General features: G+C 64.7%; 53 protein-coding genes and 1 pseudogene. 21 read left to right on the forward strand and 33 right to left on the reverse strand.

Going from position 1 to position 51475, the window contains the following annotated elements; translation table 11 throughout:
- Positions 1 to 18 precede the first annotated feature (18 nt).
- Together ACFOWB_RS26005 and ACFOWB_RS26010 are read right to left on the reverse strand one after the other, a co-directional pair.
- Positions 19 to 1560 carry an AAA family ATPase gene (locus ACFOWB_RS26005; RefSeq protein ID WP_261404376.1) on the reverse strand — a complete coding sequence of 514 codons (1542 nt, stop codon included), beginning with the start codon at positions 1558 to 1560 and terminating at the stop codon, positions 19 to 21.
- A 47-nt stretch (positions 1561 to 1607) separates the two neighbouring features.
- The gene (locus tag ACFOWB_RS26010) at positions 1608 to 2198 is read right to left on the reverse strand and encodes a hypothetical protein (protein ID WP_261404375.1); all 591 of its coding nucleotides are present in this window, start codon (positions 2196 to 2198) and stop codon (positions 1608 to 1610) included.
- Between the two features lie 270 nt (positions 2199 to 2468).
- Here ACFOWB_RS26010 and ACFOWB_RS26015 point away from each other — a divergent pair, with 270 nt between their 5' ends.
- Complete coding sequence (locus tag ACFOWB_RS26015; protein ID WP_261404374.1) at positions 2469 to 2711, forward strand: helix-turn-helix domain-containing protein; 243 nt, start codon at positions 2469 to 2471, stop codon at positions 2709 to 2711.
- A gap of 1127 nt (positions 2712 to 3838) precedes the next feature.
- Here ACFOWB_RS26015 and ACFOWB_RS26020 read toward each other — a convergent pair.
- The 5 genes from ACFOWB_RS26020 to ACFOWB_RS26045 form a co-directional block, all read right to left on the reverse strand.
- A complete protein-coding gene (locus tag ACFOWB_RS26020) occupies positions 3839 to 4075 on the reverse strand; it encodes a hypothetical protein (protein WP_261404372.1) in 237 nt (78 codons plus the stop codon).
- A complete protein-coding gene (locus ACFOWB_RS26025; RefSeq protein ID WP_261404371.1) occupies positions 4065 to 4277 on the reverse strand; it encodes a hypothetical protein in 213 nt (70 codons plus the stop codon). The genes ACFOWB_RS26020 and ACFOWB_RS26025 overlap by 11 nt, the downstream gene beginning before the upstream one ends.
- A gap of 155 nt (positions 4278 to 4432) precedes the next feature.
- The gene (locus tag ACFOWB_RS26030; RefSeq protein ID WP_261404370.1) at positions 4433 to 4612 is read right to left on the reverse strand and encodes a hypothetical protein; all 180 of its coding nucleotides are present in this window, start codon (positions 4610 to 4612) and stop codon (positions 4433 to 4435) included.
- A 269-nt stretch (positions 4613 to 4881) separates the two neighbouring features.
- A complete protein-coding gene (locus ACFOWB_RS26730; RefSeq protein ID WP_449252288.1) occupies positions 4882 to 8901 on the reverse strand; it encodes a PAS domain S-box protein in 4020 nt (1339 codons plus the stop codon).
- Between the two features lie 65 nt (positions 8902 to 8966).
- Positions 8967 to 11519: an HWE histidine kinase domain-containing protein gene (locus ACFOWB_RS26045; RefSeq protein WP_261404368.1), complete on the reverse strand. Its 2553-nt coding sequence runs from the start codon at positions 11517 to 11519 to the stop codon at positions 8967 to 8969.
- A 206-nt stretch (positions 11520 to 11725) separates the two neighbouring features.
- Here ACFOWB_RS26045 and ACFOWB_RS26050 point away from each other — a divergent pair, with 206 nt between their 5' ends.
- From ACFOWB_RS26050 to ACFOWB_RS26060, 3 genes are read left to right on the forward strand one after another with little or no spacing between them, the layout of a single operon-like run.
- Positions 11726 to 11887 carry a hypothetical protein gene (locus ACFOWB_RS26050; protein ID WP_261404367.1) on the forward strand — a complete coding sequence of 54 codons (162 nt, stop codon included), beginning with the start codon at positions 11726 to 11728 and terminating at the stop codon, positions 11885 to 11887.
- On the forward strand, positions 11884 to 12150 hold the full coding sequence (locus ACFOWB_RS26055) for a hypothetical protein (RefSeq protein ID WP_261404366.1): 267 nt from the start codon (positions 11884 to 11886) through the stop codon (positions 12148 to 12150). The genes ACFOWB_RS26050 and ACFOWB_RS26055 overlap by 4 nt, the downstream gene beginning before the upstream one ends.
- On the forward strand, positions 12147 to 13415 hold the full coding sequence (locus ACFOWB_RS26060; RefSeq protein WP_261404365.1) for a cation:proton antiporter: 1269 nt from the start codon (positions 12147 to 12149) through the stop codon (positions 13413 to 13415). The genes ACFOWB_RS26055 and ACFOWB_RS26060 overlap by 4 nt, the downstream gene beginning before the upstream one ends.
- Before the next feature lie 16 nt (positions 13416 to 13431).
- Here ACFOWB_RS26060 and ACFOWB_RS26065 read toward each other — a convergent pair whose 3' ends face one another.
- Positions 13432 to 13890 carry a DUF1810 domain-containing protein gene (locus ACFOWB_RS26065; protein ID WP_261404364.1) on the reverse strand — a complete coding sequence of 153 codons (459 nt, stop codon included), beginning with the start codon at positions 13888 to 13890 and terminating at the stop codon, positions 13432 to 13434.
- A complete protein-coding gene (gene xth / locus ACFOWB_RS26070; RefSeq protein ID WP_378150316.1) occupies positions 13883 to 14707 on the reverse strand; it encodes an exodeoxyribonuclease III in 825 nt (274 codons plus the stop codon). Before xth ends, ACFOWB_RS26065 begins: the two co-directional genes overlap by 8 nt.
- A 146-nt stretch (positions 14708 to 14853) precedes the next feature.
- Here xth and ACFOWB_RS26075 point away from each other — a divergent pair, with 146 nt between their 5' ends.
- From ACFOWB_RS26075 to ACFOWB_RS26100, 6 genes are all read left to right on the forward strand, one after another.
- Positions 14854 to 17133, forward strand: coding sequence for an FdhF/YdeP family oxidoreductase (locus ACFOWB_RS26075; protein WP_378150286.1), 2280 nt, complete (start codon positions 14854 to 14856; stop codon positions 17131 to 17133).
- A 159-nt stretch (positions 17134 to 17292) separates the two neighbouring features.
- On the forward strand, positions 17293 to 18228 hold the full coding sequence (gene coxB / locus ACFOWB_RS26080) for a cytochrome c oxidase subunit II (RefSeq protein WP_261404363.1): 936 nt from the start codon (positions 17293 to 17295) through the stop codon (positions 18226 to 18228).
- Positions 18225 to 20765 (forward strand): cytochrome c oxidase subunit I, encoded by a 2541-nt coding sequence (gene ctaD / locus ACFOWB_RS26085; RefSeq protein WP_378150289.1) that lies wholly within the window; start codon positions 18225 to 18227, stop codon positions 20763 to 20765. The genes coxB and ctaD overlap by 4 nt, the downstream gene beginning before the upstream one ends.
- Positions 20762 to 21157, forward strand: a complete 396-nt coding sequence (locus ACFOWB_RS26090; protein WP_261404362.1) for a hypothetical protein — start codon at positions 20762 to 20764, stop codon at positions 21155 to 21157. Before ctaD ends, ACFOWB_RS26090 begins: the two co-directional genes overlap by 4 nt.
- Positions 21154 to 21783 (forward strand): cytochrome c oxidase assembly protein, encoded by a 630-nt coding sequence (locus tag ACFOWB_RS26095; RefSeq protein WP_261404361.1) that lies wholly within the window; start codon positions 21154 to 21156, stop codon positions 21781 to 21783. The genes ACFOWB_RS26090 and ACFOWB_RS26095 overlap by 4 nt, the downstream gene beginning before the upstream one ends.
- The gene (locus ACFOWB_RS26100) at positions 21780 to 22925 is read left to right on the forward strand and encodes a c-type cytochrome (protein ID WP_378150292.1); all 1146 of its coding nucleotides are present in this window, start codon (positions 21780 to 21782) and stop codon (positions 22923 to 22925) included. The genes ACFOWB_RS26095 and ACFOWB_RS26100 overlap by 4 nt, the downstream gene beginning before the upstream one ends.
- A gap of 3 nt (positions 22926 to 22928) precedes the next feature.
- Here the strand turns inward: ACFOWB_RS26100 and ACFOWB_RS26105 are convergent, their stop codons facing one another.
- Together ACFOWB_RS26105 and ACFOWB_RS26110 are read right to left on the reverse strand one after the other, a co-directional pair.
- Complete coding sequence (locus ACFOWB_RS26105; protein WP_261404359.1) at positions 22929 to 23327, reverse strand: TIGR02588 family protein; 399 nt, start codon at positions 23325 to 23327, stop codon at positions 22929 to 22931.
- The gene (locus ACFOWB_RS26110) at positions 23327 to 24184 is read right to left on the reverse strand and encodes a TIGR02587 family membrane protein (RefSeq protein ID WP_261404358.1); all 858 of its coding nucleotides are present in this window, start codon (positions 24182 to 24184) and stop codon (positions 23327 to 23329) included. Before ACFOWB_RS26110 ends, ACFOWB_RS26105 begins: the two co-directional genes overlap by 1 nt.
- Before the next feature lie 60 nt (positions 24185 to 24244).
- Here ACFOWB_RS26110 and folB point away from each other — a divergent pair, with 60 nt between their 5' ends.
- The 6 genes from folB (at position 24245) to ACFOWB_RS26140 (ending at position 31936) form a co-directional block, all read left to right on the forward strand.
- Positions 24245 to 24712 carry a dihydroneopterin aldolase gene (gene folB / locus ACFOWB_RS26115; RefSeq protein WP_261404357.1) on the forward strand — a complete coding sequence of 156 codons (468 nt, stop codon included), beginning with the start codon at positions 24245 to 24247 and terminating at the stop codon, positions 24710 to 24712.
- A gap of 69 nt (positions 24713 to 24781) precedes the next feature.
- Positions 24782 to 25315, forward strand: a complete 534-nt coding sequence (locus ACFOWB_RS26120; RefSeq protein WP_261404356.1) for a (2Fe-2S)-binding protein — start codon at positions 24782 to 24784, stop codon at positions 25313 to 25315.
- The gene (locus tag ACFOWB_RS26125; protein ID WP_261404355.1) at positions 25312 to 26328 is read left to right on the forward strand and encodes an FAD binding domain-containing protein; all 1017 of its coding nucleotides are present in this window, start codon (positions 25312 to 25314) and stop codon (positions 26326 to 26328) included. The genes ACFOWB_RS26120 and ACFOWB_RS26125 overlap by 4 nt, the downstream gene beginning before the upstream one ends.
- Positions 26329 to 26342: 14 nt before the next feature.
- Positions 26343 to 28577 carry a xanthine dehydrogenase family protein molybdopterin-binding subunit gene (locus ACFOWB_RS26130; RefSeq protein ID WP_261404354.1) on the forward strand — a complete coding sequence of 745 codons (2235 nt, stop codon included), beginning with the start codon at positions 26343 to 26345 and terminating at the stop codon, positions 28575 to 28577.
- 105 nt (positions 28578 to 28682) lie between these two features.
- Entirely contained in the window at positions 28683 to 30350 is a 1668-nt protein-coding gene (locus ACFOWB_RS26135) for an alpha-amylase family protein (protein WP_261404353.1), read from the forward strand.
- A complete protein-coding gene (locus ACFOWB_RS26140; RefSeq protein WP_261404352.1) occupies positions 30347 to 31936 on the forward strand; it encodes an alpha-amylase family glycosyl hydrolase in 1590 nt (529 codons plus the stop codon). Before ACFOWB_RS26135 ends, ACFOWB_RS26140 begins: the two co-directional genes overlap by 4 nt.
- 111 nt (positions 31937 to 32047) lie before the next feature.
- Here the strand turns inward: ACFOWB_RS26140 and ACFOWB_RS26145 are convergent, their stop codons facing one another.
- Both ACFOWB_RS26145 and ACFOWB_RS26150 read right to left on the reverse strand, forming a co-directional pair.
- Positions 32048 to 32332 (reverse strand): hypothetical protein, encoded by a 285-nt coding sequence (locus ACFOWB_RS26145; protein WP_378150297.1) that lies wholly within the window; start codon positions 32330 to 32332, stop codon positions 32048 to 32050.
- Positions 32333 to 32398: 66 nt separating this feature from the next.
- Entirely contained in the window at positions 32399 to 32704 is a 306-nt protein-coding gene (locus ACFOWB_RS26150) for a DUF4440 domain-containing protein (protein ID WP_261404350.1), read from the reverse strand.
- A gap of 188 nt (positions 32705 to 32892) precedes the next feature.
- Between ACFOWB_RS26150 and ACFOWB_RS26155 the strand changes: the two genes are divergently transcribed.
- Both ACFOWB_RS26155 and ACFOWB_RS26160 read left to right on the forward strand, forming a co-directional pair.
- A complete protein-coding gene (locus tag ACFOWB_RS26155) occupies positions 32893 to 33135 on the forward strand; it encodes a hypothetical protein (RefSeq protein ID WP_378150299.1) in 243 nt (80 codons plus the stop codon).
- A gap of 54 nt (positions 33136 to 33189) precedes the next feature.
- A complete protein-coding gene (locus tag ACFOWB_RS26160) occupies positions 33190 to 33783 on the forward strand; it encodes an exopolysaccharide biosynthesis protein (protein ID WP_261405662.1) in 594 nt (197 codons plus the stop codon).
- Positions 33784 to 33813: 30 nt separating this feature from the next.
- Here ACFOWB_RS26160 and ACFOWB_RS26165 read toward each other — a convergent pair whose 3' ends face one another.
- From ACFOWB_RS26165 to ACFOWB_RS26225, 13 genes are all read right to left on the reverse strand, one after another.
- Positions 33814 to 34560 carry a molybdopterin-dependent oxidoreductase gene (locus tag ACFOWB_RS26165; protein ID WP_378150301.1) on the reverse strand — a complete coding sequence of 249 codons (747 nt, stop codon included), beginning with the start codon at positions 34558 to 34560 and terminating at the stop codon, positions 33814 to 33816.
- A complete protein-coding gene (locus ACFOWB_RS26170) occupies positions 34557 to 35249 on the reverse strand; it encodes a cytochrome b/b6 domain-containing protein (RefSeq protein ID WP_261404349.1) in 693 nt (230 codons plus the stop codon). Before ACFOWB_RS26170 ends, ACFOWB_RS26165 begins: the two co-directional genes overlap by 4 nt.
- Positions 35250 to 35253: 4 nt before the next feature.
- On the reverse strand, positions 35254 to 36078 hold the full coding sequence (locus ACFOWB_RS26175) for a glycosyltransferase family 2 protein (protein WP_261404348.1): 825 nt from the start codon (positions 36076 to 36078) through the stop codon (positions 35254 to 35256).
- Positions 36075 to 36617, reverse strand: a complete 543-nt coding sequence (locus ACFOWB_RS26180; RefSeq protein ID WP_261404347.1) for a class I SAM-dependent DNA methyltransferase — start codon at positions 36615 to 36617, stop codon at positions 36075 to 36077. The genes ACFOWB_RS26175 and ACFOWB_RS26180 overlap by 4 nt, the downstream gene beginning before the upstream one ends.
- 31 nt (positions 36618 to 36648) lie before the next feature.
- Entirely contained in the window at positions 36649 to 37335 is a 687-nt protein-coding gene (locus tag ACFOWB_RS26185) for a PIG-L deacetylase family protein (RefSeq protein WP_261405661.1), read from the reverse strand.
- On the reverse strand, positions 37332 to 38438 hold the full coding sequence (locus ACFOWB_RS26190) for an acyl-CoA dehydrogenase family protein (protein WP_378150306.1): 1107 nt from the start codon (positions 38436 to 38438) through the stop codon (positions 37332 to 37334). Before ACFOWB_RS26190 ends, ACFOWB_RS26185 begins: the two co-directional genes overlap by 4 nt.
- Entirely contained in the window at positions 38435 to 39469 is a 1035-nt protein-coding gene (locus ACFOWB_RS26195) for a glycosyltransferase (protein WP_261405660.1), read from the reverse strand. The genes ACFOWB_RS26190 and ACFOWB_RS26195 overlap by 4 nt, the downstream gene beginning before the upstream one ends.
- The gene (locus tag ACFOWB_RS26200) at positions 39466 to 40410 is read right to left on the reverse strand and encodes a glycosyltransferase (protein WP_261404345.1); all 945 of its coding nucleotides are present in this window, start codon (positions 40408 to 40410) and stop codon (positions 39466 to 39468) included. Before ACFOWB_RS26200 ends, ACFOWB_RS26195 begins: the two co-directional genes overlap by 4 nt.
- Positions 40407 to 41501, reverse strand: a complete 1095-nt coding sequence (locus ACFOWB_RS26205) for a glycosyltransferase (RefSeq protein WP_261404344.1) — start codon at positions 41499 to 41501, stop codon at positions 40407 to 40409. Before ACFOWB_RS26205 ends, ACFOWB_RS26200 begins: the two co-directional genes overlap by 4 nt.
- A gap of 56 nt (positions 41502 to 41557) precedes the next feature.
- The gene (locus tag ACFOWB_RS26210; protein WP_261404343.1) at positions 41558 to 42037 is read right to left on the reverse strand and encodes a YciE/YciF ferroxidase family protein; all 480 of its coding nucleotides are present in this window, start codon (positions 42035 to 42037) and stop codon (positions 41558 to 41560) included.
- 116 nt (positions 42038 to 42153) lie between these two features.
- Positions 42154 to 42402 carry a hypothetical protein gene (locus tag ACFOWB_RS26215; protein WP_261404342.1) on the reverse strand — a complete coding sequence of 83 codons (249 nt, stop codon included), beginning with the start codon at positions 42400 to 42402 and terminating at the stop codon, positions 42154 to 42156.
- Positions 42402 to 43127, reverse strand: a complete 726-nt coding sequence (locus ACFOWB_RS26220; RefSeq protein WP_261404341.1) for a Crp/Fnr family transcriptional regulator — start codon at positions 43125 to 43127, stop codon at positions 42402 to 42404. Before ACFOWB_RS26220 ends, ACFOWB_RS26215 begins: the two co-directional genes overlap by 1 nt.
- Positions 43128 to 43176: 49 nt before the next feature.
- Positions 43177 to 43455: a hypothetical protein gene (locus ACFOWB_RS26225; RefSeq protein WP_261404340.1), complete on the reverse strand. Its 279-nt coding sequence runs from the start codon at positions 43453 to 43455 to the stop codon at positions 43177 to 43179.
- A gap of 308 nt (positions 43456 to 43763) precedes the next feature.
- Between ACFOWB_RS26225 and ACFOWB_RS26230 the strand changes: the two genes are divergently transcribed.
- Positions 43764 to 43973: a CsbD family protein gene (locus tag ACFOWB_RS26230; RefSeq protein ID WP_261404339.1), complete on the forward strand. Its 210-nt coding sequence runs from the start codon at positions 43764 to 43766 to the stop codon at positions 43971 to 43973.
- Between the two features lie 135 nt (positions 43974 to 44108).
- On the opposite strand, the gene ACFOWB_RS26235 is transcribed toward ACFOWB_RS26230, so the two are convergent.
- From ACFOWB_RS26235 to ACFOWB_RS26245, 3 genes and pseudogenes are all read right to left on the reverse strand, one after another.
- Positions 44109 to 46190 carry a catalase gene (locus ACFOWB_RS26235; RefSeq protein WP_261405659.1) on the reverse strand — a complete coding sequence of 694 codons (2082 nt, stop codon included), beginning with the start codon at positions 46188 to 46190 and terminating at the stop codon, positions 44109 to 44111.
- A 144-nt stretch (positions 46191 to 46334) separates the two neighbouring features.
- Positions 46335 to 46868: pseudogene (locus ACFOWB_RS26240) on the reverse strand (SDR family oxidoreductase); the annotation flags it as partial.
- Positions 46869 to 47013: 145 nt separating this feature from the next.
- Positions 47014 to 47193: a hypothetical protein gene (locus tag ACFOWB_RS26245; RefSeq protein ID WP_261404338.1), complete on the reverse strand. Its 180-nt coding sequence runs from the start codon at positions 47191 to 47193 to the stop codon at positions 47014 to 47016.
- A gap of 32 nt (positions 47194 to 47225) precedes the next feature.
- Here ACFOWB_RS26245 and ACFOWB_RS26250 point away from each other — a divergent pair, with 32 nt between their 5' ends.
- Both ACFOWB_RS26250 and ACFOWB_RS26255 read left to right on the forward strand, forming a co-directional pair.
- Positions 47226 to 47420 carry a hypothetical protein gene (locus ACFOWB_RS26250; RefSeq protein WP_261404337.1) on the forward strand — a complete coding sequence of 65 codons (195 nt, stop codon included), beginning with the start codon at positions 47226 to 47228 and terminating at the stop codon, positions 47418 to 47420.
- A 234-nt stretch (positions 47421 to 47654) separates the two neighbouring features.
- Positions 47655 to 48122 carry a hypothetical protein gene (locus tag ACFOWB_RS26255; RefSeq protein ID WP_261404336.1) on the forward strand — a complete coding sequence of 156 codons (468 nt, stop codon included), beginning with the start codon at positions 47655 to 47657 and terminating at the stop codon, positions 48120 to 48122.
- A 177-nt stretch (positions 48123 to 48299) separates the two neighbouring features.
- Here ACFOWB_RS26255 and ACFOWB_RS26260 read toward each other — a convergent pair whose 3' ends face one another.
- The 4 genes from ACFOWB_RS26260 to ACFOWB_RS26275 form a co-directional block, all read right to left on the reverse strand.
- Positions 48300 to 49379 (reverse strand): hypothetical protein, encoded by a 1080-nt coding sequence (locus tag ACFOWB_RS26260; RefSeq protein WP_378150319.1) that lies wholly within the window; start codon positions 49377 to 49379, stop codon positions 48300 to 48302.
- A gap of 842 nt (positions 49380 to 50221) precedes the next feature.
- Positions 50222 to 50446: a hypothetical protein gene (locus ACFOWB_RS26265; protein WP_261404333.1), complete on the reverse strand. Its 225-nt coding sequence runs from the start codon at positions 50444 to 50446 to the stop codon at positions 50222 to 50224.
- 72 nt (positions 50447 to 50518) lie between these two features.
- Positions 50519 to 50674, reverse strand: a complete 156-nt coding sequence (locus tag ACFOWB_RS26270; protein WP_378150312.1) for a hypothetical protein — start codon at positions 50672 to 50674, stop codon at positions 50519 to 50521.
- Between the two features lie 156 nt (positions 50675 to 50830).
- Entirely contained in the window at positions 50831 to 51037 is a 207-nt protein-coding gene (locus ACFOWB_RS26275) for a hypothetical protein (RefSeq protein ID WP_261404332.1), read from the reverse strand.
- Positions 51038 to 51475 lie beyond the last annotated feature (438 nt).

A 51475-nucleotide genomic window follows, 5' to 3' on the forward strand; every position in this document is an offset into this window, starting at 1 on the left:
CCGTCGCGTCAGCGCCGCTCATGAACTAACATTCCAACCGGACCACTCGATGGGGGCCGGCCAATCGATGAGATCGTTGTCGAGGATGCGCGGAAGGGGGTGCAGATGCGTCAGCGCCCTGTCGACGTCGACCGCGATCAGCCTGTCGCCGAGCAGCAGACTGGCGAGCGCATGGCCAGCTTCATGCCCGGCCGCAGTCCGTGTCTCGGCGTCATCCAGCCGGATGCGAGGCGAAAGGGCCTCGTGCAGATCCTTTAAGGTCAAACGCCGATGGCGTTCGCGCGCCAGCTGTCTGGCCTCGCGCACGGCACGCTGGATGTCAGCTCCGCTCATCCCGCCGGAGCGGATGGCGCAGGACCGCAGATCTGCGCGCGAGACTGCGCCCTTCACATAGAAGTCGAAGATGGATAGCCGGTCAGCCTCGTTCGGCAGTCCGATATGGACGATCGTTTCGAGGCGCCCTGAGCGTCTGAGCGCCTTGTCCACTCGATTGAGATCGTTGCACGCGCCGACCACCACTAGGCCAGGAACCTTCACCGCTCCGTCGATCGCGGAAAGGACGGCGTTGACGAAATTCAGCCACCACGACGCCGAGCTGCCCTTCTCCTGATCCCTGTCCACCAGGGAGTCGACCTCGTCGATGAAGAGAAGGCCAGGCTGGAACGACGAGGCCTTCGCGATCGACGCGCGCGCCGCGCTGATGACTGTGCCCAAATGGGTGTCGCCGGTGCTCAGCCACTCGGAGACGGATGTGATGACCGATCCGACCCCAAGGGTCTTGGCAAGCGACTGCGCAAAGATCGATTTGCCAGTACCGGGAGGGCCGACGAGCAGGGCGCCGCGAGGCAGATCGGCCAGAGTGACGCCGGGCTCACCGGCGCGAATGCTCTCGATGACATGAAGGGCGCTGAGCGCCCACCGCTTGGCGTCGCCATATCCGGCAAGCTGATGAATGGTCGGGATGCCATCGCTGTCAGCGCCGCCCTGGATGGCGATCTTGAACCTCTGCAGCGTCTGTTCGGCAGAGGCGCGCGGACGGACAAGCGCGCACAGGCCATCAAGGTCGATGGTGTTGACCGCAGCTATCAGGCCGGCGTCGACCGGGGTTGCGGTCGCCTCGGACAGAGCCTTGGCGACATCCTCGGTGGTCGGCCTCATGATCTCGATCCGGATGTCGGCGGAGTCAGTGAGGATCGGCAGCGGCTCGCTTGCGGGACAGAAGAGCGCGATGACGGACGCTCCTGTCGAGAGCTTGAGCTGAAGCGTCTCGAGGTCGGTATCCTCTTTGCTGGTTCGGACCTTTCGAGGAGCTCCCCTCTTGAAGACGTAAGGGCGGCGGCAGAGCGGAAGAGACTGACAGCGACCTGCGATTGGACCGGCCAGAGCGTTTGCCCAGATCTCGGTCGGAGCGTCGATGACGACGGTGATCTGGTCCTGAACACACGCGTCGATGATGTCGGGGGTAAGGTGCTGGTCGACGACGATTTCGACGAAGATCTGTCTGAACGGGCGCGCGATGGGGCGTTCACCGACGGCGTCGGCGTCTTCGTTTCTGGACATGCTGCTGATTTCTCGAAGTTGGAAAACGAGTTTGCGGAGGGATCTGTTCAGGCGACCGAGATCACGCTCTCTGGACGCATCGGGACCCTGAGATCCATCCTGAGAAAGCCTTCAGCGATCATGGCCAGAACCGCGCCGACCGGATCGTCATGGCCTGCAATCTCCCGCGAGCAGTCTTCCAGGCTGGCGAGCGGATCGGTCTGCAAATGGGCGAGGATGGCCATGCGGTGCGTGGCCGTGATCTGGACGTTGCGGCTGGAGCCGATCAGCGAGCAGTTTGTAAGAAAGACGGTTCTGCGCAGACGCCCCGCTGGCATCAGAAGAACCTTGCGCCGGACCCGCTCGCCATCCTGCTTGGTCGCCAGCAGCGCCCTCTTGTTCAGTTCCCATGAGTTGGAAGTCGCGACGAGAAGAGTGAAGCTTCGGGTGTTGGTCCGGAGTTTCGTGATGACCGCATCGGACGGCCGAAGCCCGTGATAGGCCGCCAGATTGCGGACCATGTCGTCGTCGCCATCCACCTCTACCGGAAGCGCCGAGAGGGCGGTGGTGACCTGTCGAAGAAGGCTTCGGATGTCATCGTTGTCGGAAGGATCCCCGCTCGGACTTGCCCGTATTGGACTGGTCGGCTGGCTGGTCATCGGCTCGTGTCCTGGATTGGCCGAAGCGTGGGCGCCGCGGCGACCGCGATCCTTCCCCTACTCGGCATCGAGGAGGGATTGACCGTCGACCGTCCATGAGCGCGCAACATCATCCACAGCCGCAATCCTTTGCGGTCGTGGTTTTCGGCTATGGTTTGATGGATTGCCCAAAGGTGGGTGGGTCGTCAGAGGCTGGGCGAGCGCATTGATGCATGCCGAATTTTGGGAACTCAATCCAAAAACTCCGTCAGTCTGCCGGAGTGTTTTTTGATGGTTAAGCCTTTTCAAATTCGGGCGGCGAGGGCCATCCTCTCATGGTCGCAACAGCAACTCGCGGAGCGAGCAAAGCTGAATAGGGACAGCATCACGGCTCTGGAAAGCCACGGAGTTCGGACGCATCCCGCGACGCTGAAGGCCGTGATCGACGTCTTCGAGCGGGAAGGTCTCTGCTTTGTTGAAGACGGACAGTCGTTCAAGATCGTAATCGACAAGCGCAGCGCTCACGCTGGGTGACGGCAATCGACTACAGTCGAAAACGTGCAGATAGAGAGCTCGGTCCGCCCAATCCTGGATGGCCGAGACTATCAGTCGGCGCTAAACCTTGGATCTGACGCAATTTCGATGAAGCGCAGCGGGATTATCAGGCACCGATAAGTCGGGCCGCAAGCAGGTCGAGCTTAGCTCGGCCCTACATCTGGCGCTCGATGAGCTTGAGCTTCGTGATCTGTCCTACGGTCGGCCCGTTGGGCCACGGCTCGACAAGGTCCGGTCGGACGGCAACTCGGTCCCGGACCACGCACGCGTAAATGAGCCGAGCAGGGTGGGCGGAGCGTCTGTGATTCAGGGATCAAGCTTCTGCGCGGCGTGGCGCCGAACCATCGCGTGGAAGCGATCGAGCAGGACGCGCGCCTGCGCAAGTTCCGGCGCGCGCAGGGGCCGCTGAAGTGACCGCTCTCGAGATGACGCCACCAATCGCCTGGTCGATAAGCTGACCTGCCCAAGGTCGGCCTTGGGTCAGCCCGGGACGAGGCCGAACCGCTCAGACGCGCCAACAGCGGTCATCTACATCACCGCCAAAATCAGACCTTCAACCTTGAGGCGAGCCAAGCGCAGATGGAGGTTGGAAAGCCATGCTGCATCTGAGGCTTCCATGTTGCAAGCATCAGGCGGCAGGCTTCGACCAACGTCGCTCAACTTTGAGGCGTCCTTGCTGAGCATTTGGTGTTGCCCGAGTAGGCGTCTCGACTAGCCTCGCAATCATGATGAGCTCGGCGGACTGTCTCGCTCTCTTCGTCACGCCTGTCCTCACCGAAAGCGCTTCGGCGCTAGCGCTTGCCCGCTCGGCGATAGAGGAGTTCGTCGCATCCTATGCCCACGCGCCCACAGGCGCGCTGGCTGCATTGCACGAGCTCGAGGCGGCTTGGATTGAGCGGAACCTCGACGGAGCGACGGCCGACTCAATTCTCGCCGACATAAGGTTGCGGATTTCGACCGCAGGTATCTGACGGATGGGTGGGATTGAGGGGCAAGCCTGCGGCTTGCCCCTCTGGCCGCTCCTCGGGGTTGGAGGCTCCGAGAGCGGTTGCCCCACCCTACGCACCAGGCGGTCCAAGCGATGCGCTATCGCATGCGGCGCGCCGTCACTCTCCGATATGGTCTTTACAGCGCTTGAGCACCGACGATCGGTACCAGCGCCAGGTCTCGATCTCGCGCTCGAGCCGCGCGTAGCGCTCCCGAAAATGGATGGTGAGCGGTTCGTTCTCGCCACGCTCGAACGAGCGTTTCAGCTCCTTCGCCAATCTCTGACAGGCGAGCAGCCGCTCCTCGGCGTAGCCAAGTTCGTCGCCCGCTATCCGGACGTCGCGATCATCCGCCAAGGCGAGTGCGGCCGCGCACGGCCCTCTCGCGAGACATTTCCAACTCGGCGATCGATACCCAACGCCCCGTCTCGGTGAAGACGGTTACGGCTTCTCCCGGACGTATCCGGGCAGCTTTGGCGATAGACAGGACGTCGATCTGTAACGCTGCCACCACAGCGGTCTGATGGCCGCGGTTGGTTGTAATGACCGTATAGGACATGCGCGCTCCCCCGAATGCGATCTGCGGGAGGTAGGCGCCTATCGGGAGATTCCAGACCCGGAGCGATCACGTAACTGAAGCGCACTGGATCAGGCCGAGACCTTTAACAGCTCGCGGCGCGCAAATTTTTCCTGAGGCGCTTTCAAATGTCGTCGTCAGGGCTTGGCCAGCGCCTCAAGTTCCTCGACGGTCAAGATCCATCCCGTATCGCTGGCGATGGTGACCTGGTCTCCGTCTTTCTCCAGGTCCTGGACGAGCCTGAGGGCGTCCAGGACCGAGGATGCGACGGTGGCTACCGGACCGCTCTCGGCGGCCGCGATGACCGTGTACGACATGCTGGCGTGGCCTCCGCTACGGCCCCTTCACGGTGCGCTGTTGGGATTTGCGACGCATCAACTTTTGAATCTGCGTCTCGGTTCCAACTGAAGGTATTCACGAACTCCAAAGGTGAGCGCGAGGCGGGAACAGAACGAGACGATCCGGATTCGTTCCGCAAGGTCGGACCGGGAACAGGTTCACCCGAACAAACCCTTCGCGATCGTAAACGTTTCCCGACGCCTGAACCTGGGGCGTAAGTCTCCGCGCCAAAGTTTGGTCGGAAGCTTCAGTCTTCCAGAATCTCACGGATCCGAGACTCAAGCGCGGCGACATCGAAGGGCTTCGTCATCACCGACATTCCCGGCTCGATCTGTCCGTTCCCGACGGCGGCGTTTTCGGCGTAGCCCGTGATGAACATGACTTTCAGTTCAGGCCGAACGATGCGCGCCGCGTCGGCCACCTGCCGGCCGTTCATGCCGCCTGGCAACCCGACGTCAGTGATCAGCAGGTCAATCCTAGCGTTCGAGCTCAGGACTTTCATGGCGCTTGGGCCATCGCCCGCCTCGATGGCCGCGTAACCTGAGTCTTCGAGCACCTCCATCACCAGCATGCGAACTGTCGCCTCGTCGTCGACCACCATGACCGTCTGTCCATCCGTCGCTCGGCGAGGATCGGGCGAGCGGATCTCAGCGGCGGGTTGAATGTCTTCGCCGAGATGGCGAGGTAGGTAGAGACAGATCGTGGTCCCTTGGCCGAGTTCGGAATAGATCCGAACCTGACCGCCCGACTGTCGGGTGAATCCGTAAATCATCGACAGGCCAAGGCCCGTGCCCTGTCCGAGCGGCTTGGTCGTGTAAAACGGCTCGAAGGCGCGCTCGATAACGGTCGGCGACATGCCTGTTCCCGTATCCGTGACGCAGACCGATAAGTACTGGCCTGGGGGTAGCTCCCGCTCCTTTGCCGTGCGGCCGTCGAGCCACCTGTTGGCGGTCTCGATTGTGATCCGGCCGCCGTCAGGCATGGCGTCGCGGGCATTGATCACAAGGTTGAGGATCGCGTTCTCAAGCTGGTGCGGATCGACCAGCGTGCCCCAAAGTCCGCCCGCTCCCACCACATCGACCTCGATCGCCGGGCCGACTGTCCGTCGAAGCAAGTCCTCCATCCCGCTGACCAGGCGGTTCACGTCCGTCGGCTGGGGATCGAGCGTCTGGCGTCGCGAGAAGGCGAGGAGCCGATGGGTCAGCGACGCGGCTCGCTTAGCCGCGCCTTGCGCGACCGTGACGTAGCGCTCAACGTCGTTCAAGCGTCCCTGGCGGATGCGCGTCAGCATCAGGTCGAGCGATCCGGTGATGCCGGTCAGCAAGTTGTTGAAGTCGTGCGCGATGCCGCCCGTGAGTTGGCCGACCGCCTCCATTTTCTGGGCTTGCCGCAATGCATCCTGCGCCGCGACCAGCTCAGCTTCGGCGCGCAGCCGGTCCGAGATGTCGTCGGCGAGGTGATAGGCGCCGATGATGACGCCCTCCGCGTCGCGCAGTGGCGTGTAGGCGACCTCCCACGAGGGCTTCGCGAGATCGGGGTCACCGAACTCTTCGGTCACGGTAAAGGCTTCGCCGCCGAGAGCCCGGGCCATGAAACCGCGAATGATCGCGGCCTGATCCGGCGGGAACAGGTCGGGGAAGACCTCGCCGAGTTGAACCCTGTGGCCGAAAATCCGGAAGAACTCGTCGCTGTGCGCGCTGTTGAACGCGATCAGGCGATATGAGGTGTCGAAAGTGCATATCGGCGAGGCGTTCGACTCGATGATGTCGCCGAACAGCCGGAGTTCGGCGGTTCGTTCAGCGACGATACGCTCGAGCCGCTCCGATGCTCGCCTGGCGTCGTCGATGTCCGTGTTAGCGCCGATCCAGCGAGTAATCCCGCCGTCCTTGCCTCGAACGGGTTCGGCGCGGACGAGAAACCATCGAAACGCTCCGTCGCGGCGACGCATACGGAACTCGGTCTGATAGACGTCTCCGGTCCGCAACGACCGTGACCAGAGTTCGCGCGCGACCCCGAGATCGTCTGGATGGACGATGCCGTTCCACGCATCGGCGCCGTGCAGGTCTCCAAGAGACGCCCCGGTATAGGCGTAGACCTGCGAGTTGAACCAGTAGAGCTCGCCATCCGACGTCGCAGCCCAGACCTGGTTGGGCATGGCCTGCGCGAAGACACGGAACTGCTCCTCGCTTTCCCGAAGGGCGTTCTCCGAGCGCACGCGTTCGGTGGCGGACCGCACGCGCTCCGCGACCTGTCTCATGAGCGCGAGCTCGCTCTCGGACCAGCTCCGGGCTTCGGCGTGATTGGCGTAGAGCAGCGCGACCGTGTCGCCGTGTTCGACCAGCGGCATGTTCACGAACGCCAACGCGCTGATCGCCTGCAGGGCGGACGCGGTCTCGGCCGTTCGCGGATCCTTCGCGGCGTTGGCGATCGCTACGACGACGCCTCGCTTCAGATCCTCGATGTAGGAACCGTAGTCCCTAAAACTCAGGACCCCCGCGATCGTCTTCACACCGGGGGCGTTCCAATCCCGGTCAATCGAAATCGTCTCTCGGCGCTTGTCGACCACTCCGTAACCGACCCTGCTGACCGATAGCGTGCGCCCAAGCACTTCGCAGGCTGTGAAGGCGATTTCGGCCGGATCACGAAGCTCCCGAAGGCGATCGCTGAGTTCGAGCAGCGCGCCCTGATGCAGCTCGATCTCTCGACGCTGACTAATGTCGCTGAAAAAGACCGCGACGGTCCGAGCCTCCGGCGCGCCGATGCGCACGGCGCGGACGTCGAACCAGCGACCGAACACATCGGCACGATTTTCGAAATGCGCCGGCTCTCCGGTCAGCGCCACCGCGCCATAAGTGTCGAGCCAGTGCCGTTCGAGGTTAGGCGCGAACTCGCTGACCCATTTGCCGACGACGTCGGCTCCGGTCTGCCGGGAGAAGGCGGGATTGGCCTCAGCGATCCGGTAGTCAATCGCGCGACCGGCCTGGTCATACTTCATCTCGAGCACGCAGAAACCGACGTCGATCGTCTCGAACAGGGTGCGGTAGCGGGCTTCGCTCGCCTCGAGCGCCTTCGTCGCAATTATGCGCTCGGTGACGTCGACGCCTTCGACGAAGATGCCGGAGACCGCGCCCGAGCCGTCCCGTAGCGGCTGGTAGACGAAGTCCAGATAACGCGCGTCAGGTTCTTTGCCGTCGACGTCCTCTACGGCGAACCGGTAGCCATTGGCCGCAAAGGCCTCGCCGGTTGAATAGACCTGATCAAGAAGCTGAAGGTAGCCCTGCGAAACCGCTTCAGGAAGCGCGTCGGCTACCGTTCTACCGACCACGTCACGTCCGCCGACGAGCCGGGTATAGCCTGGGTTTACCCGCACAATCTGATGGTCTGGTCCCCGCAGCATCGCCATGAAGGTCGGCGCCTGCGCGAACATCGTGGCGAGCTGCTCCCGCTCGGCGGCGATGTCTCGGTCGCGCAGCACGTCAGCCGTGATATCGCGAGCGACGCCGGCGAACCTGATCGATCGACCGCCATCGGTCTCGAACTCGCCTTTGCGCGAGATCCAGCGAAGCTCGCCGTCATTGGCGCGACGGATCCGATAGACGACATCGGTCGGCGAGACGCCGTCGCGCCGGCCTTCCTGGTGCGACACCAGCCCTTGATCGTCAGGGACGACCAGACGCTCGAACTCGGCGGCGTCGAATGTCGCGTGCTCGGGCATGCCGTAGAGGCGACAGAACTCGGGCGTGGCATGAAGCACGTCGTCGTCAACGCTGACCCAGAATACGCCGACCCCGCCCGCCTCCTGAGCTCGCCGGAGCCGAGCCTCGGCCTGCACCAGAGCTCGGCCATGCAGGTGCTGTTCGGTACGGTCGCGCAGCACCTTCACGAAGCCGATGTGGGCGCCGTCCCGGCCCTTCAGCGGCATCATCTCGCCGCTGGCCCAGAAGCGTTCGTCGCCCTTTCGCTGATGCCAACATTCGTCGATGGCCCGGCCGCTCGCAAGAGCCTCGCGCATTTCGCTTTCCAAGCGGCCGTCGACGCGGTCCTCGGGGGTGAAGAACGCTCGGGCGGACTGGCCGATCATCTCCTGCGCGGTCCAACCAAGGATGCGCTCGGCGCCGGCGTTCCAGTCCGTAACGACGCCGACGCGGTCCGTGGCGACGATGGCGAAGTCGGTGACGCTTTCGAGGATTGCGAGCTGACGAAGCAGCTTGTCTTCGATCTCGCTGGCGCTTTTGTCGCCGAAGCGGACGCACGTGTCGTCAGCCATGCCCGCCCCATCCGTCGAGAGCCCGCTGCGCTCCGATGTTGGTCACGTTCATGGCTGTTCCGCCTTCAGACAATGAGTTCCTCGAGGACCCGCGCGATGCCCTCGATCGTGTAGGGCTTCTGGATCACGGTGCGGCTTTTATGGTCCTCCGGCAGTACGGCCTGCTCGCCATAACCTGTTGCGAACACGAATGGGACGTTGAGCTGGCGAAGGCGGTCGGCCACAGTGAAGCTGGTCTGGTCGCCAAGATTGATGTCGAGGACGGCGATGGTCGGCTGATCGGCGTCGATCAGGTCGAGAGCGCTTTCGACCGCCGACGCTGTCATGACCTCGGCCCCCAACCGCCTGAGAATGTCTTCAGCGTCGAGCGCAATGATCAGGCTGTCCTCGACGAGCAGCGCTTTGTGCCCCTTGAGGAACTCCGTAGGCGTGTTTGATGAGTGCATTGGCGAGTGCCGCGCAGCCTTAATGATGATCGGTGGCTGCGGACCTGCCGTGTCGGAGACATGGCGGGCTGGGATCAAGAAAGTCGCCTTCACTCCGTCTGAGGCGTAGTCGATCTCAGCCTTGCCGCCGAGGTCATAAGGAACGGAGCGGCCGATGATCGTCGTGCCAAATCCCTTTCGGGTCGGAGGCTCGACCGGTGGGCCACCGCGCTCCAGCCAGTCGAACTGCAGGCCGCCGTCCTCGGTGCGATTCCAGGATACATCGACATGGCCGCCAGCCGACAGGCTGCCGTACTTGGTCGAGTTCGTGACGAGCTCGTGCACCACGAGCGCCATCGTCGAGTAGGCCTGCGGGTTCAGCATCACGGGCTCGCCTGTGACGTGGACGCCATTGTCCTCAGCGTCCAGGAATGCCTGCGCTTCGGCGTCGATCAGGGCGCGGATTGGGGCCGGTCCCCAGTGATCGTCGGTGATCTGGTTGTGAGCTCGCGCCAGCGCATGGATGCGACCATCCACCAAGCTGACGAAGTCCTCGATCTTGTCGGAGGGCGGCTTGGCCTGGCGTATCAGCCCGCGGATCACGCCGAGGATGTTGCGGACCCGATGGTTGAGCTCGGCGATGAGCACTTCTTGTTTGCGGCTCGCGCGGTCGCGCTCGGCGCTGGCCTCGCCCGCGAGCCGAAGCACGACCTCAATCAGCGTCGCCCGGAGCGTCTCGGCCACGCGGATCTCAGGAGGGGTAAAAGGTCTGCTGTGTCCTTTCACAAGCTGCTGCCATTCGGCGAAGCTCTCGCGGGGCGTCAATCGCGGACCGTTCGGGCCGAAGCTGACCGGCTTGTGTGGGTCGCCGGCCCAGCGCACCGACCGGACCATCTCCTCGCGGAACAGGATGACGTAGTCGCGCGGCGCCCGGGAGATCGGGATCGCGAGCATGCCAGCTGAGCGATCCGCGAACTCCTCTGCGCCGGGCATGAGCGAGGCGATCTCATCGGTAGCGAACACTCGGCCCGCAGCAGTGACGTTTAGCGTCCGGACGATGCGGGTGAACTCCTCGGTGGACGGAGTAACGCCTGAAAACGCGTAGCTGCCGTTGATCCAGACGCCCACGCCCTCGGCCGGGATGACGTGCGTGAGGATACCCGCGAGCCACTCCGGATCCTTCAGCAGCATCTCATTCGTGGCGACGGCGCCGAGGAGCTGGTCGGACACGTCCCGGGCTTGCCGCTCGTAGTCGAGCACTTCCTTGCGCTCGCGACCTTCGAGGCGCATCGAGTACATCTGGGCGAACAGCTCGCAGACCGACCGCACCTCGAAGCTTGGCAATTTCGGCGAATAGTGGTGGCAGGCGAAAAGCCCCCAGAGCTCGCCATCGACGATGATCGAAATCGACATGGAGGCGCAGACCCCCATGTTCTTCAGGTACTCGATGTGGATCGGCGAAACCGACCGTAGGATCGACAGCGACAGATCGAGAACCTTGCCCTTTTCGTCTCGCCCCGGGTGGATCGGCACTGGGACCGTGTCGACATCGGAAATGACCCGAAGCAGGTTCCGCTTGTAGAGCTCGCGCGCCTGGACCGGGATGTCGCTCGCCGGATAGTGCAGGCCCTTGAACGACCCGATCCCAGGCTTGGAGGTCTCCGCAACGACCTCGCCCGAACCGTTCTCAGCGAACCGGTAGACCATCACGCGGTCGAACCCGGTGAGCGCGCGAACCTGGCGGGCGCCTTCAGTGTAGAACGCCGACGCGTTCGTCACGAGCTCCAGACGGGACACCATGGCACGGACGAGGCTGGTCGTATCGCCATGCCGTTCGGCCGCCGGCTGCGCCTCGATCACGATCTGCCCGCAAGACAAGTGGATGCCGACATCGAACGGTCCGGCCCTATCCGACAACTTCAGGTCGAAGACCTTGTCGACGGCGTTTGGGCCGCGGAGCGTCGTCAGCCGGTTTCGGAGACTGTGGATCGCTTCTGGGAGGAAGATCTCGTCGAGCGGCCGGCCGATGAGGCTCTCGTCCATCTCACCCAGGAACTCGCCGACATTCGTCGAGGCGCGCGCGACGATCCAGTCGAGGGTGAGCGCGAGGAGAAAGCCGATGGGCTGAATAGCGCCGAGGAGATGGATAGGCTCGCGGTCGCAGTTCGTGAGGTCGACGTCGTGGCGGTTCATGGAGCCTGCAAGAGCACAGACGGCCGACGGGCCGCCAAATCAACGGGTGCGCAACGCGGATAAGGGAGGATCGGTTCGGCCTGATTGGCCTATGTTTTTCGCCTTAGCAGACGTAGGCGTCTTTATCTAACGCCGGCGCCTCAACACCACTCGCTGTGCTGAACCTTCGATCCCTCCGCCCGTTGCCTTCAAAAGAGGAGCCGACGATGGATGTTGAGATCTTCGAGTTCGAACCGGGCCGCTGGTCCTACAAGCTCGGCAGCGCGCCGTCTGTCGAAACTTTCCCGTCGCGTGAGGCAGCGCTAATCGCGGCTGAACAGGTCAGGGACAAGCAGGCCCAGGCGCCAAAGCCAGAGAACGGCGAATGAGCCTGACCACCAATGATGGGTTCATCATTGAAACCCACGACACGCGTCGAGCTGGCGATGGCGACAAGATCACCCGCTGGATTGTCCTGGCATTGGATGAGACTGAGGCTCTTGGCCTGCTGAAAGCGGAGATGCCGGACCTCGACCACAGGATCGTCGCGAGCGGAGACGACATCCGAGCTCAGGCAAGACGGCTTGGGATCGAACCCGGCACGTACCGCCAGACAGACATGACCGGTCTCTCCCCTCAATCTGACCGATGAACCTGCCGCAAGATTGGCTGCCGGACGCCTACATTCTCGGGCTGACAGGCGCTGGATTGCTTATCGCTCTGGTGGTTTGGCTGCCGCTGGCTCTACGACGGCTTCCGCTTTCGTTACCGATCGTCTGCATCGCGATCGGAGCGGCGTTCTTCGCCCTCCCGCAGGTCACGTTCAAACCGCTGCCGCTGCGTTATCCCGAGCTCACAGAGCGGCTTGCGGAGTTCGTCGTCATCATCGCGCTGATGGGCGCTGGGCTTCGGATCGATCGTGTCTTCGGAATCCGTCGCTGGTCTGTCGCCCTTCGGCTCATCGTCATAGCGATGCCGCTCAGCATCGCGGCGATCACCGCTATCGGCGGGTGGCTGCTCGGCCTGTCCTGGACGGTCGCCTTACTGCTCGGCTCAGTGCTCGCTCCGACCGATCCTGTTCTCGCGTCCGACGTTCAGGTCGGTCCGCCGCGAACTGAGGACGAGGACGAGGTCCGGTTCGGGCTAACCGCCGAGGCTGGTCTCAACGACGGTTTCGCGTTCCCCTTCGTGCATCTGGCGATCGCGCTCGCCGCGTCGGCGGCGACCGGAAAGGCGTGGCTGGCAGAATGGATCGCGATCAATGTTGTCTGGGAGATCGTCGTCGGGATCGCGGCCGGCTATTTGATCGGCCGGGCGTTTGGATGGCTGACGTTCCATGTGCCAGCCAAAACCAAGCTCGCCAAGACCGGCGACGGCTTGATCGCGCTGTCGGCGACCTTCGTTTCCTACGGCCTCACCGAAATCATCCACTGCTACGGCTTCCTCGCCGTCTTCGTGACGGCGCTGACGTTCCGGCACGCCCACCGCGACCATGAGTTTCAGGTCGGCATGCATGAGCTCGCCGAGCAGATCGAGCGCATCACCATGATGGCGCTGCTGCTACTGTTCGGTGGCGCGCTCGTCAGCGGCCTCCTGGCTCCGCTCCAATGGGTCGACGTTGTTGCGGCCTTCGCCGTGCTTCTCATCGTTCGGCCGATCGCTGGCCTTGTTGGATTGATTGGACACGAGGCCAACTGGAAGGAGCGGTTGACGCTCGCGTTCTTCGGCATTCGAGGCGTGGGATCGATCTATTACCTGGCCTTCGGCCTGAACCACATGACCGTCGAAGGCGCCGAGAGGCTATGGGCAATTGTTGGCCTCGTTATCTTAGTCTCGATCCTGATGCACGGCCTGACGGTCACGCCGATCATGCGCCAACTCGATCGAAGCCAAGGACGCGACCCGGATTTCGTTTGACGGCCCCGGCTTCGTTTCAATCAGCGCCGGTCGACGAACTGGACCGGCCGACAAGCTCAAGCGTCCGCGGATCGCGGCGCCCATTGCAGAACGTATCGATAGCTTGGCTGAAGCTTGCTGCTGCGCCGTCCGAGGTGAGTTCGAAGAGCGTCATCGACGAGCAAAATTTCATGTCGTCCGGCGCGCCAAAAATCTCATGGACCGTCCGCCCATTCAGGCCGAGGACCGCGTCGACGCACTCTCTTAGCCGATCTCCGAGAATTGGATGCGCGAGATAGGCGCGGGCTTCGTCGAGCGACGAAAGGCCATAGAATTGAGCGGTCGACGAGATCCCGAGCCCACGAAGCTGCGGAAACACGAACCACATCCAATGGCTCGTCTTGCGGCCGGCTTGAAGCTCGCGCAGAGCCTGATCGAACACGCCGCCATGTTGCGCCGCTACAAAGCGCTCGAGATCATGAGCCTGGTCAGCCATTGCTCTTGCCCCCATCCGTCCTGGCCTTGCGAGGCTTCGGCGCGGCGTTCGTCATCTCCACCCACACTGGCGCGTGGTCGCTTGCTTTCGGCCATCCGCGAACCTCACGGTCGACGCCGGCGCGCTTCAGCCGCGGAGCGAGCCATGGGCTCAAGAGCAAGTGATCGATGCGCAGCCCCGCGTCCCGGCCCCAAGCGTTTCGGAAGTAGTCCCAAAACGTGTAGATGCGCTCGTCGGGATGGAGCTTGCGAAGAGCATCAGTCCAACCCTGGGCGACAAGGCCGTGGAAAGCCTCGCGGACTTCCGGCCGAAACAGCGCGTCGTCGAGCCACCGCTCCGGCTTGTAGACGTCAAGGTCGGTCGGCATAACGTTGAAGTCGCCGATCAGCGCCGCGGGCACGTCTGCAGCTAGCAACTCCGACGCATGCCGCGTGAGGCGGTCAAACCATTCGAGCTTGTAGTCGAACTTTGGACCCGGCGTCGGGTTGCCGTTTGGCATGTAGAGGCAGCCGATCAGCACGCCGTTCACCGCCGCCTCGATGTAGCGGCTTTGCTCGTCCTTCGATCCCCCGGGTAGCCTGCGCCGCGTCTCCACCGGATCGGCGCCGCGCGCGAGGATAGCAACCCCGTTCCACCTGCTCTGGCCGTGCCAGATCGCGCCATAGCCGGCGTCTCGGATCGCGGCCTCGGGGAACTTCGCCTGGGGCGCTTTCAGCTCCTGAAGACATACCGCGTCGGGCTTCGCCTGATCCAGCCAATCGAGCAGGACCTGAAGCCGGCCGTTGACGCCATTGACGTTGAAGGTGGCGAGTTTCAGGGCGTTGTCTCCGTAGCTTAACGGTGCGAGCTCGAACGGCGTTCAGCCACACCTCGTGCCAAGGAACGCTGCTCTCTGGCAGCCGTTGCACGTAGCGGCGCCGGTCAGACAGTGACCGACGCCAGCCATGTCGAGGAGCCGACAGTATGGCGCGTGACACCCACATCGAGAGCTATGACGGTCCGGCCGGCGGCTGGGGCTCGGCGAAGTCCGTCGCTCATGCGCTCGCGCACCACGGGGCACCGGTCAGGGGCGCGGCGGCGCTCTGGAAGCAGAACAAGCCGGGCGGCTTCGCCTGCGTCAGCTGCGCGTGGTCGAAGCCCCGCAACCCGCATGTGTTTGAGTTCTGCGAGAATGGGGCCAAGGCGACCGCCTGGGAGCTGACCTCGAAGACGGTCGGGGCGGAGTTCTTCGCGCGCCACACGCTGACCGAGCTCGAAGGCTGGACGGATTTCGACCTCGAGGATCAGGGCCGGCTGACCGAGCCGCTGAAGTTCAACAGCGCGACGGACACATACGAGCCGATCGCCTGGGAGACGGCGTTCGAAGAGATCGGCGCGACGCTGAAGGGCACCGAGCCGAAGCGGTCGGTGTTCTACGCCTCCGGCCGAGCCTCGCTCGAAACCTCCTATATGTATCAGCTGCTGGCGCGGGCCTACGGCACCAACAGCCTGCCGGACTCGTCCAACATGTGCCACGAGAGCACCTCGGTCGCGCTGCCCGAGAGCATCGGCGTGCCGGTCGGCACCGTGTTCCTCGAGGATTTCGACCGCGCGGACCTGATCTTCTTCTTCGGCCAGAACGTCGGGTCGAACGCGCCCCGAATGCTGCATCCGCTGCAGGAGGCGGCCAAACGCGGCGTGCCGATCATCACGTTCAACCCGCTGAAAGAACGCGGGCTCGAACGCTTCACCAACCCGCAAGCTCCGACCGAAATGCTGACCGGCGCCGAGACCCGGATCTCGACGCAATATCATCAGCTCAAGGCCGGCGGCGACCTCGGGACACTGTTTGGGATGTGCAAGGCGCTGATCGCGCTCGACGACGCGGCGGCGCCGTCCGCCAAAGTCATCGACCACGGCTTCATCGCCGAGCACTGCCACGGCTACGAGGCGTTCGCTCAAGCCTGCCGCGCCAGGGACTGGTCTGAACTCGAGCGCCATTCCGGGCTGACGCGGGACGCGATGGAGGCGGCGGCCGCCGTCTACGCCACCTCCACCGCCGCGATCGGTGTCTACGGCATGGGCATGACCCAGCACCGGACCGGCGTCGAGAACGTCCAGATGCTGATGAACCTGCTGCTGATGAAGGGCAATATCGGCCGCCCCGGCGCCGGCATCTGCCCGGTGCGTGGGCACTCGAATGTGCAAGGCCAGCGCACGGTCGGCATCACCGAGAAGGTGAAGCTCGCGCCGCTCGACAAGCTGAAGGAGCTCTATGGCTTCGAACCGCCGCGCGAGGACGGCATGGCGACCGTCGACGCCTGCAAGGCGATCATCGGCGGCGAGGTCGAGGCCTTCCTCTCGCTCGGCGGAAACTTCCTGCGCGCCGTGCCCGAGACCGGGCTGATGGAACAGGGCTGGCGCAAGCTGAAGCTCTCGGTCCAGATCGCTACCAAGCTCAACCGCAGCCATGTGGTGCACGGCCGGGCGGCCTATCTGCTGCCGTGCCTCGGCCGCATCGAGATCGACCGGCAGGCGGGCGTCCCGCAGATGGTCTCGGTCGAGGACTCGACCTCGCACTTCCACGCCAGCCGCGGCTTCGCGGAGCCCTGCGCCGAAACGCTGATGTCGGAGCCCGCGATCGTGGCCGGCATCGCCAAGGCGACGCTTGCGGAAAACCCCGCGATCGACTGGGACGGCTGGACCGCCGACTACGCGCGCGTTCGCGACGCGATCGAGGCGACCTATCCAAAAGTGTTTCCGGGCTTCAACGCCCGCATCGACACGGCCGGCGGCTTCCCCAAACCGATTACGGCGCGGGAGCGCGAATGGAACACAGAGACGGGCAAGGCCAACTTCATCTTCCCGAAAAGCCTCGATGAAGACCCAGACATGCCGGCGCCGCAGCCGGATGCGTTTCGACTGATCACTCTGCGCTCGAACGACCAGTTCAACACTACGATCTACGGCTATGACGACCGCTTCCGCGGCGTCGACGGCACGCGGATGATCGTGTTCATGAACCGGAACGACATCGCCCGGCTGTCGCTGAAGGACGGCCAGACGGTCGCGATGCGCACGGTGGCGGATGATTTCGAGCGCGAAGTCTCTGGCTTCCGGATCGTGGACTACGACATCCCGGAAGGCTGCGTCGGGGCTTACTATCCCGAGTGCAACCCGCTTATCCCGCTCTGGCACCACGCCAAAGGCTCGAAGGTGCCGGCCGCGAAATCGATCCCCGTGACGTTGCGCGCGATCGACTAGCGACAGCCGCGCCGCGAGGGCTTCTCTCACACCCGCGTGATCACCAGTTTTGAAGGTATCCAAGTCTTTGCCGGCGTCGCCCGTCGCCATAGGTTGGACCAACACTTCGAACCGGGGTCCGGCGGAATCCGCACTCTCCTAATTCGCACCGGCGCGATCGTGACGCTCGGCGTAGGCCTTTCGGCCTGCGCCGGCGTCCAATCGGCGCTCGACCCGGCTGGCCACGAGGCCCGCGAGGTCGCGACCCTGTTTTGGGTGATGCTGATCGGCGCCGCGGTGGTGTGGACAGCCGTGATCGGCGTCGCGGTCTACGCGTCTCGGTTCAAGTCGGGGCCTTACGACGATGCGGTCGGCCACCGCGTGATCCTCTGGGGCGGGGTGGCGTTTCCGACCGTCGTCTTGGCGGGACTGCTGGTCTACGGCCTTGGCCTGATGCCCAAGCTGCGAGAGCCTGGCGAAGGCCTGCGCATCGATGTTTCGGGAGAGCAGTTCTGGTGGCGCGTGACCTATCGCCCGAAGGACGGCGCGGCGGTCGCGAGCGCCAACGAAATCCGGATCCCGGTCGGCGAGCGTGTCGAGTTCGCGCTGACGAGCCCGGACGTCATCCACGCGTTCTGGATTCCGGCGCTCGGCGGCAAGGTCGACATGATCCCCGGCCGCGTGAACCGACTGGTGCTGAAGGCTGAAAAGCCCGGCGTCTATCGCGGGGCCTGCACCGAATTCTGCGGCGCGAGCCATGCGCTGATGGCCTTCGACGTCCGCGTGATGGAGAAGCCCGCCTTCGAGGCGTGGCTGAAGGCGCAGTCCGCGCCGCCGCCGAGCGCCAAGGGCCAGGACCTCTTCACGCGACACGGCTGCGGGGCGTGCCACCAGGTGAGCGGCACGGACGCCAAGGGCGAGGTCGGACCCGAACTCACGCGCTTCGGAGACCGCCTGACGGTCGGGGCAGGACTTCTGCCGAACACGCCCAAGAACGTCGCCCGCTTCATCCGCGAGACCGACACGCTCAAACCCCGTTCCAAGATGCCGGCCTATAGCGCGCTGTCGAACGAGGATGCGCTCGAGATCGCGAACTGGCTCGGGAGCCTGAAATGACCGAAGCCGCCCGCGCCCCATCCCCGCAGGACGATCCGGAACTCCGTAAGGCCCAGGAAGCCCGGCTCGAGAAGGTGTGGGAGACCCCGTCCGGCCTCCGCTACTGGTCGGCGGTCAACAATTCTGAGGTCGGGCTCTGGTACACCGCGACCGCGCTCGCCTTCTTCCTGTTCGCCGGCGTGCTTGGGCTGATGATCCGCACGCAGCTTGCCGTGCCGGGGAACGACTTCCTCTCGGCCACCTTCTACAATCAGGTCTTCACGCTGCATGGCACGGCGATGATGTTCCTGTTCGCCGTCCCGATCTTCGAGGCGGTGGCGATCATCATCCTGCCGGAAATGCTGGGCGCGCGGGACCTGCCGTTCCCGCGGCTTTCCGCCTTCGGCTACTGGTCGTTCCTGCTCGGCGGCGTCTTCGTCTGCGGCTCGATCTTCTTCAACGCCGCGCCCGACGGCGGCTGGTTCATGTATCCGCCGCTCACGACGGATGAGAAGCAGACCGGGATCGGGGCCGACGTCTGGCTCTTGGGGCTGTCCTTCATCGAAGTCGCGTCGATCGCCGCCGCCGTCGAGCTCATCGTCGGCACCCTAAAGTGCCGGCCGCCCGGCATGCGCATCAACATGATGCCGCTCTACGCCTGGTACGTGTTGGTCGTCGCCGGCATGATCCTGTTCGCGTTCCCGCCGCTGATCGCGGGCGACATCCTGTTCGAGCTCGAGCGGATGTTCGACTGGCCGTTCTTCGACCCCAAGCGCGGCGGCGACCCGCTGCTCTGGCAGCACCTGTTCTGGATCTTCGGCCATCCGGAGGTCTACATCGTGTTCCTGCCGGCGATCGCGCTGCTTGCGATGATCATCCCGACCTTCGCGCAGCGTCCGATCCTCGGCTATTCGTGGATCGTGCTGGCCGCGGTCGGCACCGGCTTCCTGTCGTTCGGCCTGTGGGTCCACCACATGTTCACGACGGGCCTGCCTTCAATCTCGCTCGCGTTCTTCTCTGCGGCATCGGAAGCCGTCGCGATCCCGACCGGCGTGCAGATCTTCGTGTTCCTCGCGACGCTTCTCGCCGGCCGGGTCGTCTACTCGACCCCGATGCTGTTCGCGATCGGGGCGCTCGGCATCTTCACGTTCGGCGGGCTGACGGGCGTGATGGTGGCGCTCGCGCCCTTCGACTGGCAGGCGCACGACACCTATTTCGTGGTGGCGCACCTGCACTACACGCTAATCGGCGGCATGTTCTTCCCGCTGATCGCCGGGCTCTACTACTTCTACCCCTTCGCCATGGACCGGAAGCTGTCGGACCGCCTCGGCAAGTGGGGCTTCTGGCTGATGTTCGTCGGCTTCAATGTCACGTTCCTGCCGATGCACATTACGGGTCTGCGCGGCATGCCGCGTCGCGTCTTCACCTATACCGAAGGCCTCGGCTTCGACACGCTCAACATGGTCTCGACCGTCGGGGCCTTCGTGTTCGCGGCGGGCGTGCTGGTCGTGACCTGGGACGTGCTGCGGCCGAAGGGCAAGGAGCCCTACGCCGAGCGCAATCCGTGGAACGCGGGCACGCTCGAATGGCTCTCCGAGAACCCCGGCAAGGACTGGGGCGTGCGGACCGTTCCTGTCGTCACCACGCGATACCCGCTCTGGCAGCAGCCGAATTTCGTGCGCGACTACGACGAGGGCCGCTTCTACCTGCCCGACGCCGAGGAAGGGAAACGCGAGACGCTGATCACCTCGGTGCTCGACGCCCGGCCGATCCAGTGCCTGCGCGTGCCGGGAAACACCTTCATGACCATGGGGGCGGCGTTCCTGACCGGCGGCGCCTTCATCGCCGCGACCTTCTACGCCTGGACCCTCACCATTCTGTTCTCGATCGCGGCGCTGATCTCGATTCTGATCTGGCTCTGGCGCGGCACTGCGGTGATCCCGGAGAAGGCCGAGAAGGACGTCGGGCTCGGCCTGAAACTTCCGCTTTACGTGTCGGGTCCGGACTCGGTCGGCTGGTGGGCGATGTTCATCACCATGATCGGAGACATGGCGGCCTTCGCCAGCCTGCTGTTCGGCTACTTCTTCTACTGGACGATCCATTCGACCGCCTTCCCGCCGACGGCAGGCGCCGGGCCCGGACAGTTCTGGCCCGCGGTCGCGCTGATGCTGGTGCTGGCCTCATGGGGCGCGATGCTGCTTGCGCGCAGGGCGAACGCCGCCGACAGGCCGGGAAACTTAAGGTTCTGGCTGATGGGTTCGGCAGTGCTCGCGGTCGCGGGCGGCGCGGCGCTGCTCTGGGGGCCGCACGAGACAGGGCTCGACCCGACCTCCCATGTATACCCTGCGACCGTATGGGTCATCGCGATCTGGACCGCGGTGCACTTGGGCGTCGGTGTGATCATGACGCTCTACTGCCTCGCCCGCTCGGCCGCCTCGAAGCTGACGGCGGCCCATGACATCGACATCCACAATGTCGTGCTCTACTGGCACTTCGCGCTCGTCACGATGACCGTCACGGTCGCGGTGCTGGCGCTGTTTCCGCTGGCGGTCCGATGATCGCCTCGACGCGCGCCAACCTGATCACGCTGATCACCGCCCCGACCATCTGGGCGTTTCATTTCCTCGTCTGCTACATCGCGGCCTCGATCCATTGCGCCAAGGCGATGACGAACGCGCGCGTGTTCTTGGGCCCCGAATGGCCTGACGTGACGCTGGCGCGGATCATCATCGCAGGAGCGACGATCGTCGCGATGGTCGCCATCGCCTGGTCGAGCCGGCAGGCTTGGCGGCACTGGGGCGACGGGGACGCCGAGCCGCCTTACGACGACGCCACCCTCGACGACCGCCAGCAGTTCCTAGGCTTCGCCACCATCCTGCTCTGCGGCCTGTCGTTCATCGGCGTGATCTTCGTGGCGCTGCCGGCGGTGTTCATCGGGGACTGCCGGTGAACCGCGGCGCGTTCACGGTCCTCGGCGGAGCGGCCCTTGCTCTGGCGTGGTCGCCGCTACCGGCGACCGTCTTCGGCCACGGCTTCGCAGCCCACATGACGAGCCACATGACGGTCGTCGCCATCGCAGCGCCGCTGCTGGCGCTCGGGCTCGTCGGCTCAAAATCTGACCCGTCGCTGCATCGCCCAACACTGTTCGCCGCCGTGCCGGTCTCGCTCGTCGAACTCGTGGTGGTCTGGGGCTGGCACGCGCCGGCCGCGCACGATCTTGCCCGCTCGAACGGCTTCGCCTTCGCGGCCGAACAAGCCTCGTTCCTTGTCGCAGGCCTCTGGCTCTGGATCGCCTGCCTTGGCCATGGCGGCTCGAGGCCAGGCGCCGCGCAGGGGACGGTCGGCATGCTGCTGACCTCGATCCACATGACGCTGCTCGGCGTGCTGCTCTCGACCACGACGATCCCGCTTTATGCCGCCCATCATGGCGGCTCGGCCGACGCCCTCCATCAGCAGCATGTCGGCGGGATCGTCATGCTGCTGGTCGGCGGCGGCGTCTATCTCGCAGGCGGGCTTGCGCTTGCCGCCCGGCTGCTGCGGGAAGGTCCGGCCGCCGATGCGGGGACCGGCCGATGAAGTGGCGTATCGATTTCTTCGTCACGCCGTTGCGCGTCGCGCTCGCGGCCGTCGCGGTTGCGGGTGGCGTGCTGGCGTTCGGCTGGTCTGGCCTCTTCAGCGTCGCGGCGACGAGCGGCCACTGGCCGATCACCGACTGGTTCCTGCACTACGTCATGATCAACTCGGTCAAGACGCATTCGATCGCGGTCGAGACGCCGAGGAACCTCGATGATCCGGCGCTGATCGCCCGCGGCGCCGGGCACTACGCGAGTGGCTGTGCGAGCTGTCACGGCGCGCCGGGGCGGCCGCGGAACCCGGTCATCCGCGAGATGGTCCCGACCGCGCCGGACCTCGACGCCAAGGTCCCGACCTGGGAGCCGAAACACCTGTTCTGGATCGTGAAGAACGGGGTGAAATACGCCGGCATGCCCGCCTGGGTTTCGGCCGAGGAGCGCGAGGACGAGGTCTGGGCGGTGGTCGCGTTCTTGCTCAAGCTTCCGGGGATGTCCGACGAGACTTATCGCCGTCTCGCCATGGGACAGGAGAACGACGGAGCGGTCGGCGGTCTCACGGCGCTGGCGCATCGCGCGCAGGGACGCGGCCTTCGCGAGGATGTTCTGGCCGACTGCGCCCGCTGCCACGGCCGCGACGGCATGGGACGCGACGGCGACGCCTTCCCGGTCATCGCCGGCCAGAGCGAGGACTACATTTACGACACGCTCGCGGCCTATGCGCTGAACAAGCGCTACAGCGGCGTCATGGAGACGGCGGCGGCGCGGTTGCCATACTCCGACATCGCCGCGCTCGCCGAGCACTATGCCGCCCAGCCGCGCAAACCGGTCGAAGGCGCGAAGCCGCTCGATCCGGCGCTGGTCGCGCGGGGCGAGAAGATCGCGCGCGAAGGCCTTCGCGACACCGGCACGCCCGCCTGCTCGTCATGCCACGGGCCCGGTCGCGAGACGCCGAACCCGGCTTACCCGAAGCTCGCCGGCCAACACGCGTCCTATCTCGAAACCCAGCTCACGCTCTGGGAGAAAGAGCATGACAGCCGCGGCGGCGGACCCTTCTCCGGGATCATGCGCAAGATCGCGTTCGGGATGACGGAAGCCGACATCAAGGCGGTCGCCGCTTACTACGCCTCGCTGCCGCCCGGGGAATGAAGCTCAGGGCTTCCGGTACGACGTCGCCGCGATCTCCAGCGTGGCCGACGCCGGGTCGCGCTTCAGGATGACGCCAGCGCCCCGATCAGACTTCCGCGCGATGTAGTCGAGCGTCGTCTCGGCGCGTTCGATCACCCGGTCGCCATCTGTCAGCGTCGCGGCCACCACGACCTCTGCGGCGGTCGAGGGCCCGCGGTTCTCGGTCATGAATCGGACGACATAGCCGCCTTCGGTCGGGGTGACGTCGAGCACCTTCACAACGAGCACGGGCGCGCCTTCGTGATAGGTCAGCGCCTCGTGGGTCAGCACGCCGAGCACCGCGACCACGATCGCCGCGCCGAGCGCGCCCACGATCCATTCGAGGCGGCCCACCTCGCGCCGCGCAGGCTGCTTGGCGGCCATCAGCTCTGTCCTCCCACGATGAGCCGAGCGAACGCCGCGCCCATCGCGGCCGGGAAGCCGAGCACGATGACCAGGCGAAGCGCCGCCGACGCGCCAAGATCGTCGAGACGTCCGAAGATCCAGAGCATCGCGGCCGAGACCAGCAGCGCGATGGCGTAGCCCGGCAGGCTGTTGCGAACGAAGACGCTCCAGAAGCTGTAGTCGTCGGGCCTCGTCGCGCTCTGTCCTTCGAACCCGACCGAGTAGACGATCGCGTGCATCATCGCGATCGAGACGAGGACGAGCGCGATCGCGTGCCACGGCGTCATCGAGGCCGAGATGAAGTCGATCTCCTCGGTGGGCGCGATGTTGAACGACAGGAACACGGCCCCGCTCGCGACGAAGAGCAGCGATCCGCCATAGCCCGCCTGCTTGTTGCGGCTGTCGTCGGCCTCGTCCGACTGCCCCAGCTGCCCTTGCGCGATCACGGCCCCGAAACTCGCCGGCACGGTCTGGATGACGATCGCGCCCAAGACCTCGTCGAAGGAGAGGTGCGGCCCGATAAGCCCGAACAGCGACAGAACGATCGCAGAGGTGACGAAGCCGACCGCGATCGCCACGAAAGCGTCGCGCAGGTCGTCGACCCAGGTCTCGGTCTCCTCGAAGCCGATGTAGTGCGACAGCCCGACGAGCAGCGGCACGATCGCGACGAGCAGAAGCGCCAGCCGTGGGCGGTCCATGCTCGCGCCGAGCGACCACATCTCCATGGTCATTAAGACGGGCAGGGCAAACACGATCGAGCCGCCGGCGGCGCGACCAAGCCCGACCAGGAAGCCCTTTTCGATCTCGCGCATGCGCGCCGCGGTACGGGCGGTCATCGGTGAACGCGGTTCTTGCGCATGCGGGTGTGCGTTCCAAGGGCCGAGATGGCCTGACCGGTGCAACTGGCGCGCTGGATCCGCGGCGCCAGCGGGGCGCGCGCCATGATCGATTTCCCCGCCCGCGCGTTGGACCTAAAAACAACGAGGAGTCGTCGCGTGGACAAAGTGGTGCTGAAGGACCTGTCGATCTTCGCCCGTCACGGGCTGTTCGACGCCGAGGCGGAGCTCGGACAGCGCTTTTTCATCGACGTCGAGATCGGAGCGGACTTGTCGGTCGCGGAGGAACGCGACGACGCCGACGGCACGATCGACTGGGCGGACCTCGTCGAGACCGTCACGAAGGCCTTCACCGAGCGCCGCTACAAGCTGGTCGAGGCGGCGGCCAACGCGGTCGCGGCGGCGGTGTTTGTGAAGTTCCGGATCGCGCAACGTGTGCGGGTCGAGATCCGCAAGCCGTCTGCGCCCATCGAGGCGATCTTTTCTCACACCGCGATTATCGTGGAGCGGGAACGTCCCCGGTTTTGAATTGTTCTGATCCCAAGACGCTTCGCGCACTCGATGGAGGGCGTGACAACCAGTTTTGGGAGATGTCCCTTGGCGCAAGACGCGCGCTCCGCTTCGGAGCCCGTCGCCGTCACCTTGTCGGTGAACGGCGAGACCCATTCCGTCGAGATCCCGCCCTCGGCGACGCTGCTCGACGTGCTCCGCGAGCGGCTGCATCTCACCGGCTCGAAGAAGGGATGTGACCAGGGCCAGTGCGGCGCCTGCACGGTGCTGGTCGACGGCAGGCGAGTGAATTCCTGCCTGCAGCTCGCCGTCATGAACGACGGTCGCGAGATCACGACGATCGAGGGCCTCGGAAGGCCCGAAGAGCTGCATCCGCTGCAGGCCGCCTTCGTGGCGCATGACGCCTTCCAGTGCGGCTACTGCACGCCGGGCCAGATCTGTTCGGCGGTCGGGATGCTGGACGAGGGCCACGCCCATGGACCGGAGGAAATCCGCGAGCTGATGAGCGGCAATCTCTGCCGCTGCGGCGCCTACACCAATATCGTCGAAGCGATCGAAGAGGTGCGGAGCGCGCGTGAGGCCCCGACGCTGAAGACGCCCAAGCTGGAGGCCGCGGAATGATGAACTTCAGCTACACCCGCGCCACCACCGTCGGCGACGCCATTCAGGCGGTGGCGGGCGATCCGCAGGCGCGTTTCATCGCGGGCGGCACCAATCTCGTCGACCTGATGAAGTACGATGTCGAGCGCCCGGGGCGTCTCGTCGACATCACGCGGCTGCCGCTCAAAGCTATCGAGCAGACCGCCGACGGCGGCCTGAAGATCGGCGCGCTCGTGCCGAATTCGGACCTCGCCTATGACGCGCGGATCGAGCGGGACTATCCGCTGCTCGCGAGCGCCATTCTGGCCGGCGCCTCCGCCCAGCTCAGGAACGCCGCCACCACCGGGGGGAACCTGCTTCAGCGCACGCGCTGCTACTATTTTTACGACGCTGGCGTTCCCTGCAACAAACGCGAGCCGGGTTCGGGCTGCCCTGCCAAGACAGGCGTCAACCGCATCCATGCGATCCTCGGCGCGAGCGACGCCTGCATCGCCACCCATCCGTCCGACATGTGCGTCGCGCTCGCGGCGCTCGGCGCGACGGTCCATGTCGAGGGGCCGGACGGCGCCCGGGTAATCGCGTTCGAGGACTTCCATCGCCTGCCCGGCGATACGCCGGAAAAAGACAACACGCTCGCCCACGGCGAGATGGTTACGGCGGTCGAACTGCCGGCCCCACGCTTTGGCCAGAACCATACCTATCTCAAGCTTCGCGACCGGCTGTCCTACGCCTTTGCGCTGGTCTCGGTCGCGGCCGCCATCGAGCTCGACGGCGACGTGGTCAGCGAGGCGCGCATCGCGCTCGGCGGCGTCGCGCACAAGCCTTGGCGCGTTCCCGAGGCCGAGGCGTTGCTGAAGGGCAAGCTGCCGTCCTCCGGCGCATTCGAGGAGGCGGCCGACCGCCTGCTGAAGGGCGCGGTCGGCCATGGCGAGAACGACTTCAAGATCGAGCTCGCCCGCCGCGCCGTCGTCCGCGCGCTGTCCCAGGCCGCCGCCGGGACGCCGCAGGTCCAGTCCAACAAGATCGTCAACTGAAGGGACGTCAGCCCATGTCGAACGTCCATCCCTATGTCGGCCGCGCTCACCCGCGCGTGGACGGCGCGCTTAAAGTGACGGGCCGCGCGAAATACGCCGCCGAGTTCTTCGCCGACGGCATGGTCTACGCCGCGGCCGTGCCGTCGACGATCGCCAAGGGCCGCATCGTCAGCATCGATCTGTCGACCGCGAAGGGCGCGCCCGGCGTCATCGACATCCTGACGCATGAGAACCGCCCGGAGCTGCCGGATAGCGACAAGCCCTATCTCAATGACATGGTGGCGGTGCCCGGCAGCCCGTTCCGCCCGCTTTACAACGACCGCATCTTCTACAGCGGCCAGGCGATCGCTCTGGTCGTCGCCGACACCCACGAAAACGCGCGCCACGCGGCCTCGCTCGTGACCGCGACCTACGAGGCCAAGAGGCCGACGGTCGACGTCGCGGAGGCGCGCCACGAGGCCTACGACACGTTCGAGCCCCGTGACGGCATTCCGCCGCCGCCGCCCCCGCGCGGCGACGCCGAAGCGACTTTCAAGGGTTCTGACATCAAGCTGAGCGAGAGCTACCGGGTCGCGCCCGAGCATCACAATCCCATGGAGCTGATGGCGACGACCGTCGTCTGGGAAGGCGACGGCGCGCTGACGATACACACCAAGACCCAAGGGGTGAACAACCCGAAGATGTACATCTGCGCGGTACTAGGCCTCGATCCGGACAAGGTGCGGGTGACCTCGCCCTTCGTGGGCGGGGCCTTCGGCATGGCGCTCCGGCCGCATTACGACCTGCTGCTCGCGACCATGGCGGCATTGAAGCACGAGCGATCGGTCCGGCTCGTGCTGACCCGCGGCCAGATGTACACGATGGGCTGGCGCCCCGACACGCTGCAGACGGTCTCGCTGTCAGCGCAGGACGACGGAACGCTGACGTCGATCGCACATCACGCCATCCAGGCGACGTCGCGCTACGAGGACTATCAGGAGCCGACTGTGAACTGGTCGGGCCTGCTCTACGCCTGCCCGAACGTCACCCTGAAATACGAGCTCGCCAAGATCGACGTCTCGACGCCGTCCGACATGCGCGCGCCGGGCGCCGCGCTCGGCCTCTACGCGCTCGAGGTCGCGATGGACGAGATGTCCTACCGGCTCGGCATGAATCCGCTCGAGCTAAGGCTGAAGAACTACGCCGAGAAGGACCAGAACGACGACAAGCCGTTCTCGTCCAAGGAGCTGAAGGCGGCCTACGAAAAGGGCGCAGAGCGGTTCGGCTGGTCTAACCGCTCACCCGAGCCGCGTTCGATGCGGGACGGCAAGGAGCTTGTCGGCCTCGGCATGGCGACCGGCTGCTGGGAGGCGATGATGATGCCGCATTCCGCGTGCGCCACGCTCTCCGCCGACGGCAAGCTCAAGGTCGCGTGCGGCACGGCAGACATCGGCACCGGAACCTACACGATCCTCGCGCAGATCGCCGCGGACGCCTTCGATCTCGACATCGAGGACGTCACCACGGAAGTCGGCGACACCGACCTGCCGATGGCGCCGCCCGAGGGCGGATCCTGGGGCGCGGCCTCGGCTGGCAACGCCGTTCGGGTCGCGTGCGCGGAGTTGAAGAAAGAGCTGCTGACGCTCGCGCGCGGCATCGACGACTCACCGCTCGCAAACGCCAGCCTCGACCATGTCGCGTTTTCGAACGGCCGCATATCGCTGGTCTCGGATGGCGAGCGGTCGGTGTCCTACGCCGATGCGATCGCGGCTTCGGGCGGCGGCGAGGTGAAGGCCGAAGGATCGTTCGCGCCGGATGAAGAGTTCGCGGAGAAGTTCGCGGCCTTTACGCATTCGGCGGTGTTCGCCGAGGTGCGCGTCGACGAGCAGCTTGGCGTCGTGCGGGTGACCCACATCGTCAGCGCGATCGCTGCCGGCAAGATCCTGAACCTCGCCACCGCCCGCAGCCAGATTCTTGGCGGCGTGGTGATGGGGATGGGCATGGCGCTTCATGAAGAGACCATGTGGGACAAGACGCTCGGCCGGGTCGTGAACGCCAATCTCGGCGAGTACCACATGCCGGCCCACGCCGACGTTCAGAACATCGACGTCATCTTCGTCGAGGAGGACGACAAGGCCAATCCGCTAGGCATCAAGGGTCTCGGCGAGATCGGCATCGTGGGCGCGGCCGCCGCGATCGCGAACGCGGTGTTCCACGCGACCGGCAAGCGCGTTCGCGAGCTGCCGATCACGATCGACAAGCTGCTCTGATCGCATCGGGATAAAAACTCAGGCGGCGATACGCCCGGCCGGATGAGGAACGTCCGGCCGCGCTCCACGTTCGGCCCATCGAGGGCGCTGAGCGGGAGGCGGCGGTTGATCACCGATCTCTGGTACAAGAACGCGATCGTCTACTGCGTGGCGGTCGAGAGCTTCATGGACTCCGACGGCGACGGCGTCGGCGACTTCCGCGGGCTCACCCGGCGGCTAGATTATCTGCATGGCCTGGGCGTCACAGCGATCTGGCTGATGCCGTTCCAGACCTCGCCCGGCCGCGACGACGGCTACGACGTCTCCGACTACTACAATGTCGACGAACGCTTCGGGACGCTCGGCGATTTCGTCGAGTTCACCCATGGCTGCAAGCAGCGCGGCATGCGGGTGCTGATCGACCTCGTGGTCAACCACACCTCCGACGAGCACCCCTGGTTCAAGTCCGCACGCTCGGACCCGAAGTCGCCCTATCGCGACTGGTACGTCTGGTCGAAGAAGAAGCCCAAGAACGCCGACAAGGGCATGGTGTTTCCGGGCGTCCAGACCACGACCTGGACCTATGACGAGGCCGCCAAGGCCTACTATTTCCACCGCTTCTACGATTTCCAGCCCGACCTCAACACGGCGAGCCCGCTCGTGCAGGCGGAGCTCCTGAAGATCATGGGCTTCTGGATCCAGCTCGGCGTGTCGGGCTTTCGGATGGACGCGGTTCCGTTCGTGATCGCCGAGAAAGGACCGGACGTCGGGCTCGAACCGCCGTCCGACTTCTCGATGCTGCGCTCGTTCCGCGAATTCCTGCAGTGGCGCAAGGGCGACAGCATCATCCTCGGCGAGGCCAACATCGTCCCGAAGGAGGCGATGAAATACTTCGGCGACGACGGCGACCGCCTGCAGATGATGTTCAACTTCCACGTCAACCAGCGCCTGTTCTATGCGCTCGCCTCCGGCGACAGCGGCCCGCTCGCCAAGGGCCTGAACGAAACGAAGACCGCCTATCCCACCGCCCAGTGGGGCCTCTTCCTGCGCAACCACGACGAACTCGACCTTGGACGGCTGGAGCCCGAGCAGCGCCAAAAAGTGTTCGACGAGTTCGGGCCCGAAAAGGCGATGCAACTCTACGACCGCGGCATCCGCCGTCGTCTCGCCCCGATGCTGAAGGCGGACCGGCGGCGGCTCGAACTCGCCTACAGCCTGATGTTCACGCTGCCCGGCACGCCGGTGATGCGATATGGCGACGAGATCGCCATGGGCGACGACCTCAAGCTCCCGGAGCGCTACTGCGCCCGCACGCCCATGCAGTGGAGCAACCGCAAGAACGGCGGTTTCTCGACCGCGGAGAAGACCTATCTGCCGGCGATCTCGGGCGGCGCCTTCGGCTTCGAGACCGTCAACGTCGCCGACCAGCGTCGCGACCCGCAATCGGTGTTCAACTGGATGGAGCGCATCATCCGCATGCGCCAGGAGGTTCCGGAGATCGGCTGGGGCGAATACCGCGTGTTGCCGGTCAAGGATCCAGCCATCCTCGCGCTGCGCTACGAATGGCGCGGCAATGTCGTGGTGTTCCTGCACAATTTCGACGTCGAGCCGAAGGAGGTGGCGTTCCGCGCGGAGGGGACCGACGACGAGCCAGCGACGCTCTCCAACTTGCTCGACGAGAACCACAGCGACCCGGGACCGGACGGTCGTCACCACGTCGTGCTGGAGGGCTACGGCTACCGTTGGTTCCGCCTCGGTGGCCTCGACGACATCCTGAAGCGGAGCGAGGCTTGAGCGATCATCGTTGGTGGCAGCGCGGCGTCGTCTACCAGATCTATCCGCGCTCGTTCCAGGACACCAACGGCGACGGGATCGGCGATCTCGAGGGCGTGCGCCGGCGGCTCGACCACCTCGTCACGCTCGGCGTCGACGCCGTCTGGCTGTCGCCCATTTTCCCATCCCCGATGGCCGACTTCGGCTACGACGTCGCCGACTATCGCGGGATCGACCCGATCTTCGGGACGCTTGAGGATTTCGACCGGCTGATCACCGACGTTCATGCGCGCGGGCTGAAGCTCATTCTCGACTTCGTGCCGAACCACTCTTCGGATCAGCACCCCTGGTTCGTCGAAAGCCAATCGGGCCGATCGTCGGCGAAGCGCGACTGGTACATCTGGCGCGACCCGTCGCCGGAGGGCGGCCCACCCAACAACTGGATGAGCAACTTCGGGGGCCCGGCCTGGACGCTCGACGCGGCGAGCGGCCAATACTACCACCACGCCTTCCTTACCGAGCAGCCGGATCTCAACTGGCGGAACTCGGACGTGCGGGCAGCGATGGCCGACGTGCTGCGGTTCTGGATGGCGCGCGGCGTCGACGGCTTCCGCGTCGACGTGATCTGGCACCTCATCAAGGACGATGCGTTCCGCGACAATCCGCCAAACCCGGCCTGGGCCGAGGGCGCGCCGGACATCGGCCGTTACCTTCAGGCGTTCTCCGCCGACCAGCCCGGCGTTCACGACGTGGTCGCCGAACTCCGTTCCGTGGTCGACGAATTCGACGACCGGGTGCTGATCGGCGAGATCTACCTGCCCGTCGAGAAGCTCGTGACCTATTACGGCGTCGACCTTCTCGGCGCGCACCTGCCGTTCAACTTCCACCTCATCCTGACGCCGTGGAACGCGCGCGCGATCGATACGCTGATCCGATCCTACGAGGCGGCGCTGCCGCCCGGCGGCTGGCCGAACTGGGTGCTCGGCAACCACGACCAACGCCGCGTGGCGAGCCGGATCGGCGTCGCTCAAGCCCGCGTCGCCGCCATGCTGCTGCTTACGCTGCGCGGCACGCCGACGCTCTATTACGGCGACGAGCTCGGCATGACGGACGTTCACGTGCCGCACAAATTGGCTCAGGACCCGTGGGAACTGAACGAGCCGGGCAATGGCCGTGACCCGGCCCGCACGCCGATGCCATGGGACGGTAGGGTTGGCGGCGGGTTCACGGACGGCGCGCCATGGCTTCCGCTCGGCGACCTGAGCGAGCGCAACGTCGCGGCCGAACTGAGCGATCCTCGATCGATGTTGTCGCTGCAACGCGCCTTGCTCGCGCTCCGCCGCCGGGAGCCAGCGCTTGCAACCGGCTTCTGGTCTTCAATCTATACAAGCGGCGATGTGCTCGCCTACGGGCGCGGCGTCAATCCGGACGCGCGCGACTTCCTAGTTGCGCTTAATATCTCTGACGGACCTTCGATAGTTCAACTCGGCGAAGCACCGCTCAAAGTCGTCATTTCGACCCATCTCGATCGCGACGTCTCGGAGATCGCGGGCGCGATCGTGCTGAGAGCAAACGAGGGGCTGATCGTCCGCGCTACGTCTCGCTGAAGCAAAATTTGGCACGCGTAAGAGTGCCCTGCCTGACGAGCGCTGGAAGCCGCGCGTAATGGCTGTCAAGCTTCGGAGCCACGCGGCGCGGTCGCGGCCCACCTTCACTCGCTATCCGCCCGTCGCATCTTGATCGCCGGCGTCCGGAAGCGTGCCGGCTCCCGGCGTCGCCTCGTAGTTGGTGTTCTTGGGTTCAGCGTGGGGACCTTCGGGACGCTTTTCGTGCTGACTGTCTGATTTCGAGTCGGGCTCGTCGTCGTGCTTATCCTTTTCAGCCTGGTCCTTCGCAGCGGCTTTCTCTCCGCCGCCCACTTCGACGCCGGCTTTGGCGTCGGGCTTGGCGGTCGTCGTGCCGTAGGTCGAACGATCATCCTTGTCCAAAATGCGCTCCCTCACTGCTTATCCTCGATGCTTCCGAGCTTGGGCGGCAGCGTCTGCTGGTGCTGGACGACGCGCCATTCCTCATGGTCGAGGGCGACGCAGCGTCGACGTGCAGTGAGCCTCGTAGCTTTCGTCGTTACTTTTGGCATGGGCGTCGTAAGCGATGACGATCAGGCCTTCCTGCGGTCGCGCGATCTGGCCGTTGGAAAGCTCGACGCTGTCCCATCGCGGCGTATTGGAGACGGCCTCAATCGCCTGCGTTCCGTTCATCACGAAGGGTGGCTTCGGCAGGACCATCAGGCATTCGTCGTCGACGAGCTCACGATAACGATCCGCTCCCCCGGTCCACAGGCTCTTCTCGAATTCCCAGACCCGATGGTCTTCCATGGCGTTCATCCTCCCACTGGCCGCTCGCGCTTTTCGCGTTAGCCTTTCAGTCCAAGCGTATGGCGAGCGGCATCGTTCCAAGTCGAGGATCGGGGAGGACGAGACACCTGAGTGACAAGCACCCAGAGACGCCTGACGGCCGGTACTTCGTTGTCCGCGGTCGGCTCTGGAGGAAGAGCGATCCAGCATTGTCCGAGGCCGATCGTGCCGAGCACGTCTCGGCGCTGATGGCGGCGCGGCGTGCAGTGCGGGCGGCGAAAGGAGACGCGGACGCTCTTGCTGGGGCTCGCGCCGAAGTGGACGCAGCCAAGCGCGCGCTTGGCGAGCGGGGACCGGTGTGGTGGACCGATGGCGCGCCGGACTATGGTCGCCATCTCGCGCGCAACACGCCCTACGCGAAATGGTTCGACAGCCTACAAGGCGAAGACTGACCGACCTTTGCGGCGCTGGCCCGGAACGGGGGCGGTGACAGCCCGTTGATCCAGGTGCCAGACGCTCCTTCAAAAGTCGCCGACATCCTGGATCGCCTCGACGACGCCGCTGACGACGGCTCGAGCGTCAGTCTCGGCGCCATCGTGGATGCGTTCGGCGCGCGTGGCTACGGTCCATTCCTGATCGCGCCGGCGTTGCTCGTGCTGACGCCGCTTGGAGCGATCCCCGCTGTTCCGTCGCTGCTGGCCGCGCTTATCGCCCTGTTTTCGATCCAGATGACTTTGGGTCGAGACCAGATGTGGCTGCCGGAACGCGTCAAGAAATGGTCTGTGTCACGGGAGAAAGTGGACGCCTCTACGGACAAACTGAGGCCGATCGCGGATCGACTGGACCGGTTGTTTCATGGTCGGCTCGAGTGGCTCACCGAAGGCCCGGCGGTTCGCATCGCGGCCACGGCATGCGCGCTGCTGGCGCTCACCGTGCCGCCTCTCGAACTGCTGCCATTTGCGAGCGCTGCTCCAATGGCCGCGATCGCGGCCTTCGGCCTCGCCCTGACAGTCAAGGATGGCGCGCTGATGCTGGTCGCCATCGGATTGATGATCGCCGCGGTGGCGGTTGGCCTGGGGTTCGCCGCGACGCCTGGCTGACCGAACCCTTCGAAAAGACATCCAAGGACTTCAGATCCCAGCGTACCAAGAAAACCCGAGTTCCGAGAGCATGCTTCCGCGGCCCGCTCCGAGTCCGTCGACGGCCGCGACAGCCTCGATGCTTGTCAGGTACTTCAAAGACTTATAGCCCAGCTGCCGCTCGACCCTAAGCCGGACTGGGGCGCCATGCGCGACCGGAAGGTCGCGTCCGTTCATGCCGTAGGCGAGGATCGTCTGTGGGTGAAGGGCGTCGAAAAGATCGTAGCTGTCCCACCAGCCATCGACCGATCGGACGACGATGAAGCGGGCTTCGCGCTTCAGGCCGACTGACGCCAGAAGATGGGACAGCTGGACGCCGGTCCACCCGCCGATCGCCGACCAGCCCTGCTCGCAGGAGTGAAGCGTAATCTGGGTGCGCGCGGGCATGGCGCGCAAGTCGACAAGCGACACAGACGACGGCCGCTCGACCAGCCCGCTGACGCGCAAGCGCCAGTCGGCGAAGCCCTGGGCTTTTGAGCGTTGGTAGTCCGAACTGTCCGGATTGGTGGTGTTGATCGTGGGAAAGACGTCCGAGATCGCGTCCGGCCCGAACTGTCGCGCCAACGGCTGGTTGCGCAACAAAAAACGCTGGGTGGCGAAGGTCAGCGTGTCCGATAGGCCGTAGACGCCGCCTCTACTCGGTCCGCCTTCGAGGAGATCGCAGCCACCGACTAGGCCGGCGGCGCCGATCGCCGAACCGCCGACGAGGAGCCGACGGCGGCTGAACGAGGTGGTCATGGTCGACGGTCTCCTCGTCCCGTCAGCATTCCGCGGATCAGGGCTTTAGGATCGTTGGCCAAGACCTGCCAGACATGGACGACGACGAACGCCAGCAGGACGCAGGCGCTCAGAAAATGGATCGTCCGCGCCGACTGCCGGCCGCCGAACATCCAGAACAGCTCGGGATAGGCCGCTGTCACACCCGGCGACATGGTCAGCCCCGTAAGGACCATGAGCGGCGCGAGAATGACGATGACGGCGAGGTAGGCGAGCTTCTGCAGAACGTTGTAGCGACGGTCGTTCGCGTTCTCTAAGCGCGAGCCGCCGAAGCGCAGGTGAGCTCGCGCTTCGGAGAGGATGTGGCCTGGCCGCAATTGGTCTCGTTCGGGAAGAAGGCGACCGCGGAGCCGACCGCCGAAAACGCTGGCGACCAGATAGACCGCTCCGGCAATCACCAGAATCCAGGCCGACAGGAAATGGAGGTTCCGGCCCCAGCCTGTCTGCTCGGTGTTGGTCGGCAGGGGCAGCACAATCCAGCCGGGCGATGCGTTCGAGCCAGTCTCGCCCCAGAACAGGCGAGGGAGCGCCAACAGGATCGCGATGCCGCTGACGACGAGCGCGAAGAAGGCCGCAGCGCCAACCCAATGCGTGATGCGCACCCACGCCGGGTGACCCGGATGCTGTGTGTGGATCCGCGCCTCGGTCATCTGGTCAAGCGCTCGTGGCGGACAGCGCCGGTGACATCGAGACTGAGCTTCTGTCGGAGGAGAAGGCGATCTGGCCCTCAGCCTCGAAGGCATTCAGCCAGCCCTCCATCGGCCACCAGCCCCATTTCCGGCGGAAGACCTGTGCGTTCCGGACAATGTCCCCAAGATGCTCTACGGGAGGGTCGCTGACCGGATGGTGCTGGTGGAACACGACGTCGCCGCCAGTGAATAGAAGAGGGACGTCCAGCTGCTTCGCGCGAAAACCGAAATCGGTGTCCTCGCCGCCATAACCGGTGAAGGCCTCGTCAAAACCTCCGATCCGGTCGAACGTCGTTCGCCTGACGCCGAACGCCAGAGACCAGAACAGCCCGTAGTTCGTTTCTCGCAGGAGGCCGGCGTCGGGAAACACGCGCGCGGGATGAGGTCGACCGGCCGCGACGAGCTCGGCTTCGGTCCACGCGCCGCGCGCGTCTTCCGGACCGAGATAGAGCGCCTGCGGACAGACCAGCCCATCGACCTTGTCGAGGGCGCTTTCGATCAGCTCGAGCAGAGCGCGGGACGGGATGCAGTCGGCGTCCAGAAACAGCAGACGATCGCCGCCCGCCGATCGGGCGGCGAGGTTGCGGGCCGTGGCGAGCGGGAGACGCTCGCCCCTCAGCGCGATCCGTCGGATCGGAAACGGGGCGCCGGGGATCGGCGGCGGGGCGTCATTCATATCGACCAGGACGAGCTCGGCCGGAAGCGGTCGGCAACGTTTCAGGCCCTCGACAAGCTGGTGAAGATGAGCGGTCCGACCTCGTGCGAGCGTCAACACGCTGACGCCGGTCATGGCGCGCGCTCCCAGATGTCCAGACGATAGCTCTCGGTCCGTTCGGCTCCGACCGACCATATGAAGGGCGTCGCCGCTTGCGCGAGCTTCCCGACGGCCTCATCGCCGGTCTGCGGATAGTCGGTAGCTCCGGTCCAATGGACCAGGAGCACCCTGCCGTTTTTGGCCAGCGCTTCCGACATCCAGTGGCCGGCCGCGTTCAGATCCCGGTCGCTCCAGTAGTAGGCGACCTCGGAGACGATGATCAGATCGAACTCACCGGGGGGCGCTTGCTCGGGGAATGTCATCTGCCCGAACCGGATGCCTGCCAGATCGGCGCAGCGGCGGCGCGCGCTCGCAAGCGCTGAGGCGCTGACGTCGACCGCGATCAGCTCATCGACGCGGGGCGCGAGCCGGCTCGTCAAAACGCCGTTGGCGCAGCCGATCTCCAGCCCGCGGCGGAACCGACGGTTTTCAAACGCCGCGATCGTGCGATCGTATTTGGCGCGTTCGTAGGCGCTGCTCTCGAACCGCCATGGGTCGGGATCGGCCGCAAACATGTTCTCGAAGTAGGACGGTGGCAGCGAAGCGTCAGGGCGCATGGCGGTCCGCCTTGAGATAGAGAGTGTCCGCGTTTGGCATTCGCCTAAGGCGCTCCGGCACACGAAAGCCTTCTCCGTGGAGCGGCGTCATTTGGCTGCGGTGGGCGGCGAGCGCCAACCGTCTGGGGCCAGGGGGATATGGCCCCGTGCGGAACGCCCGACCCTGCGGAACGTCATTGGCCCAAACGACATAATCGAAGACGTCGATGCGCCTCATCGCTGTGAGCGCGACCTCGCGCGCAAGCGCCGAGGCCGCCTGATGATCGCAGTGCGGATCGAGCGCCGAGGTTGTCGCGATCGCGTCGACAGCCCGCGACCGGCACAGCGCTCCGAGTAATCGGACTGCGTCGGCCCACATCGGCGCGCCGGGACTGGGAGGCTTGGCGTCCGGCCAGTTCAGGAAAACGGGATCGGGGCCCTGAGGAGCAAGCAGCCGAAGGGCTGCGCGCGCCTCTAAGCGCCGGAGCGCTGCGAGATCCGGCGGACCGTCGGAACCATGAGACGCTGATCCGTCGGTGATGAACACGACGCCTGCAAGGCGCCGCTCGGCGGCGCTTTCGGCGATGAGCGCCCCGGCGCCGATGGTTTCGTCGTCCGCATGTGGAGCAAGGACGAGCCATCGCGTGTCGCGCCAACGGGTCGAGCGGAGCGGAGTGGTCAACCGCCCACACTTCACCAAAGCTCGTCTCCTTCGTGCCAAACGTCGCGTTCGAGAAAGGCTTTGGCGGCTTCATCACGGGCGTAGTCGGGACCCGCCTGACGGAGGTAGAGGCTGAGATCACGGATGATCTTGTCGATACGGGTTCCGTCGGCTGCGCTTCTCGTGCCGACGATTCGAGCTGAAATCTCCATGACGTCGAGGGCCGCGCGCTCGACCACGCCGCGCGCCAGCAACACGATCGGCTTTGCGTCCGGATGATCGCTTGCGGCGCGGTCGGCCGCCTCCCGGACCCAGAGACCCGCGCCCCTAGTCGCGGCGACAGCGTCCGCGAACTTGGCTCGCTGAAGAGGATCTGAGCGCGCCGCGTCGGACATCGCGGACCGCGTTTCGCGCAGCAACGCTTCCACGCCGCCGAGCTGGACCGCCAGGAAACGCCATGCGCCTGCAGTGAAACGGGGCTCGCGATCGTAGTCACCCGCCGCGCCCAGTAGATCGCGCTCGACCGGCCGAAAGCCCGTCAGGTCGTATGTCCCGCTGATGGTGGCGCGCATGCCGCGCACCCGCCATCCTGAGATGTCGGCCCGTTCCTGCTGGTTGGCCGGGATGATGACGAGACGACGCTCGCCGCTCGAAGGACGGGCCGTGACCAGTGCATAGTCCAGTCGGCCGGCGCCGGTCGCGAACCGCTTCGAGCCTGACAGACGGTCGCCGAACGGATCGGCTTCGAGCGCGACGCCGGGCGGCGGCTCGGTCGCCCAGACGCCGAACATGCGCCCGGCGTCGAGATCGATGGAAAGGCGCTCCAGCTGCTCGGGTGATCCGTACCAGCCGAACAGCTTCAGCGCGTTGACATGCCCCTCATAGATGCGGCCGAGGCTGAGATCGGCCCGCCCGACCAGGCGCAGCGAATTGAAGAGCGCGCAGTTCTCGTCCTGCGGCGATGGAAACGTCCGTCCGCCTGCGGCCCTCGGCGCGAAAGTGCGGTGGCATCCAGCGCGGATTAGAAGATCGACGCTTTCGGCCGGCCAGACGCCTTCTGCATCGTAGCGGAGGCCGAGCGCAGCGACGCGCGCTTCATAGAGCGAGAAATGGAGATCGGTCGATGGAGCCTGCGTCATCGATCCGCCCAATCCAGAATAGTGGCCGCCGCTTTCGCGACGCCGTGCCGATCATGGAAGCCAGCGATCGCCCGGGTACCTATCGCTGAAGCTTTCCGCAGGACTTCGGGCCATTCGCCAGGCTGTGGCCATCGCTGCAGCACGATCGCCGCGCCGGCTGCGTCCAAGGCCTCTGCCTTGGCGCGCTGTTCGCCGAAGGGGCGATCCTCTGGAATGCAGACATAGGCCTTGCCGCAAGCCGCGACCGCGCCGAGCACGCCGTCTCCGGCGCCGCCGACCACAACGCCCGCGGCTCCAATTTCTTCATCGGCATGATCAATCCATCCGGCGACGTCCAGGTTCGGAGGCGCCGGCGACGGGCAGCCGATCGGACCCATCACCCGCCATTGTCGGTCAGGCGTGGCGCGCGCGGCATCGTCGAGATCTTGGACGGTGGTCCGGCTTCCGCCCCGACCGAACGCGACCAAGACCACATTGTCCGTTCGGTCAGACGCGGCGGAATAGGAACCGAGACCCGAGGCGTAGAATGTCTTCGCTCGGACCCAGTCCGGCGCGTCGGCGGTTTCGCAACGTGGATCGAAGGGCGCAAGCAGCGCTTGGGCTCCGCGAAAGGCGTCAAGATGGGCCGCGTCCCAACGCGCGCCGGCGAGCCTCACATAGACGGTGGGCGTAGCGCACAGTCTGGCCAGCATCGCCATCTCGACCGAGACGTCGACGACCATAAGCGCGGGGCGTCGTTCCGCGATCCAGCTTGCGACGAGCCGCGTGCGCTCCCGGACGCCCTCGTGATGGATCGGCGCGTAATGCAGGGCGTCCGGCCGCACGATCTCGCCGTCCGCGCCGTCGAAGTCGTCGCGATCGAACGGTCGGTCGTCGGGCAGCTCGACTGTGTCGAAGGGACCGGACAGGTGCTCGACGCCGGTTCCAATAAGGGTGAAGCGGCCTGGCGCTCGAGCAGCGATCGCCCGCGCGCGCTGTCGATGTCCTTCGCCATGATGATGCACGTAATAGCCGATTGGTCCGCCGCTCATGCTGCGGTCTCGATCACGGCAGGCGTCACGATGATGTTGCAGATCATGGGGGCCAGGTCGGGCTCCAGAGCTGCAACGCGCGCATCGCCGCCGACCAGCCGAACAGAGCGGCGCCAATGCGCGCGCTCCCGCCACTGTTCGAGCGAAGGCGCGGCCATGGCGTCGGCGGCTGACCCGGCGAGCGCTTGCATTTTTGTCGCCATCCCGCCGATCGCGCGGGCGTCCGTCCGCGGCGAGACCCGTGTCCAGACCGTAGCCGGATGCCTGAGCCGAAAGCCGAGCGCTCGGGCCTTCATGACGTAGGCCCCGTCTTCGCCGACCGGAATGGCAGGAACGCCGCCGGTGGCGCGATAGGCTACCGCGGTCGTCGCCAGGCTGCCGCCGGTGTGGTCGCCATGACGAGGCGGCGGGTCCCAGGCCACCGGATCGATCTCGTCCTCGATCGCCCGAACCGCTCGCCAATAGGCTGAGAGGGCTTCCCACCGCGATCGGACGAGGAGCGGCACGGCCTCGTCTTCGCCGAGCATTAGCGCGCCGCCGACGAGGTCGGCGCCGTCGATGATCGTTTCGACGTTTCGCCGGACCCAATCTCTTGGCGGACGAGCGTCGGCGTCGGTCGTGAGGAGCACGGCGCCGTCGTCGCCTCCGACGATGTCGAGGCCGACGTCCATCGCCCGCCGACGGGCCGATCCTGCATGAGCGACGCTCGGTTCGAAATCTTGCTCGTCCACGAAAACGCGAAGCCTGTCCGCCAGTTCTGAGGCGAGACGCTGAACGACATCACGCGATCCGTCGCTCGTGTTGTTGAGCGCGATCACCACGGGCAGCGGCGCTTCCCAATCCTGCTGGGCGAGCGAGCGGAGCAGTCGAGGCAGTCTGTCTTGCTCGTTTCGCGCGGGCACGCACACGCAGACTTGTCGCTGGGCGGTGGAGGAGCTCATACCGCGACCACCAGTCGATCCGCACTCGAGGCCACGGGCTCACATTCGATCATTCGCTCGTAGAGCCGCTCATAGGCGTCGATCATTACCTCGACATCACAGTGACGCTCGGCTCGCCTTCGACAGTCGCGACGACCAAGTCTTTGCGCCATCATGCAGGCTTGGGCCAAGGCTTCGGCATCGTCAGAAGCGGCGAGCACGCCGCACGTGTGATCCAGGACTTCGGCGATCGCCCCGCGCGCGAACGCTGCGACGGGAGTTCCGCAGGCCAACGCTTCGGCGGCCACCAGACCGTATGGCTCTTCCCAGCACGGCGTGAACAGCAGGGCGCGCGCGCCGCCGATGACATCGGCGAGCTCGCCATGATCGAGGTGCCCGAGATGCAACGCGCCGTGACCCAGCCGCGGCCGGATTTCGCGATCATAGTAGGCCGGGTCCGCAATCGGCCCGGCGATGCGCAGGGGCATGCCCACGCGGTGGGCCGCGTCGATGGCGAAATGAAGTCCCTTTTCCGGGACGATCCGTCCCGACCAAGCCAAATAAGGGTCAGGGCAAGGCGTTTCGCGGAAGGCAAAGCGTTCGAGATCGATGCCGTTTAGCACTACGCCCTGGACCGCTGCGATCGGAGCCCACTGGCGCCTGAGCGCGTCCGAGACGGTTACGAAAGTGGAGCGCGACGACCGGCACAGACGAACGCCGCTTTCCAGCCAGCAGAATGGCGGAGTGTGGAGGGTCGTCAGCATGGGCGTCGAGACGGCGTCCGCCATGGCGACCGGCAGGTAGTGCAACGCGTTGTTGTGAATGACGTCGAAGGCTCTCGTGCGTAGCTCGACCATGAGCTTCAGATAGGCGTGGTGTTCCTGAAAGAAGGCGACGTCGGTCGCTTCTGACAGACCGACCTCCTGTATGGCCGTTTCATCACAGATCGGCTCGACTCCAACGGTCACATCCGAGCCGTTCGAAGCAAAGACCGTGACGTCGTGACCACGTCGCCGAAGTCCGCGCGCCAGAAGATGAGTATGAGTCTCGAGACCTCCGGCGAAAGGCTCGCCGATCCTGTACTTGAGATGAGCAATGATGCCGATACGCAAGGCGTTACCTACCGTGTTCGTGGTCGATCACGCGGGTTTCCGCGAGCGAATAGGGTTCAAGCTGCAAGCTGCTCAGCGATCTTGGACAGTCGCTCGTCCGCGGCCTTTTCCTCCTGCAAAGTCTTTTCGAGCAGCGGCGTCGCCTCGTCGTAACCCAGCTTCACCGACCATGATTTCAGCAGCCCGTAGCGAGCCATTTCATAATGCTCGACCGCCTGAGCGCCGCCGATCAGAACGTCGTCCGAGGCTGGCGAGTGGGCGAATTCTTCGAGGTCTTCTTCCATCTCGGAAGTGATGCCCTGCATAGCCTCGCAAATCTTGGCGCGCGGCGACTTCCCGATGATCTCGAAGATCTCGGTCAGGCGCTCAATCTGCGCTTCGGTTTCTTCAAGGTGCTCTTCGAAGGCGCGTTTGAGATCGAGCTCTTTTGCAGCTCGCGCTGATTTCTTGAGCGCGCGCGCCGAAGCTCGCTCGGCGTAGAGCACGTCCTTGAGCGTTTCGTGGAATGCGTCCGCGAGCGTCTTGGTCGTCGTCATCGGCGATCTCCTCGAGCCATACGACTCAAGGAGTCTGCGCCTTGCCCGCTCGTTCCAGTCCGCGGCGAATGAATCTGCCAAAACAGCTCAGTCAGCCATTCGAAGGCTGAAATCGATTATAGGGCTATAAAGTCGGAAAGCTGTTTTCCGATCCAGCGCTCCGCCGCCTCAAGGTTGGCGAACAGAGGCGGCTTGGTGCTGTCGACGCCGTTGAAGCCGGCTTCGAGGCTCCATTGTCCCACCACGGCGCCGTGGCCTGCGTCGTCGAGGCGAACGAGCACTGCGATCAGTTTTTCCTCGTGAAAGACCAGCCGTCCCTCCTCATCCGCAGAGCCGGTGGCGACCTTCACGTGTTTGAATTCCATCACGGACGATCCTCTCGATCCTGCCGGAAATGCAGATAGCTCGGGTCGAAGGCCGCAAAACGCTTGAGCGCCGCGACGTCCGGGATGGTGATCTCGCGTCCTGCCTGAACAATCAGCTTCGAACCACGCAGCCGTTGCAAGGCTCGGTTCACCGACACTGTCGTCAGTCCGACCGTGTCGCCGAGTTCGGCTTGGGATAGCTCCAGCTTGAACCCATCGGCCGTAGCCTGCCCGACGACCTGAAGCCTGACCAGCAGTTCGCAAAGGATGTGCGCCACGCGGGCGCTCGGCGAACGCCGGCCCATGTTGACCAGCCACTCACGCAGGATGGCGGCGTTCACAAGCTCCGACCACCACAACGCCCGCGCCAGCGCCGGACGGGATGTCAGCATCAGGATATGTTCTTCAGTGAGCTCGGCGATCTGGCACTGCGTCCGCGCCGCCATGCCGTGATCCATCTTGTCGAGCAAAAACCCGTAGAGGTCGCAGAAGTCGCCCGGCACCAGGTAACCGATGATCTGCCGCTTGCCGTCGGCCAGCGTCTTGTAGCGGTAGCCGTGACCTTCGATGATGACATGAACGATGTCGGTATGGTCGCCTTCGCTGACGATGTCCTCGCCAGACTTGAGCGTTCTTCCGCGCCCGACGACCGCGTGTAGGAGCTTCTTGTCTTTATCGGGAAGCGGATGCAGAGCTTCAAGCTTTCCGATGATCGAAGTCGACATGCGCTCGTGAGCTCCGATTAAAAAGTTATTGGCTGAGTTGCGCCGTTAATCACACGGCGGTCTCGGCGTCTCGATCGGCGCCCGCGCTATCGATTGTCGATTGCGCTGTCGCCAACGCCATGTCGATCCGCGACGATATATAGGCCGCCATGCGGCCATCGAGTCTCATCTCGTCGAATGCGGCTTTCAGATCGACAAGAGCTTGAACCGGGCTCTGTTGAGCTTGAAGGAGATACGCCTCGATGTGCTGGTCAACAGCTCGCGTGGCGTCGCCTTGCGCTCCGACGACGACGACTAAAGACGCCATGCAGGTCTGGATGTCGCTCATTCCACGTTTGTAAGGCGTGCAATAAAGTGGCGCTATAAACCCCTATAATGTTCGTCGCTGTTTCTGCTTCTGGGCACGGATTGGCGTATTCATATCGCCACCAACAGTACGACGCTCGTCTGCGCACCCGCTGAAACCAGACGGTGCGGACCTATCGACGAAATGCAGGCTGACAGCCTGAACGCGGTCTGTTCGAGATCGCGCTCTCAATGCGCGATGCGCGGGGCTTGGTCACAGGTTCGAGCGATCTCGCAACGATGTCCGTCGGCTGTGCGTTCTTCCCGTACGAACAACAAAAGGAGGCTCCCATGGCTTGGGATCGCGTCGAAGGAAACTGGAAGCAGGCGAAGGGCAAGGTCAAGGAACAGTGGGGCAAGCTCACTGACGACGACCTCGACGTCATCGCCGGCAAGCGTGACCAGCTCGAGGGCAAGATTCAGGAGCGCTACGGAATCGAGAAGGCGAAAGCCAAGGAAGAGGTGGACGCCTGGTCGACGAAGTACGACAGCCGCCACTGATCCCATTTCGAGTTATGGAAAAGCGTCGCGCCCACAAGGCCGCGGCGCTTTTTTCTGGTTCCGAGAAGGCCGTCTGGTGCGCAGCATCGACGGAAGCGACCGCGACTAGTCCGCCGCGGTCGCCGGCGCCCTTTCTCAGGCGAGCGTGCGGACGTTCGGCTCGCGGTCCCAGTAGCGCTTCTTCGCAGCCTCTACGAAGCCGTCGAGATCGACGACGCCCTCGTCCGGTTCAACGCCTGCCTTGTCGAGCAGCGGCTTGGCGGCAGCGTTGTGGCCGATGGCCTTGAGATGCCCGAAGGCGTCCATGACCCACTGCACCGCAGCGCCTTCCTTAGTCAGCCTCGCAGTCGCTTCTTTCGACAGCACCACCGCGCAGGCGTCGACGGTGACGGAGGGCTGGCCGAAGAGCTGCGCGTCCGCGCTGACGCTCGAACCGTCCGACAGCGGCACCGCGCCGACTTTCGGCGCGATCAGCAGCGTATGACCGCCGGCTTTCTTGACCGCGTCCCTGACGCCCTTCAGCTCGGCTGCGTCGCTGCCGTCCGCGAACAGGACGCCGACCGTCCGTCCCTCCAGCGTGTGCTTCTCGAGCGGCCCCCGGATGATCCGCAGGGCCGGCGATGGCTCCATGTCGATCGGAGCCACCTTCGTGGGCGAGGCCTTCGGAAGCTCCATCGCCAGCCCATCTGCGACGCGGCGTGCGAGCTTCTCGTCGACGTTGCGTAGGTTCGCCATCACCGCGCGACGAATGTGCTCGATCGACACCTTGCTGAGCTCGAACACGAAGGCCGATGCGATGTGCGCTTGCTCCGCTGGGTCCATCGAGCGCCAGAACAGCCGGGCCTGACTGTAGTGGTCCGCGAAGCTTTCCGCGCGGATGCGCAGCTTCTGGCCCTGCTCTTCGGCCGGGTAGCTCTTAAAGCCGTTGTCCGGATCTTCGCGCGGACCGCCAATCTCTCCGGCGAGATGCAGCGAGTTCGGCTCGTAGTTGGCGCGCCCCTTCGGCGCCTGCATCTGCATGTGGCCGTCGCGCTGGAGATTGTGGAACGGGCAGCCGCCCTCGCGCCCCTTCGCCTGATTGACCGGGATCTGGTGCCAGTTCGTCGAACCCAGCCGCTTGATCTGGGTGTCCTGGTAGGAGAACAGCCGGCCTTGCAGCAGCGGGTCGTTCGAGTGATCGATGCCCGGCACGAGGTGGCTCGGGCAGAACGCGACCTGCTCGGTCTCTGCGAAGAAGTTGTCCGGGTAGCGGTCCAGCACCAGCTTGCCGACGATCCGGACCGGCAGGACTTCCTCCGGAATGATCTTGGTCGCGTCGAGCACGTCATAGGGCTGGCTGTTCGCGAACTCCTCATCGAAGAGCTGCACGCCGAGATCCCATTCGGGATAGTCGCCGCGGCCGATACGCTCGAACAGGTCGCGACGCTGGTAGTCGGGGTCGGCGCCAGCCGTCTTGACGGTCTCGTCCCAGATCGACGAGGCGAGGCCGGCTTTCGGTTTCCAGTGAAACTTGACGAAAGTGCTCTTTCCGTCCCGGTCGACCAAGCGGAATGTGTGGATGCCGAACCCTTCCATCGTGGCGAAGCTCTTCGGAAGTGTCCGGTCCGACATCGCCCACATGATCATGTGGGTGGATTCCGGCATCAGGCTGATGAAGTCCCAGAAGGTGTCATGCGCGGTCGCAGCCTGGGGATAGCCTCGGTCGGCTTCCATCTTGGCGGCGTGGATGAGGTCCGGAAACTTCATCGCGTCCTGGATGAAGAAGACGGGGATGTTATTGCCGACGAGATCCCAGTTGCCCTCGCGGGTGTAGAACTTGACGGCGAAGCCACGCACGTCGCGCGGCGTGTCGACCGAGCCGGCGCCGCCCGCAACGGTCGAGAACCGCACGAAGACGTCGGTGCGCTGCCCCTTCTTCTGGAACAGGTCCGCCCGAGTGATGTCGGCGAGGCTGTCGGTGCATTCGAAATAGCCATGCGCAGCAGACCCGCGCGCGTGCACGATGCGCTCGGGTATGCGCTCGTGGTCGAAGTGGTTGATTTTCTCCCGGTAGACCTCGTCCTCGAGAAGCACCGGGCCGCGCGGGCCGACCTTGAGCTGGTTCTGGTTGTCGCTGATCGGCGTCCCATGATTGGTCGTGAGGACCGGATGGTCGGCGTCGGTGGTCTGATGGGTTTCGCCGCCGTCGCCGGCGTTTGTTGAAACGTTTTTGGTCATAGCGTCCTCGTTAGACTCAAGGGCGCAACGGCTGCGCTTTACACTAGTTCCAGACCCAAAACGCCTCTCCGCGTGTCGTGGTGATTGGGCAGACGCCATGCCGCTGTCGTCCGCTGCGGCTTCGGTCGAGACTTCTTTCTCGCATCAAACGACCGTCTGGCCGCCCGCGATGGTGAGCAGCGCGCCGGACGTGTAGCTCGCCTCGTCGGAGGCCAGCATGACGTAAGCTGATGCAAGCTCGGCCGGTTGGCCCGGCCGTCCGAACGGCGTCTTCGAACCGAAGGTCTCGACAGCCTCGGGCGGCATGCCCGCTGGGATGAAGGGCGTCCAGATCGGACCCGGCAGCACGGCGTTCACGCGAATGCCCTTGCCGGCGAGAAGCTGGGCCAGCCCGATGGTCAGGTTCGCGATCGCGCCTTTGGTGGTGGCGTATGGCAAGAGCTGGGGCGACGGATCCTTGGAGTTCACCGACGCCGTGTTGATGATGGAGCCGCCGGGCTTCATATGCCGCGTGGCGAGTTGCGTCAGATGGAAGGTCGCATGGACGTTGGTGTCGAACGTCTTGGTCCACTTTTCGAGCGAAACCTCGTCGATCGATTGGAAAGGCTTCTGGTAGGCGGCGTTGTTGACGAGGATGTCGACCCCTCCAAGCTCGGCGACAGCGCGCTCCACGATCTGTTCGCGGATGAGATAGAGGCTAAGGCATTAGAGACGCTTCGCATTCTTGTGGATAGGACGTCCGTCGAAGCGTTGACGCAGTAGGCAGGCCCGTTTGTCGAGGTGTCCATCGGACTGTTAGCTCTCGTCCAGCGTAGTCCTAAGCTCAGTTGATATCCCCCACTCCCTCACTCCGCCCCTCCGCTTCGAGCGCGGCCATCTCTAGAAGGTACGCCAGCGTACTCTCGCCGGCGCGCTTCGCCTGAGCTTGCAGGGCTCGTATCGCCTCCGCCATCTCGCGCATCTGGTTTTCGCCAACGGGCGCTTGTTCATCTTTCGTTCCCATGGAATCAATTCCTCTCAGCCAGGGAGGACGCTATGCCGGACGCCGCCGAGAAACTGTTCGAAGATGAAAGCGTAGAGTGGACTGAAGCCGTCGTCGACGAGCTGATTATAAGGGCCCGCGGGGATGAACGAGCGGCCATCCGCGAGCTTGTGATCGAGCTCGCCGAGGTCCGCGCCGCCGTTTCGCTCGGCTATCTGCGCGGCGTCCAGCCCGAACGGCCCCGATGAGCCGGCCGCGGGGCCCCAAGCGCTACGATCGGATCGAGGACCGGGAAGAGATCAAGGCGATCTGTCTCGAGGCTCGAGACAAGCTGTCGGCAGTCGTGAGGCGGGTAGATTTCGGCGCGCCGCACTACCACGCCACGGTGAACGTTGGGATCGCCCTACGCCGGCTTGCCGAAATGCTTGGGCACCCTGAGCCTGTTGGCCACACGATCGGCTGCAACCCTCCGGGACATAGGCGTGACGACTGAAAGCGACCTGGTCCGGAACGAGCGGCTCAAGGCGCTCGGCCTGATGTTCCATCAGCTGGCGGTCGCGATCTTCGTCGCGGCCGTGGCGGTCTCAATCGCGGCCGCAGTGACGAGCGACGGCTTGGCGCTCCGGTATCTCGCCGCGGCGCCCGTGGGGCTGCTCCTGACTTCTGGCTGCGTCGCGCTCGGGCAGCAGCCGCTTCAGCGAAGCAGCGTCGCCCAGCCGGGTCGCGGCCGGGCTCGCAGGCTAATCGAGCTGGCTCATGTAGACGAGCGTCGCGCCCATGGCGCTTGCTTCGTTAGGTCTGAGCTGCATCTTTACGTGAACCAAGCCGGGATCGTAGATCTCGAGCACGATCTCGCCGTTGACGACGTTGAGCGACTACCTTCGGGCATCTTCTCTCATGACACACTCCATCAGCCGCTGAGTTGCGGTGACAGAGCGTCTCGCGAATAAAAATTGAAGGTAATCGGGTCACACTTAGATCAACAAAATTTGTATAAAATCGGTGGTTATTTGAAATGCCGATGTTTCATTTTGAAACATCTACGCAAGCTTGTCTGGCTGCTTGTTTTGTCCATTCGGATTGAGGACGCCCGCGGTTAGACCGAGCGCCCTCAGTCCGAGAGGCGACTACTTGCTGTACGAAATACCTTTCCAGATGCGCCCTTCATTGCGGTGACGACCGCCCCAAACCGCACCGATCGTGGCAGCCGCAGCTGCGACGAGCGCGGACGCGGCAAGTAAGAAAGCCGTGAGGATGCTGGCTTTGCGGGCTTTCTCGGCGGCGATCTCGGCCTGCGCCTTGGCGTCGTCGAACTGCTTCTGAGCCTCGACCTTCAGCCTGTTCGCTTCGGCCTTGGCGTCATCGACTTTCTTCTGCGCTTCGGCCCGCAATTCCTGGGCCTTCCCGACGGCTTCCTTGACTCGCGCGTCCGACTCCTCGGCGCTCAAGCCGGTCCGCGCCACGACCTGATCTCGGAGAAAGAGCCGATCCCCTTCAGTTATGTTCCCGGTGGTCGCCAGATTGCTCAGGATGGTCGCGGTCTGCTTCTGCGCCGCGGCGGGATCCTGCGGCGTGCTGGCGCCGTCTCGGTTGGGAGCGGGTCGAACCATCTGATCAATGAGATAGTCGACCGGGTTCGAACGCAGCCCTTCGGGCAGCGCGTTCTGGACGGACGGCGCCGCGGCGCCCTGTGCGATGCCGCCTGCTGCCTGACCAAGCCCACTGACAGCGCCACCAGCTAACTGGCCCGCTCCCTGAGCGACACCGCCTGCCGCAGACCCTGCCGCCTGCACGGCCGTCTGCGCAGCCCCGCCGATCGTACGCGCAGCGCCGCCGGCGAGCGACGCCGCAAAAGTCCCGGCGACGAGCATTCCAAGGCCCCACACCACTAGGCCGTGAAGACCGTCTCGGGCCGAGGTCTCGTCAGGCGTGGCGTCGCCGACGCCTCTGCGCATCCGCCCGGCGATATAGCCGCCAAGCAAATAAACAGCCGCTACGGAGACCGCGGTGAAGAGTCCGGTGACGATCAGGCCGAAGGTGCTGACGCCGCCGTCCTTACCGACTGAAACGGAACTGAGGCCAAGGGCCCCCGCAAATGTCGTGAGTACGAGGGACGCACCTCCGGCGACGACTGCGCCGGCGAAGATCGCACCCCAATCGGCATAGCTATGGCTGGTTGCGGCGGGAGATGTGGTCTCGCTCATCAGCGCAATCCCAACAGCGACAGGACAGCGAGCACGATGACGACGAGGCCGACTAAATAGATGATCGAATTCATGGATCCCTCCTGCTTCCGCGGAGGAAACGTGCGGCGTGCGTCGATGATCCGAGCCGACTTGGTCCAATGGTCGAATGCCGGCCGTCCGCAGACTCAGGCTAGTGGACGTCGCCGACGGGTTTTGGGCCTGATCAAGATACGGTTTGAGCCTCGAGCCAAGCCATATCGAGAAGGTATTACAACGTCGCGAGGTCGAGGCGGCGAGCCAGCTCCACCCTCCGGGCTAAGCCATGACGCATCACCTTTACGAATCGACCCCTTGCGCTGTCTCCAAAGGGCCACATCTCGCGACGGTCGATCTCAGCCGCTTGGTTGCCGGAAACGGAACCGTTAAGCGCGCGTTGGAACAGCGGGCGCTGTGGGGAACGCAATGAGACTGATCCTGCCAATCACATTAATGGCTGTTGTATTGGCCATCGCTGGAGCCGCGGCCACCGCGCCGAAGTTCAGACCCGCGACCGAGCTCGCGGGCCATGCGGAGATTTCGGCAGCGTCCGCGATAAGCCAACGTTGACTAGATGGGCGCTTTCGATCGACCCCGAACCGCGTTGACGATCGCCGCGGCCCTGGTCCTCGCCATCGTTCTGCTGATCCTTCTGGACCGGCTGGTTTTCGATCGACCTGTATCGTCGACTGACCCAGAGCGCGGCCGGTGCGCCGTTGCGCGCCAGGCGCTCGACGCATTCGACCAAGGTCGACGCCCACCGGCGGAATGGATCCAAGATCGGGCTGCTGCAGCCGAGGCGGTTAAGGGATGCGATCGGCAGTAGGTTACTTCACCTTGCCCTGCTTCTGTTCGTCCGCCGGATCTTTGTAGGGCCCCTCAGGGCGCTTTTCATGGCGCTCGCCGCCATCTTCGTCTGCCGAGCCTTCAGAGCGCTTTTTGTCTAGTGTTTCAATATCGAGATCTTGAGCCGGTAAGTCGACGGGGCTATCCGACCTAACGTGGCTACCCGTTTCGTCCGATCGCATCGGGGGCATTTTGATCTTGCTCATAGAGCGCTCCTATTGCTTCGTCGCTAGGGAGAGATAGAAAGCCTCAGCTATAAAGCCGCGGCCTCGATGCGTTCATCCCGGGTTTACCGTTGGCCCACCTTTGGGCAGCGGTTCAGTCACTTCGTCCTTGTTCAGCAAGAGCGCCGACGCGGCGACAGCGAGCGCGGCCACGAACGCCAACATGAAGGCGAGAGGCTTCCATCGAGTTTGGGACCGTTGCTCGCTCATGCTCATCTCCTCACGCGTTTCGGAGCTTAAGCACGTGTGAACGCGCAAGGTTCCGACGACAGAGATGGAGCGCTGCCGATCGCGAGCGCCGCGAGGCCGAGATGGAAGCGACGTATCAAACGTAGATAGCTGCAGGGTAGGACTTCCGCCGCACGATCAGAGGCTATTGGCCAATGCCTTCAGGTAGGCCAGATGGCCAGCAATCGTGACTGACCACCCCTCGATCGACTGCCTGACGAAACCGCGCGCTTCGAGGTCTAGCAGCAGCTGCCGATTCCGGATCTCGAGGGCACGCTCGGCCAACAGCAACTTCATGGCCGCGACGTCGGCTTCAGACAGAGGCGGGTCGGCACGGTCAAGCATGGCGGCAATGTGGCAGACGCCGCGGTAGCAGGCGAGCGTCTTAAGACATTGGCGGCGCAGAATTTTCGAGCGCGACAGCTAAGAGACAGGCTGGTGAAGGCCTGCTGAACCTAGCGATCAGGCTGGCGTCAGCTTCGCCGAGATACCCTCAGTGCGCTTCGGCTGGCCCCCGCTCGGAAAAGGCGTTGGACGGGTTTCCGCCCCTCTCCGTTCAAACGGACTGAAGCATGGCCCGTTCGTTTGGGGATCGGACGGGCCGCCTTCAATGAAGATCGCCGACGCTTTCCGGAACTGAGCGAGACGCTGTCTCAGCCTCCAACCAGGCCATGTCGAGAAGATAGACCAGCGTCTTGAGATCGTAGTGGCGCGCCACGCGCCTTAGGAAGCGGACTCATAACGCGTTGACCCAGAGACGCGCGGCGACGAGCTTGATGGCTG

Source organism: Chenggangzhangella methanolivorans, from assembly GCF_042648545.1.
Classification (GTDB): Bacteria; Pseudomonadota; Alphaproteobacteria; order Rhizobiales; family Methylopilaceae; genus Methylopila; species Methylopila methanolivorans.

Bases quoted from the DNA above. Each gene is read 5' to 3' on its own strand.
- ACFOWB_RS26200 (WP_261404345.1), bottom strand. From the start codon at position 40,410: ATGAGCTCCTCCACCGCCCAGCGACAAGTCTGCGTGTGCGTGCCCGCG.
- ACFOWB_RS26105 (WP_261404359.1), bottom strand. From the start codon at position 23,327: ATGGCCGCCAAGCAGCCTGCGCGGCGCGAGGTGGGCCGCCTCGAATGG.
- ACFOWB_RS26125 (WP_261404355.1), top strand. From the start codon at position 25,312: ATGATGAACTTCAGCTACACCCGCGCCACCACCGTCGGCGACGCCATT.
- ACFOWB_RS26015 (WP_261404374.1), top strand. From the start codon at position 2,469: ATGGTTAAGCCTTTTCAAATTCGGGCGGCGAGGGCCATCCTCTCATGG.
- ACFOWB_RS26190 (WP_378150306.1), bottom strand. From the start codon at position 38,438: ATGACGCAGGCTCCATCGACCGATCTCCATTTCTCGCTCTATGAAGCG.
- ACFOWB_RS26270 (WP_378150312.1), bottom strand. From the start codon at position 50,674: ATGAGCGAGCAACGGTCCCAAACTCGATGGAAGCCTCTCGCCTTCATG.
- ACFOWB_RS26195 (WP_261405660.1), bottom strand. From the start codon at position 39,469: ATGAGCGGCGGACCAATCGGCTATTACGTGCATCATCATGGCGAAGGA.
- ACFOWB_RS26025 (WP_261404371.1), bottom strand. From the start codon at position 4,277: ATGTCCTATACGGTCATTACAACCAACCGCGGCCATCAGACCGCTGTG.
- ACFOWB_RS26165 (WP_378150301.1), bottom strand. From the start codon at position 34,560: ATGACCACCTCGTTCAGCCGCCGTCGGCTCCTCGTCGGCGGTTCGGCG.
- ACFOWB_RS26055 (WP_261404366.1), top strand. From the start codon at position 11,884: ATGAGCCTGACCACCAATGATGGGTTCATCATTGAAACCCACGACACG.
- ctaD (WP_378150289.1), top strand. From the start codon at position 18,225: ATGACCGAAGCCGCCCGCGCCCCATCCCCGCAGGACGATCCGGAACTC.
- ACFOWB_RS26250 (WP_261404337.1), top strand. From the start codon at position 47,226: ATGCCGGACGCCGCCGAGAAACTGTTCGAAGATGAAAGCGTAGAGTGG.
- ACFOWB_RS26045 (WP_261404368.1), bottom strand. From the start codon at position 11,519: ATGAACCGCCACGACGTCGACCTCACGAACTGCGACCGCGAGCCTATC.
- ACFOWB_RS26110 (WP_261404358.1), bottom strand. From the start codon at position 24,184: ATGACCGCCCGTACCGCGGCGCGCATGCGCGAGATCGAAAAGGGCTTC.
- ACFOWB_RS26180 (WP_261404347.1), bottom strand. From the start codon at position 36,617: ATGTTTGCGGCCGATCCCGACCCATGGCGGTTCGAGAGCAGCGCCTAC.
- ACFOWB_RS26175 (WP_261404348.1), bottom strand. From the start codon at position 36,078: ATGACCGGCGTCAGCGTGTTGACGCTCGCACGAGGTCGGACCGCTCAT.
- ACFOWB_RS26150 (WP_261404350.1), bottom strand. From the start codon at position 32,704: ATGGAAGACCATCGGGTCTGGGAATTCGAGAAGAGCCTGTGGACCGGG.
- ACFOWB_RS26235 (WP_261405659.1), bottom strand. From the start codon at position 46,190: ATGACCAAAAACGTTTCAACAAACGCCGGCGACGGCGGCGAAACCCAT.
- ACFOWB_RS26090 (WP_261404362.1), top strand. From the start codon at position 20,762: ATGATCGCCTCGACGCGCGCCAACCTGATCACGCTGATCACCGCCCCG.
- ACFOWB_RS26030 (WP_261404370.1), bottom strand. From the start codon at position 4,612: ATGTCGTACACGGTCATCGCGGCCGCCGAGAGCGGTCCGGTAGCCACC.
- ACFOWB_RS26730 (WP_449252288.1), bottom strand. From the start codon at position 8,901: ATGGCTGACGACACGTGCGTCCGCTTCGGCGACAAAAGCGCCAGCGAG.
- ACFOWB_RS26005 (WP_261404376.1), bottom strand. From the start codon at position 1,560: ATGTCCAGAAACGAAGACGCCGACGCCGTCGGTGAACGCCCCATCGCG.
- ACFOWB_RS26060 (WP_261404365.1), top strand. From the start codon at position 12,147: ATGAACCTGCCGCAAGATTGGCTGCCGGACGCCTACATTCTCGGGCTG.
- ACFOWB_RS26215 (WP_261404342.1), bottom strand. From the start codon at position 42,402: ATGGAATTCAAACACGTGAAGGTCGCCACCGGCTCTGCGGATGAGGAG.
- ACFOWB_RS26225 (WP_261404340.1), bottom strand. From the start codon at position 43,455: ATGAGCGACATCCAGACCTGCATGGCGTCTTTAGTCGTCGTCGTCGGA.
- ACFOWB_RS26265 (WP_261404333.1), bottom strand. From the start codon at position 50,446: ATGAGCAAGATCAAAATGCCCCCGATGCGATCGGACGAAACGGGTAGC.
- ACFOWB_RS26170 (WP_261404349.1), bottom strand. From the start codon at position 35,249: ATGACCGAGGCGCGGATCCACACACAGCATCCGGGTCACCCGGCGTGG.
- ACFOWB_RS26050 (WP_261404367.1), top strand. From the start codon at position 11,726: ATGGATGTTGAGATCTTCGAGTTCGAACCGGGCCGCTGGTCCTACAAG.
- ACFOWB_RS26010 (WP_261404375.1), bottom strand. From the start codon at position 2,198: ATGACCAGCCAGCCGACCAGTCCAATACGGGCAAGTCCGAGCGGGGAT.
- ACFOWB_RS26220 (WP_261404341.1), bottom strand. From the start codon at position 43,127: ATGTCGACTTCGATCATCGGAAAGCTTGAAGCTCTGCATCCGCTTCCC.
- ACFOWB_RS26130 (WP_261404354.1), top strand. From the start codon at position 26,343: ATGTCGAACGTCCATCCCTATGTCGGCCGCGCTCACCCGCGCGTGGAC.
- ACFOWB_RS26230 (WP_261404339.1), top strand. From the start codon at position 43,764: ATGGCTTGGGATCGCGTCGAAGGAAACTGGAAGCAGGCGAAGGGCAAG.
- ACFOWB_RS26245 (WP_261404338.1), bottom strand. From the start codon at position 47,193: ATGGGAACGAAAGATGAACAAGCGCCCGTTGGCGAAAACCAGATGCGC.
- ACFOWB_RS26065 (WP_261404364.1), bottom strand. From the start codon at position 13,890: ATGGCTGACCAGGCTCATGATCTCGAGCGCTTTGTAGCGGCGCAACAT.
- ACFOWB_RS26075 (WP_378150286.1), top strand. From the start codon at position 14,854: ATGGCGCGTGACACCCACATCGAGAGCTATGACGGTCCGGCCGGCGGC.
- ACFOWB_RS26100 (WP_378150292.1), top strand. From the start codon at position 21,780: ATGAAGTGGCGTATCGATTTCTTCGTCACGCCGTTGCGCGTCGCGCTC.
- ACFOWB_RS26275 (WP_261404332.1), bottom strand. From the start codon at position 51,037: ATGCTTGACCGTGCCGACCCGCCTCTGTCTGAAGCCGACGTCGCGGCC.
- ACFOWB_RS26210 (WP_261404343.1), bottom strand. From the start codon at position 42,037: ATGACGACGACCAAGACGCTCGCGGACGCATTCCACGAAACGCTCAAG.